This is a genomic window from Cyanobacteria bacterium GSL.Bin1 (genome assembly GCA_009909085.1).
Classification (GTDB): Bacteria; Cyanobacteriota; Cyanobacteriia; order Cyanobacteriales; family Rubidibacteraceae; genus Halothece.
On the sequence record JAAANX010000202.1, the window covers coordinates 1 to 41,802 of the forward strand.

The window sequence follows — 41,802 nt, forward strand, 5'->3', positions numbered from 1 at the left end:
GTTGTTTTATTAGCGGTGATTGGCGTTGTCATTTCCGTGGTTGGCATTGGCTTTAGCCTCAATGCTTTTACGGGTTTATCACTGCCCATTGCTTTACTGGTTGGGGCAAGTTTAGCTGCCACAGATCCGGTATCGGTTATTGCCTTATTCCGAGAATTAGGGGTTGGTGAACGCTTAACCGTTCTCATGGAAGGGGAAAGTTTGTTTAATGATGGGGTGGCAGTCGTTGCCTTTAGTTTACTTGTCGGAATTCCCCTCGGCACTCAAGAATTTTCAGTGACCAATACCTTAGTGCAATTTGTTATGTTTACTGGGGTTGGCATTGGGGTTGGAGGACTCATTGGCTTTAGCATTTCCTATTTAACCCAACGTTTTGATTTACCATTAGTTGAACAATCTTTAACATTGGTTTCTGCTTATGGCACGTATTTAATTACAGAAGAATTAGGCGGTTCTGGGGTCATTGGTGTGGTCACAGTGGGCTTAATTTTAGGGAATTTTGGCTCTCGAATCGGGATGAACCCGCGCACCCGTTTACTCGTTTCCGAATTTTGGGAATTTATCGCCTTTTTTGTCAATTCCATTGTCTTTCTCCTGATCGGTGACCAAATTAATATCCGAGGTCTGGCTGATAACGGGATGTTAATTTTAGTGACAATTGTTGCTTTAGTGCTCATTCGCGCCATCAGTATTTACGGATTGGGAACGATTAGTAATTTCATTACCCAACAAGATATTAGCTGGCGAGAAGAAACGGTTTTATGGTGGGGCGGTTTACGCGGTTCCGTTTCCATTGCTTTGGCCTTAAGTGTTCCCGTCATGTTAGAAGGCAGACAAGATATTATTGAAGCGGTGTTTGGTGTTGTTTTATTTACCTTGTTAGTACAAGGTTTAACAATGCAAACCGTGATTGAGAAACTGGGCTTGATCGGCGATCGCGCTCAGCGTCGCAACTACAGGGAATTAATTGCCCGTCGCAGTGCCTTAGAACGAGTTTTACAACATTTAGATGCAGTTAAACCCTCGCCCAGCATTGACGAAGAATTCAAAAATTACCAAAGAGGGTTAGTTCAGGGGCAACTTGAAAGCGTCAACCAAGAAATTACCCAGTTGCAACAATCCTATCCTCAACTGCAATCCCTCGAACAAGAACAACTCCGCGATCAACTCTTAGAAGTAGAAGCAGAGACTTACGCTGAGTTTATTCGGGCAGGTAAACTGAATAATAACTTGTCTCCATTGTTACAAGAAGTACTCGCCAAAGAAGATTGAGAGGGACAATGTCATGTTTCGTTCTCAAGTGATCAAGTGCTATGAGTTACCTTATTGCACCTTAGAAATTCTTGCTCAAGATCGGTTTCGATTAATCATTGAAAGTTTAGATCAAGCCGATGAACCAACGTTTGAATTCAGCAGCGATCGCGCTCAACTGCTTCCACTGGCTAACACTTTACAGCAATACTGGCAATCAGTAACTCCTACGGCTACCTATCAGCAAGAAAGAGAATCCCTTTACCCCATTCATTTCATTGTTCATGATCAGTCTTATCGCCCTAAGCTGAGTTGGAGTCAGCTTTCAGACCTAGTAAAAATTTTAGAGCGATACCAGACGGATTTAAAGAAAAATCCCACCGCTAAAAGCAACCATCAAAAATATATCGTGAGTTTTACTTTACTCATCTTATTTGGCATGGTCGGGGGAATGATCGCCCGCGTGAAAATGGATCGTCAGTCTCTGCAAATCGCACTTCAGTCCTCTCAATCTTCACCAGGACAAACGACTCCTTCTTCTACTACTGCCTCTCAAACAACATCATCGCTTTCCCCATTAAAAGGTGTTTCTAAAAAACAGCTCAAACTTTCCGAGTCTCTAGTACAACTCGAACAACTCTCTCCCCCCTCTTCTATTACCTCTCCTTCTCTTCAGGATACCGGAGATTTTCCGAATCTTACGCCACCACAACCAACTTCGGAATTAGCCGTTACCCCGACCTTTCCTGCTGCCAATCAACCTAGAAAACCAGTCAATCTCAGCTCAGCGCCACAGTCAGAAACCTTATTCGATCAAACACCACAAGTAGCAGAAGTCCGAAATTATTTTCAATCGCGATGGGAACCACCGGTTAATTTAAAGCAAGACTTGGAATATCAGATCATCCTTGATGCCAATGGGTCTCTGGAAAAAATTACCCCTTTAGGAAGGGTTGCAGAAACCCATTTGTCAACTCTGCCCTTACCGCAAGCCAATCAACATTTTGTCTCGGCTTCTCCAACACAAGCCAACCAAAAGATGAGATTAGTCTTTCGTTCTAACGGTCAAATCAACACCTTTTTGATTAGTGCAAAGTAATAAGCAGTTCAATCTTAGTGCATTGACGAATCAATCAATCTCCTAACCTGAGACATCTGTGATCAAAATCGTTATCATTTAAAGCATAGTATCGCTTTTTAAAAGTTCTGTGAGTCAGTGTCTTAATCCGGATTGTCTCTATCGAATTCCTCTCTTGCCTCTGAAGCCTCCCAAAGAGCAGTTTTGTGAACGTTGTGGCAGTAAACTTTTGCTACGAGAACGCTATCGAGCCATTAAGCCCCTCAGTGCTGGGGGATTTGGTAAAACATTTGTGGCAATTGATGAAGATAAGCCATCGCGGTCTTATTGTGTGATTAAGCAGTTTTTTCCTCAAGCACAAGATTATTTTTCTTTGGAGAAGGGATCGGTACTCTTTGAACGGGAAGCAAAGCAGCTCGATGAATTGGGAAAGCACCCACAAATTCCAGAATTATTAGCCTACTTTACAGAAGGAAATTATAAATACTTAATCCAAGAACATATTAGTGGTATTGAGCTAAAAAGAGAGCAAGAAAAATTTGGTGTTTTTAACGAGACAAAACTACTGCAGTTTCTTTATGAAATTTTATTAATCTTAAAATTTATTCACGCTAGGCAGGTGATTCATCGTGATATTAAACCGGAAAATATTATTCGGCGATCGCGCGATCAGAAGCTGGTCTTAGTCGATTTTGGAGCGGTTAAAGACCTAAAAGGTGGGACAATTGCTCCTAACTGTACGATCATTGGTTCGAGTGGCTACGCGGCACCGGAGCAATGGCAAGGAAAAGCGACTATCGCCAGCGATCTCTATAGTGTTGGTGCAACCTGCATTTATTTGCTAACCGGTGTGCAACCCAGCGAGCTTTTCGATCACACCCAGAATCAGTGGACTTGGCAGGAAAAATTAGGCACCAACCACATTAGTGAAGGGTTAAGTCAAATTCTCGATCAACTACTTGCACTTCCCCTTTCACAACGTTATCGTTCTGTTGACGAAGTGTTGTTAGATTGCCAGACTCTGGACCCCACTTTTCCTGATCCGTTAGACGCTGCTCGCTTAGCGATGGTGCCAGTGGCAGCCCCTGGTTCAGAGGAAGCAATTGTAGATTCTACTGCGGATGAGAACTTGAAACCATTCTCTTTCTTAAATGATGATGAGGGCGCGTTTTCCTCGTTTGATGACACCGAAGGAAGTGAAATTGAAACTAGTTTTTCTGGTGATTTGGCTGAACAAGAGGAACTCTCTCCCAAAATTGGTACGATTCACCCCACTTTGCAAAAACTCTTAAATAGCCGTAAAATTCTTAATCCCACTTTAAAAAGACTGGTTGCTAAGCGCGAGCTTGAGTATATTCAAGTTGAAATTCAAGTCAATAGTGCTTTCAAAATTATTGAGCATTCTGATCAGGCAAAACGCTTCGCCACTGTACCTGAATTAATTCAAGTTGGGTTAGATGCCCGTCAAGGTTTTCCCGAATTAGTGGGTTTGGAAAAAATTGCGATGGAAATTATGCAAGGTCAAAGACGAAGTTTGCAATTAAAAGAGATTTCCAGAGAGCAATCCTCCTGGAAAACGATCTATTTTGACCTCTATTTTACCTGCGATCCCGGCGAGTCTCTAAGCAACAATCGCTTAATCATTTTGATTATTGAAGCAACCGAATGGCTTGAGGAAGCCGAGAAATTAAATGTCTTCCCAGCTCAATTGCCAACGAATCATTTATGATTTCTAGAACCGTTGGTCATGTCTTTTTCAAAATGAGGAACGTCCTTGGGCTAGCAAGGCTGTTCCATAAGCAGCATCCATTTGGGGTGAAGGCTGCACCGGTACTTGCAAGTATCGTTCTCGAATCGTTTGCCACACCTGATTTTTTGCCCCCCCACCTGCCGTATAAACCCGATGTAATGGAGTTGCCCCCAATGCTTGTAATTTTTCATAGCCTTGGCCTTCAATGCGAGCAATACTTTCTAATAATCCTTGCAAAAACTTGACATCACTCTCCGGACGAGGCATCAGTTGCGGAGATAAATTGGGATTATTAATCGGAAAGCGCTCTCCCGGTTTGACAAGCGGATAATAGTCTAAGTGAGTCGGTTGTGTCGGATCGATTTGATCCGAAAGCTGTCTTAACTGCTGATCGCTGAAAAACTGCTTTAACACTGCCCCCCCAGTATTCGATGCCCCACCGGTTAACCATAAATCGCCAAAGCGATGACTATAAACCCCATACTCGGCGGCTTGAACCGGCGTCTCACTCAGTAACTTCAACACTAGTGTTGAACCCAGGGAAGTGACGGCTTCTCCCGGTGTCCTCGCCCCACTGGCAATAAAGGCAGCAATACTATCGGTGGTTCCCGTACCAACTTGACAATCAGCCGGAAACCCGAATTTTTGGGCAATCGCAGCCGTAACGGTTGCGACTGGGGTTCCTGGCGCTAACACTTGCGGTAAACTTTCAAAATTCAGTAAATGAGTGAGCCATTGAGGATAGCAGAGGTTTTCCACATCATAGCCAAGCTTCAGCGCATTGTGATAGTCGCTAATACCGAGTTTGCCATGAAGGAGAAACCCTAACCAGTCTGCTTGGTGGAGAAAAAAGTGTCCTGGGGCAACCTTCCCTTGCTCCTGCCAATACAAAAATTTCGCTAAGCTAGAGGAAGCACTTTGTACCACATGATCCCCTGGCGCAAGAGTTTGCAAAATTTGGAGAATAGAATCCGGAGTGCGGTCATTGTAGAGAAACGGAGTCGTGATTGGAGTGCCTGCGCGATCGCAGAGCAAAACAGTACTAGAGGTACCATTAATACTGATACACCGAATCGAGCGCCTCATCGAAAGGGGAATTTGATTGCAAAGACAAAACAGCGCATTGTGCCACTGTCCGACCCACTCATCGGAATTGGTAAAAGCATACTCCTGCTGCTCTTGAATGATCTTATGTTCATCAATAACAACACATCTGGCTCCCGAGGTGCCAAAATCAATTCCCAAGTCAAACATATTTCCGAAGCTGATAACTAATTACCAGTAACAGGAGAGTGGTAACGATGCGGAACCCGGGACTTGAACCCGGAAGTTCTTGCGAACACTAGAACCTGAATCTAGCGCGTCTACCAATTCCGCCAGTTCCGCTAGCGTGTCCATCGAAACAGTCCGAAAAAACACAATCTCACATTGCTAAGGATTTGTCAAGTGCTAGCCTGACTTTGACGACAAAAATCAGTAAAAAATTTGAACCTAATTGGGCAGACTGTTTAAGATAGAGAAACCAACTATACTGAATCAACGCCAAGATTTATTTTAACTTGGTTAACTAGCCTAACTCCAGATTGAGATCGCAAGGCAGTGTTAAGAGGATACATAAAAAACCGTTAACATCGAAGTTACCCATCATTAAAGGACCAAGCTGGGGAAGCAGTAGACGGAAAAACGCTGAACTGGGCAATGTATTTACCCAGACAGTCAACCCATCGAAAAGAAACATGAATAACGACAGTATGAAGCAAGGGAAATTTAACGTGAGCCATCATAATCAATCCCTGAATAATTTAGCCCCTGACCAAGGGCAACCTTGGCTAGTGGAGGAACGAGACGCTTGTGGCGTTGGTTTTATTGCCTCCAAAGATGGTCATGGTAGCCACAAATTAATCCAACAAGCCGTTACAGCTCTCGGGTGTTTAGAACATCGGGGGGCGTGCAGTGCTGACCGTGATTCTGGGGATGGGGCAGGAATTATGAGTGCCATTCCCTGGCAATTGTTCCAAAAGTGGTTAAAAGAAAATAACCTTTTTGTTCCCTCACGTGAACACCTAGCAGTGGGAATGCTATTTTTGCCTTTAGATGAGGAACAAGCCGCCAGCGTGCGTAGCTGTGTGGAAAAAGTGCTGAAACAGCACTGCTTGTATGTAGTGGGTTGGCGTCCCGTTCCTGTGCAGCCAGAAGTCCTCGGAGAACAAGCGCAAGCGAACCGACCGCGTGTGGAACAAGTCCTCTTGGCATCCCCAACGCAACAAGGGGATGACTTAGAAAAAACCCTCTATATCACCAGCGCTGAAATCAAACAAGAAGTGACCGCCTCAGCCGGGTTAGATCATCCTGATGACTTCTACATTTGCTCGTTCTCCAATCGCACGATTGTCTATAAAGGCATGGTGCGTTCGGTAGTTTTAGGAGAATTCTATCTCGACTTTAAAGATCCAGACTTTATCAGTCCCTTTGCCATTTATCACCGCCGCTTTAGTACCAACACCATGCCGAAATGGCGATTAGCCCAGCCAATGCGGATGCTAGGTCATAATGGGGAAATTAATACGCTCCTGGGCAATATTAATTGGATGTCAGCGCGGTTGAACGATTTAGCTGCTCCGCACTTAACCCAAGAAGAAATGGCGAGTTTGCCGTTGGTGAGTCAGGACAAAAGTGACTCAGCAAACTTAGATAACGTGATGGAGCTTTTGGTTCAAGCCGGGCGCAGTCCCATGGCAGCGTTGATGATGCTAATTCCAGAAGCGTATCAGAATCAACCCGAATTAGCTGATCGCCCTGAAATTATTGATTTCTACGAATATCACAGTGGGATTCAAGAGCCTTGGGATGGACCGGCTTTAATTGTCTTTAGCGATGGCAAAACGGTGGGGGCAAACTTAGACCGTAATGGTTTACGTCCCGCCCGCTACTGTATTACCAAAGATGATTACGTCATTGTCGGTTCCGAAGCGGGTGTGTTGCCCATTCCCGAAGCAGAAATTGTGGAAAAAGGTCGTCTCGGTCCTGGGGAAATGCTTGCTGTTGATTTAGAACATCACGAAATCCTCAAAAATTGGGAGATTAAGCAACAAGTCGCTCGAGAAGCCCCCTATGGACAATGGTTACGGGAAGGACGGAAAACGGTTGAGTTACAACCGTTTCCTGAAACCCCTCAAATGGAGAACACCGAGGTTCTGCAAAAACAGTCGGCATTTGGCTACACCGCAGAAGATGTGGAAATGATTATCCAGCCGATGGCAACGCAGGGGAAAGAACCGACTTTCTGTATGGGGGATGATATTCCTTTGGCGGTGTTATCGGATAAACCGAGGTTACTCTTTGACTACTTTAAACAACGCTTTGCTCAGGTCACGAATCCTCCCATTGACCCCTTACGGGAAAGCTTGGTGATGTCCTTGCAGATGTCGTTGGGAGAACGGGAAAACTTGTTAGTAGCAACCCCAGAACACGCCCATATGCTACAAATTAAAACGCCAGTTTTGAATCAAAGTGAACTGGATGCGGTGAAGAATTCTGGGTTTGCGAGCACCGAACTCTCCACGCTATTTTCTGTTGCTGATGGTCCCCAATCTTTAGAAAATGCTCTCAAACGCCTACAAACCGAAGCAGCCGCAGCAGTGAAAGCCGGTAATAAAATTTTAGTGCTCTCGGATCGCGCTGGCGACGGCATCAATGAAGAATATAGCTATATTCCGCCCCTATTAGCAGTGGGAACCGTTCACCATCACTTGATCCGGGAAGGGCTACGAATGAAAGCTTCTTTAGTGGTGGATACTGCCCAGTGCTGGAGTACCCATCATTTTGCTTGTCTCATTGGTTATGGCGCTTCTGCGGTTTGCCCGTATTTAGCATTAGAAAGTATCCGGCAATGGTGGGCGGATAGTAAGACCCAAAAGCTAATGGAAAAAGGACGCATGGAGAAAATTTCTTGTGTGGAAGCGCAAGAACACTATCGCCATGCCGTAGAAATGGGCTTACTGAAAATTCTGTCGAAGATGGGCATTTCCTTGCTGTCGAGTTATAACGGCGCACAGATTTTTGAAGCGATTGGTCTCGGTGCAGATATCATTGACATGGCATTTGCCGGGACAACTTCTCGCGTTGGCGGTTTGAATCTTTCGGAAGTGGCGCAAGAAGTGATGAACTTCCATCATCGGGCATTCCCTGAGTTACAAGGGAAAAAATTAGAGAACTTTGGCTTCTTTAATTATCGTCCGCGTGGGGAATATCACATGAATAGCCCCGAGATGGCGAAAGCATTGCATCAAGCGGTGGCGGGGCAAGATTATGACCACTACGAGGTTTATACCAAGCACCTCGAAGAACGCCCAGCAACTGCCTTGCGAGATTTATTAGATTTCAGCAGCGATCGCGCTTCCATTCCCTTAGAAGAAGTGGAACCGGTCGAAGAGATTGTCAAACGCTTCTGCACCGGGGCAATGTCTCTGGGGTCACTCTCGCGAGAAGCCCATGAAACCCTTGCGGTTGCCATGAATCGCATCGGTGGTAAATCTAACTCCGGTGAAGGGGGAGAAGATCCCACCCGCTTTATTGTCATGGATGATGTGGATGCAGAAGGTAATTCACCGACCTTCCCCCACCTCAAAGGGTTACAAAATGGCGATACCGCCAGTTCGGCAACCAAGCAGGTCGCTTCCGGACGGTTTGGGGTGACGCCAGAATACTTAATGAGCGGTCAACAAATTGAAATTAAAGTGGCGCAAGGGGCAAAACCCGGTGAAGGGGGACAACTCCCCGGGAAAAAAGTCAGCCCTTATATTGCCATGTTACGGCGCTCGAAACCGGGCGTTCCGCTGATTTCCCCACCGCCTCACCATGATATTTATTCCATTGAAGATCTATCTCAGTTAATCTTTGACTTGCACCAGGTTCATCCCCAAGCGAAAGTGTCGGTGAAACTCGTAGCTGAAATTGGCATTGGTACAGTTGCCGCTGGGGTCGCTAAAGCAAATGCGGATGTCATTCAAGTATCCGGTCACGACGGCGGAACCGGTGCCTCTCCTCTCTCTTCTATTAAACATGCCGGTACCCCTTGGGAGTTGGGTGTGAGTGAAGTCCATCGCATGTTACTGGAAAATCAACTGCGCGATCGCGTTCTACTTCGTGCCGACGGTGGCTTCAAAACCGGCTGGGATGTCCTGATGGGTGCCTTGATGGGCGCAGAAGAATACGGGTTTGGTTCCGTTTCTATGATTGCCGAAGGGTGTATCATGGCGCGAATCTGCCATACCAATAACTGTCCGGTTGGGGTTGCGACACAACAAGAAAAACTCCGCAAACGCTTTACGGGGACACCCGGTCATGTGGTTAACTTCTTCTACTTTGTTGCGCAAGAAGTGCGGATGTTACTTGCCCGTTTAGGGTATCGCCGTCTTGATGAAGTGATTGGCCGGTCTGACCTGCTTAAGCATCGGGACAACATGAAGGTGACTAAAACCCAGTCTCTAAACTTAGATTGTCTGATCAATCTACCCGATGTCCGGGACGATCGCAGTTGGTTACAACATGAGGCGGTTCACAGTAATGGTCCGGTTTTAGATGATGAGTTATTGAATGATACCGAGATTACCCAAGCGATCAATAACCAAACTCAGGTCACGAAGTCCCTTAAAATTGTCAACACTGATCGTGCCGTCGGTGCAAGAATCGCCGGTAAACTGGCGAAGCAGTATGGCGATACTGGCTTTAAAGGGCAAATTAACCTGAATTTCCAAGGGGCGGCCGGACAAAGTTTTGGCGCGTTTAACCTCACTGGAATGAACCTGAAACTGACTGGCGAAGCCAATGACTATGTGGGTAAAGGCATGAACGGTGGCGAAATCGTGATTGTTCCCCCAGCAGAAGCCAACTATGAACCGGCAAATAACGCCATCATTGGCAATACTTGCTTGTATGGGGCAACCGGTGGCCATCTCTATGCCAATGGTCAAGCCGGAGAACGCTTTGCGGTTCGTAACTCCTTTGGACACGCCGTTATCATGGGCGCCGGCGATCACTGTTGTGAATATATGACCGGTGGTGTCGTTGTGGTCTTAGGCAAAACCGGACGCAATGTGGGTGCGGGAATGACCGGCGGTATTGCCTACTTCCTTGATGAAGAAGATAACTTACCCGCTAAGATCAATACTGAAATTGTCAGCTATCAGCGTATTGTGAGCAAAGCCGGGGAAGCCCAACTCAAAGCGTTAATTGAAACTCATGTTCAACGCACGGGTAGCAAAAAAGCTCAGATGATTCTTGATCATTGGGAAACCTATCTGCCTAAATTCTGGCAAATTGTTCCTCCTTCCGAAGCTGAAACGGCAGTTGCCAATGCGGAAGTTTCAGAAGAAGAAAAGACACTCACCAGTGTTTAATTATTCCTATCTGCCATAGGAATTGAAATCAAATAGCGCACCTAATTTTTGTTAGGTGCGTTTTTTGTCTTTTACCTTAGTTTCGTAAAATTAATTATTCATTGCTCTTCGTTGTTGCAATTGAAATACTGTCTTTTGATGAGTTTCGCGGTCAATCGGATAGAGAAAGATTAACAGTAAACTACCGAGTAAGGGAATAGTAGGCAAAAGAATGACAGTAATCGCAATCGTAACTAACGCTGATTCTGGTTGTTCTAGGGGAGGGAGTGCTTCTCGAAAACCAGCAAACGCTAAAATTTGTCCAAATAAAAATAAGCCCAACGCTTGTGCCATTTTGTTGGCAAACAACATAATACTATTAAACACGCCTTCTCGTCGTTGTCCCGTTTGTAATTCCTCCCAATCAATGGCTTCCGGGACCATAGAAGGGGGAATGAGAAAGGCTGCTGCCATGCCAACTCCTTGTAAAGTGGCAATCAAATAAATCCATGCTGCTTGTTCAGGTTGTAAATAAAAGAGTCCGCAGTTGCCAATTACCCAAATGCTAATTCCTAACCAAAACGTTGCTTTTTTTCCCAGTTGAGCGCTAATCGGTTGCCAAATAAAAATAGCCAGGAAGGTAGCGATTTTCATGCTGAGAGTAATGGACGTAATTGCTGATTCCGGGAGGCGTAAATTATTAACAATAAAATAGGGTAAAATCGTCGGGGCAACTAAAAGTGCCATCCAAGACAAGGAATAGATGCCTAAGAGGAACCAAAACGGTCGATTCTGAGTAATCTTTTTTAAGTCTGCTAAGTTCACCCGGCGTTTCGTTGCTTTCTGTTCTTCTTCTTCCGTTTGCCAAGAACACCACCCAATTGAAAATAAGGTCGCGATCGCGCAAACCGTTCCTAAAATCGGTAGTTGCTGTTGCGGTTGATCACTCCAGCCATTTAACCCCTGCATCAGTAATAGCGAGAAGGTACTGGCACTCATCGCAAAGCCAAACCGCCAACTATTGAGACGAATATGTTCTTGGTTGTCTTCGCTGAGATCGGTTAAGAGGGCACTATAGGGGATGAGAAAGCAAGCAAAACTGACTTGAAAGAAAATGGCAACGATCAGATAGTAACCGTAAAGTTGCCAATCCGTGAGGGGTGGAATCCACCAATGTAGCGCAAAGCTAATTGCCATAATTGGCGCACTAGCAAGCATCCAGGTATGACGTCTTCCCCAACGAGTGTGGGTTTGGTCACTCAAGGGACCCACAATTAAAGTGGCAATGGCATTACACCCTTTACTCAATAACAAAATCGTTCCCGCAATATTCGGGGGAACGCCAGCAGCAGTGGTGAGGAAGAAAAAGAAGAAGATAATCAACACATTTAAGGACATCGAAGGACCGAAATCTCCAATTCCGTAAGCAATGCGCGTTGATCGGGCGAGTTTTTCTGTCGATGGCTGTGTTGAGGTCATAGTGATAGGTCATTTGTGTGGAAAGTGAGTCTTCCCTCTCCCTAAAATTAAAACACGCTTAAGAATTCTTATCACTTCTGCCCTGAAAAAGAGATTTATATTAATTTTTATAATCTTTATTGAGGTTGGTCAAAACAGCAATTGTCATCCATCGTGGGTAATACTTCAATTAAAATTGCTGAAAGTATTGTTATAAAGAGATTTAAGTAAAAATAATTTTTTGGACGCCCTGACCAAAAGGAAGATTAATCTGAAAAAGGAAGGCGCGATCGTGACATCTTTCTTAACAATATTCTAAGATAAGGACGGCGATACTTCCCTCGCAAAAGCAAATATCATAATCATCCTCAGCAGAATTAATAGAGAGTATTGGCAAATGACGATCACCAACGATAAACCGAGTCAAAAAACCGCAAGACCTGTCACTCCCTTGGGGATTTTGGTTCAGCAGTTAGAACAAATTGTGGAACAAGGAAAACAAGAAGGAATTTCTTCTGAGTTACAAAGCGCAATTGAAAGTGCATTTGAACTGGGTGCTGGACTCGACCCTTATCTAGAAAGAATCACGACCCAACAATCAGACGCCTTAGCCAATTTGGATCGCAAAACCCGTGAGGAAGATTGGAGTCAATGTTTTTCTGATGGGGAAACCGTCCGTCAATTAGAACAGGAAATGCTATCGGGTCATATTGAAGGACAAACCTTAAAGATGTTTGTTCACATGACTGGTGCGAAACGAATTTTAGAAGTGGGGATGTTTACCGGTTATTCCGCACTCGCGATGGCGGAAGCCCTTCCGGAAAACGGTCGTGTGGTTGCTTTAGAAGTTGACCCTTACACCGCACAACTGGGTCGCAACTGCTTTCATGTCTCGCCTCACGGTCAAAAAATCGAAATTATGGTCGATTCTGCGATTAACAGCCTGAAAAAGTTAGCTGCAGATGGTCAGTCGTTCCAACTGGCGTTTATTGATGCAGATAAGACCGAATATAAGGATTACTATCACCTGTTGCTAGATGAAGGGCTATTGGAAGCGGGTGGTTACATTTTTGTAGACAATACCTTGTTACAAGGACAGGCGTATCTTCCACCTGAAAAACGTAGTGTTAATGGTGACGCGATCGCGCAATTTAATCAAATGGTCGCTGATGATTCCCGTGTGGAACAAGTTTTACTTCCTCTCCGCGACGGCTTAACACTGATTAGAAAGCGATAAATTATTTCTACAAAACACAGGGAAAGGTTGATCGCATCAGCAATTTTTCATTCTGTTGCCTTTTCCCTGTGCTCTTTCAAAAAAGAACGAATCACTCACAACCAAGAACAAATAACAATGCTTCTATTTGTCCAAGGGCGGCTCAATTCCGCACTGAAAACGATGGGGACGTTAACTTTATTGTTAATCACCTTCCCCATCAATTTAATCACCGTCTTATTTTCAGGTTTAACTCAGGAGAAACTTAGGCAAGCCGTAACCACCAACCCTAAGCGTATCCTGATTACCGGTGGCAAAATGACAAAATCGCTACAATTAGCGCGATCGTTTTATCAAGCCGGACATACTGTTTTTCTCGTTGAAACTCACAAATATTGGCTATCTGGTCATCGTTTTTCCCAAGCCGTCAGCGGGTTTTACACCGTTCCCGCACCGGAAAAAGACCCAGAAGGCTATCGTCAAGGACTGCTGGATCTTGTTAAAAAAGAACAGATCAATGTTTTTATTCCCGTTTGCAGTCCTGTTTCCAGTTACTATGATTCCACTGCAAAACCGTTACTCTCACAAGTAGGTTGTGAAGTCATTCATTTCGATACAGACATCACCGCAATGCTGGACAATAAATATGAATTTTGCAAACAAGCGCAAGCCCTAGGACTATCTGCACCGAAAGTTTTTAAGTTTACTTCTCCCCAACAGGTTTTAGATTTTGACTTTGCAACCGATGGTAGTCGCTACATTATTAAAAGTATTAACTATGATTCCGTTCGCCGTTTAGATCTAACCAAACTTCCCTTTCAAGGAATGGAAAGCTATATTAAAATACTTCCCATTTCCGAGGAAAATCCTTGGGTCATGCAAGAGTTTATTCGGGGGAAAGAATTTTGTACTCATAGCACTGTTCGCAATGGCAAAATTCAAGTCCATTGTTGTTCTGAATCTTCTCCCTTTCAAGTCAATTATCAACAAGTAAGTCACCCAAGAATTTTCGCTTGGGTCAAACATTTTGTCGGGGAATTAAAGTTAACTGGTCAAATTTCTTTTGACTTTATCGAAACCCCAGATGGCAATATTTATCCCATTGAATGTAACCCTCGCACCCATTCTGCGATCACGATGTTTCATGACCATCGGGATCTCGCTTCCGCTTATTTAGAAGATCATAATCATTCTGAACCCATCGCCCCTTTACCCAACAGCAAACCGACTTACTGGTTATATCACGAACTGTGGCGACTAACTGAAGTCCGTTCATTGGCAGACTTAAAAAACTGGTGGCAAAAAATTGCTCAAGGAACCGATGCCATTTTCCGCAAAGATGACCCCTTACCCTTTTTATTTGTGCATCATTGGCAAATTCCCTTATTACTTTTAAGTAACTTAAAACGTTTCCCAGATTGGATTCGCATTGATTTCAACATCGGAAAAATTGTCAAATTAGGAGGAGATTAATTCATGTCTTTATTACGCGTTTTACACTTAGCTGGGTCAAGCGTTTCGGAATTTTATTACAACTTGTCCATGTTGTATGCAAAAGAAGTGGTGCAACCCGCCAATGTAAAAAGTTACTATGCAGTGGTGCATCCAGATGGCGTTTGGCAACTGGGATCATCTTTAGATGATTTATCTCAGAAGTTATCGTTGCAAGAAATGATCGCGCGACTCCCCAAGGTTGATGTCGTTGTTCCTCATTTATTTTGCTTTCCGGGGATGACCAGTTTTCGGGGATTTTTTGAAGACTTACTCGGTTTACCCGTGGTTGGTTCTCCCGCCCAGTGTACCGCATTAGCCAGCAATAAAGCCCACACCAGAAGCGTTGTAGAAGCAATGGGCGTTCCTGTTGCAAAAGCGCAACAAGTCCGTTCTGGAGATACAGTGACGATGGAACCCCCGTTTATTGTCAAAGCCAACTCCGAAGATAATTCCTTAGGCTTAACTTTAGTCAAAACCAAAGATCAAATTGCAGCAGCGTTACAGACAGCCTTTGCCTATGATGATACCCTACTCATCGAAGATTATATTCCTGGACGGGAACTGCGCGTGGGTGTGATTGAACGCGGGAATGAATTATATGTTCCCTCGATGATTGAATACTTATTTCCTAAAGATCACACCATTCGGACCACTCAGGATAAGTATGACCTACAAGCCGATGGAACACCTGGAAAACAACCAGACCAACCCGTCGCGAAACCCCAGTGTCCTGCCGAAGTTACGCCAGAATTATTTGAGAAACTCGCAGATGCAGCGAGGAAAGCCCATATTGCCCTAGGCTGTCGCGATTATTCCCTATTTGATTTTCGCGTTCATAAAGAAACCGGTGAACCTTATCTTTTAGAAGCGGGTCTGTTTTGGTCATTCGGGGAAATTAGCATGATTTCTCGGATGCTACTTGCAGATGGGGAAGTATTAGAAGATGTAGTGGCTGAAGTTTGGGGTAAGGCTTCTCAACGGTCTCAAGCGCGACGTTTGCAGGAGTCTATGATTTAGTTAACTGGCAAGCCAGTAAGATAATTTACCAGTTTCCGCTTTTATCTGTTAGCGAAAATTTTCACTACAATAAATTTAATTATTTTGGCTCTCCTAGGGTGGTTATGACAAAATAATAGCAAATAACGCCCAAAAAGCTTGCATGGTAAGCTTTACGGAATTGTAAAAATCAAATTTTTCTAAAATTTGATTTTTGTTTCGTTGCACCCCCTGAATTGACTAGGGATTGAGCTGCTATCAATGTATAAATTAGTATATCTAGTGCAGCGCGGTAGAAGTAACTGACCACTAAAGTTGAGCCAAAATCAATGCTTTCGAGCATTCGCTAACCGGTCAACTATTTTTGCCAGGCTGCACTAGATAAGCACTCAGAAAATTGAATTGATTATTCTCCTCGGAGTCTGACAGAAGTAGAGATAGCAAGTTGGGTTAATGATTAGAAATGATGTTAACGCTTACAACTGATTTTGGGTTAGAAGATGTTTATGTTGGGGTAATGAAAGGTGTAATTGCTAATCTTAATCCTGACTTGAAAGTCATTGATCTCACCCATCAAGTTCCACCGCAAAACATTGCAGCAGGACGCTTTTGTTTAATGAATGCGGTGCCGTATTTCCCAGAGAATACAGTTCATGTCGCAGTGGTTGATCCGGGAGTAGGCAGTGAACGGAAAGGGTGCGCGATCGCGTTTTCAGAAGGTTATTTAGTTGGTCCGGATAACGGTTTATTCAGTGGGGTGATCCGGCAATTTCCTGCGCAAAAGGCGGTTGCTTTAACCAATCCCCAATATTGGCGGGTTGAAACAGTCAGTCACACCTTTCATGGACGAGATATTTTTGCCCCTGTTGGGGCACACTTAGCTCGTGGCGTTCCCTTAGAAGAATTGGGAGAACCGATCCCTCTGGATCAACTCACCGATTATTCTTTTCCCGAACCAGAAATAAAGGCCGATCAAATCCTTGGGTCAATTCAATATATCGACTATTTTGGCAACTTAATTACGAATATTCCAGCGACAGCTGTACAAGGGAAACAATGGTGGGTTACACTTAACCAACAACAAATTCGCAGTGCCAAAACCTACAGTAGCTTTCCACCGCAACAGTTACTTGCTCTCATTGGTAGTCATGGTTGGGTAGAAATTGCCATAAATCAAGGGAATGCTGCTGCTGCCTTATCTTTAAGTTACGGGAGTATGATTGCTTTGAGATTTGCCCTCAGCTCAACTGACTTCGAAAAGAGGAGAAGCCAAAATTAGGGAATTAATGGGCGGGAATGCTTTGACGAGTTGCCTTAGATTTCAGCCATTGGAAGGAGACCAAATTTAACAATAACCCAATTAAAAGTAAGAGGATCATCAACACAATTTGATACCAAGGGGCACCCACCGTCACATCTGCAATTAAATGACCTAAATTCAAAAAAGAATAGACAATCGTCAAGCCAAAGTGAAAACTTCGATAAGATTTTGCCTGAGTAAAAGTGGAGGCAATAATCGCTAACATCGGTAAAGTAAAAAAGATTAACATGAAGCCAAAGACATTATGCAAATTGCCACCAATATGAGAATGCTGTATTTCGAGATCATGAAAAAGCGGCATTAATGCTAGATCGGTATGAAAAAGCATCCCCAACAGAAATGATGTCCAAAGTGCATTAATTTTAGCGGGATAACTATTGGACATAATATTTCTCCCTATATTTTATTTTTAAATATATTTTTGATTATTATAGCAAAAAAATAAACTTAAATTCCCTTCATGAAGTTCCGTTTCAAGTAGCAATAAAATGAGCTGAAATTCTTTCATTTTCCAGCATCTTTTTAACTCGATGATTGGGCTAGAATTGCTGATCTTGCGCCTCTCTCCCAGTGAAGACGACAGTTAATATAACTTAATATAATATAGAAATGCCGTTATGCAATCATTTCAGAGTAAAGGAACTGAAAAACGATGCTCTTTTCATTAGCAACGCAAAACTTAGGACAACAAACCCTCAACCGAATCGCTGAATTTGCCCTCTCCACCCAGTTGGATGAATCAGAAAGCCTCAGTGTTGATATTCAAACCGATCCCAGTTTACTAGCGCAAGGGAAACTGTCCTCACTGACGATTGATGGTCAAGGCTTGGTGATGCAAAAGGACTTGCGGATGCAACAAATGCTGATTCAGCTGGAAAACATTGCAGTGAGTCCCATGAAAGCTTTAACCGGAAATATTGAGTTAACAGAAACCAGTCAGGGTCAAGCCCATATCCTTCTTAAGGATAGTGACATCAACCGGGCTTTTAATTCTCAAACCTTGCGCGATCAAATGCAAAACTTACAGATGCAAGTTGATCAGCAGTGGGTGACACTCGATGTTTTAGCGGTGGAGTGTCATCTTTTCCCGCAAGGTGCCATTGGCATTGATGCTAAAATTAGAATCCAAGAAACTGGGGAAATTCAACAGACTTATTTCACGAGCATCCCCCAGGTGAGAGATGGCGGTAGAGGTGTTGCTCTGGATCAGGTGAGTTACGCAGAAGGAAAAGAGTTATCGCCCCAGCTGACCGAAGCGTTATTAACAGAAGCGAGAAATATCCTGAATTTGAAGAATTTTGAAATGGATGGTATTGCTTTAGAAATTAAGCAGTTAAATGTGAAAAAAGGAGAATTAAAACTAAGCGCGATCGCGCAAATTACGAAATTTCCAAAACCGTAATTTTTGTCATTCGTCATTGGTCATCGGTCATTCGTGATGAGGCTTTAAAATTAATGAATGCTGAAAAGTGATCACTTAATTCATCGCCAAAATGGGGAAAGTATTATCCCCAAGCAACTGCTAATCGAAGAAAATAATAGTGCCGTTCATCTGGCAGAAGAACTAATTGCTTGCTTTGAAAAAGCAGTGGGAAGCCCGCAAAAAGAGCTCGATCGCGCCCTTGCTGATTTAGAAGGAGATCGCACCGATTATCGCATTCAGCGGGGGTTAGCCCACCTCCTCAAAAATCATTTCTCTACTTTTGAGATTGTAAGTCCTCTTGAACCACAAGCCCTACGAGAACTTGTTTTCACGCAAGCTGCCCACACAACGCCCACTCCCCATAATCGTCAAATCACCCTGGAATTAATCGCTGATCAACTCAGCGAGGAACTGAACCGCACGGTAATGGTTTCTGAAATTACGCAAGGACTCTACGCCGACTTACAAGAAAATCGCATCCTCACCCAGTTTGAAACACCTGCACCAGAAACTCTCCTGCACCGCTACAATCTTGCCCAAGTGCAGGGAATTCTCTATCGCGCAACTTATATCGAAATTAACGCCCATCGCAATGTTCCCGGACAATATAAACTCCTCTTCCGCTACTTGAAACTGTTTCAATTAATGGCCTATATCGAAGGGGATGCCGATCATGGCTTTACCATTACTATTGATGGACCCGCGAGTGTCTTTAAGTCGAGTACCCGTTATGGTTTAGCCTTAGCAAAACTTCTTCCCGCCTTGTTGCACGTCAGTCGGTGGGAATTGAAAGTGATTTTAGAAATGCGCGATCCTTATAGCAAAACCATTCAGAAAGGACGCTTTAGTCTTGATAGCCACTGCGGACTAGTCAGTCACTATGCGCCGGGAAAGCCTTACGATAGCCTACTAGAAGAGTCATTCGCAAAACGATGGGAGAAAGAAAAAACGGAGTGGAAATTAGAACGGGAAGTAGATCTCATCCCCATTCCCGGAAGTGTGATGATTCCCGACTTTCGTTTAGTTCATCCTCATGGGGAGGAGTTTCTCCTCGAAATCGTTGGCTATTGGCGACCCGACTATCTCCGGAAAAAATTTTCCCAGGTCCGAAAAGCGCAAGTGGACAACTTGGTTCTAGCCATCTCGGAAAGACTGAACTTAGACAAAGCTGGTGTAAATTTTCAGAATGTTCCGGCAAAACTGGTGTGGTTCAAGGATAAATTATCTCCTAAGGCAGTCTTAGCGGTTTTAGCCGAGGATTAATATAATAAGGAATTGTTACAATCCTTAACGAGAACGAGAGAGAGGACAATTATGGATTTACCAGAATCAGTGAAAGTGTGGTCGCAATTTTTCCACCCTGCTTTTATGTGGGTTTTGTTAGGGGTTGCGGTTTACGCCCTAGTTTCCGGAATTCAAAGTAAAAAAGCACGGACTGCAGAAGACAAAGAAAAGAAAAAAGAATTTGCCCCGAAAAGAGACAAGCATCATCTTGTCGGTTCCATTTTGCTATCTCTGTTAGTCATCGGCAATCTCGGCGGAATGGCAATTACTTATATCAACAATGGTAAATTATTTGTCGGTCCTCACTTATTAGTGGGTTTAGGAATGCTTGCGATTATCGCGACTTCTGCTGCTTTAGTTCCTTTGATGAAAAAAGAAAACAATATTGCCCGTAATCTTCACATTAGTTTGAATCTAGTTTTACTGGGATTATTTAGTTGGCAAGCCTTAACAGGAATGCAAATTTTGTTCAAAATTGTTGGCAGTCTCGGGGGTAGTGACGCTGCTTAATTCTTGGCTATAAATAGCATCGAGGTTAGGTTTAGTTAACTAAGCCTAACCAACAGATCATGAGTTCTTCCTAAAAAAATATTCTGAATCTTATTCAAGGGTTAGAATTTATATTTTCGCAATCGGGTAGTTATTTAAATTCACTAAACATCATCTGGAATTATAAGATTAATCATCTGCTTTTTATTTTTTCGATAAATCCTAAAGTCACTGTCTAAAGTGAAGACGACACTATTAGAATAAATTTCACTCATTCTGACTAAGCAAGCATCAGCTAAAGACATAGGGACAGAACAATACTTTTCCATAAGTTGTCTCACAGACTCCAATTCTTGATCTAAGCGAAAAGAAATCTTGATTTTTTCTTGACTCAGTAGCTTAAAAACTATCTCTTCCCCTTTATTAATTGTACTTAATAAAAAGCAAGTTTCAGTAATCACTGGTTCGCAAGTGATTAGAGGTGAGGGAATATTGTTCAATTGTTTTTTTACCCATGAGTGATATTGTTCAGTAGAATTGAGAAAAGCAACTAAAAAACCTGTATCAACAATCCCTACTTGTCTCATTGTTTCCCCAACTCTTTTAAATATTGTTTATTAGTGGCAAGATCTCCGGGTCCTCCTTCCAAACATCCAGCAAATTCAGCAGCATCTTCTAAAAATGAGGTTCTTTCTTCTGGATTAACTGATACGTCTCGGTAACGTCTTTTTAGAATTTGGATAAAATCAATCAGTAACTCTTGGGCTTCTTCAGGGAGTTCTTGGATTTCTTGGTTCAATTGTTCTATCTTAGTCATGAAAGTTAGCTTTTTATCAAATTACAATAGAATCCTAACTTCATTATAAAAACTCTCTTCAATTAGGATCCTAATAGCTATTTTTTAAGAAACCGATCGCGCCCCTGAAGTCAACCCCCAAAACTCGCTGCAATCACTACCACTCAAGGGATAGGGACTTAAGCTATAATAGGAAAGTAAATTGCACAAATAAACAGCATTGATCAGAAAAAATTGGGGAATTTCCCCTTTTTTGTCTTGAATTCTGATTAAAACGGAGTTTTTTTAAGTTATGGCCCCTTCCCAAGAGCGGATTATCCCGACCGAACTGCGAAACGAAATGTCTCAATGTTATCTGGAATACGCGATGAGCGTCATTGTCGGTCGGGCATTACCTGATGCGCGGGATGGTTTGAAACCTGTCCATCGACGCATTTTGTATGCAATGTATGAGTTGGGACTCACTGCGGATCGTCCCTTTCGTAAATGCGCCCGTGTGGTCGGGGAAGTTTTAGGGAAATATCACCCGCATGGAGATACAGCCGTTTATGATGCGTTAGTGCGCATGGCGCAACTCTTTTCCATGCGCGACCCGCTGATTAATGGACACGGGAACTTTGGCTCGATCGATAATGATCCCCCAGCAGCGATGCGTTACACCGAATGTCGCCTGCAAGCCCTCTCCACCGATGCGCTACTGCAAGATATTGAGTCCGATACCGTTGATTTTATTGATAACTTCGATGGGTCACAACAGGAACCGATGGTTCTTCCCTCGCGGATTCCACAGTTATTGCTGAATGGATCGTCGGGGATTGCGGTGGGGATGGCAACGAATATTCCTCCCCATAATTTAGGAGAATTAGTGGATGGCGCGATCGCGCTGATTCAAAATCCTGAACTGACCACAACGGAGTTAATGCAGTATATTCCGGGTCCTGATTTTCCCACCGGTGGACAAATTCTGGGACGCAGCGGCATTAAATCGGCTTATTCAGAGGGACGGGGTTCCATTACGATGCGGGGAGTAGCTGACATTGAAACCCTCTCGCAACCGGGACGACAAGAGAAAGAAGCAATTATCGTTACGGAACTGCCTTATCAAAGTAATAAAGCAGCCATTATCGAAAAAATTGCGGAACTGGTTAACGATAAAAAAATTGAAGGCATTTCCGATATTCGCGATGAAAGTGACCGCACGGGAATGCGGATTGTTATTGAACTGCGTCGCGATGCTTATCCACGAGTGGTTCTCAATAACCTGTACAAACAAACGCCCTTACAAATGAATTTTGGGGCGAATATGTTGGCGCTAGTAGAAGGAGAACCGCAACTTCTCAATTTGAAGAAGTTTCTGGAAGTCTTTGTTGAGTTTCGGGTCGAAACCATTACCCGTCGCACCACCTACCTGTTACAGAAAGCGCAAGAACGGGATCACCTCCTACAGGGTTTACTCATTGCCCTGCAAGATATTGAAGCTGTAATTCGCATCATTCGTGGCGCCGCCGATACCCCAACCGCAAAAGCAAGCTTAATTGAACACTTTGGACTTTCGGAAGTGCAAACCGATGCGATTCTGCAAATGCAGCTAAGACGGTTGACCGCCCTAGAAGCCGAAAAAATTGAAGCGGAACACCAAGATTTACTGGCAAAAATTAGTGACTACCAAGATATCCTGGCACGGCGGGAACGCATTGAACAAATTATCCAAACTGAACTCAGCCAAATTAAAGAAAAATATGCTACGCCTCGGCGCACTGTGATTGAAAGCGCAGAAGGGGAAATCGTTGATCTCGATTTAATTGCCAATGAACAGGCGATTATTCTGGTTACCGAACAGGGCTATATCAAACGGATGCCGGTTAATACCTTTGGCTCACAAAATCGGGCAACGCGAGGCAAGTCGGCGACCAAGATGAAAGATGATGATGAGATCGAGCACTTTATTAGTTGTTGCGATCATGATCATCTCTTGTTTTTCAGCGATCGCGGCGTGGTTTACGCCCTCAACGCCTATCAAGTACCGATTGGTTCTCGCACTGCCCGAGGCACTCCTCTACTGCAGATGTTACCCATCTCTCAAGAAGAAAAGATCACCACTGTCTTAGCCGTGCGGGAATTTACTGAAGAAGACTATTTGATTATGCTCACCCGCCAGGGGAATATTAAGAAAACGTCTCTTTCCGCATTTAGTAATATTCGCACCAATGGCTTAATCGCGATTTCCCTTGCGGATGAAGACCAACTGCGCTGGGTGCGCTTAGCGAAAGAAAGCGACAGCATTATTATCGGTTCTCGTAAAGGCATGGCGATTCATTTCCGTGCTAGCCACGAACAACTGCGACCTCTCGGACGGGCAACTCGTGGTGTGAAAGCGATGAAACTCAAGCCGGATGATGAGTTAATCAGCATGGACATTCTGCCGGCGCAAGTGATTGCGGAAATGAAAGAAGAAACCAGTGAGGAAGAGGAGACCCCCCAAGAGTTTACACAGCCCGAAACCCTGTGGATCTTAGCGATCACCAAAGGCGGCTATGGCAAACGGGTGCCCATTACGCAATTCCGCTTACAAAATCGCGCGGGTAAAGGCTTAAGTGCCATGAAGTTCCGCAAACAAGACTGTTTAGCAGCCCTCAAAGTCGTCCATGAAGGAGAAGAATTAATGCTAGTGACCAATCGCGGCATTATTATCCGTCAAGGAAGCGATGCCATTCCTCGGCAGTCTCGCCAAGCAACCGGGGTGCGGGTGCAACGGTTAGATGAAGACGACGCGATCGCTGCTGTCGCACTTGTTCCCCCTGCTGAAGAAGAGGAAGAGGAAGGAGAAGCGAATTGAGGTGTAAGGCAAGGTTAGTTTGACCCTCAAGGGTATGGGCTTTCATGCCCTTAAAATTTAAAAAAGCCAGAACCGTTAAAACATCCTTATTTAATCTTGCCGACCGCTGATAAGCATGACCCCTAATCATTATTCACTACTTCATCAAAAATGTTCTTTAATTAACGTTTGTCTCCCGAAAAGAAAGGATGATCAGTATTATCAAATTGAAATCGAAGAGGGACGAATTAAAAGGCTACAAACTCAAGATCGGATTTCCCTTGAAAATCAAGAATCTCCTGTCATTGACCTAAAAGGGGATTGGCTCTCTCTCGGTGGCGTCGATTTGCAAATTAATGGTGCGTTAGGGTTGCCTTTTCCCGATTTAGAAAGTACGCACTTAGATAAACTCTTGACCCTTACTCAGTTTTTATGGGAACAAGGCATTGATGGTTTCCTCCCAACAATTGTCACGACTTCCCCTGAAAAAATTGCGCGATCGCTGTCTGTTATCGCTGAGTATATTCAACAGTATCAAACTCAAGAGTTCCCGTATGCAAAAATTCTTGGCGTCCATTTAGAGGGTCCCTTTCTTAATCCGAAAAAACGTGGTGCGCACCCGGAAAAATATTTATTAGAGTTCACGCTTGACAACTTTCATCGGTTGATCGGAAAATATAGTGAACAGGTTAGGGTTGTAACTTGTGCGCCAGAAATAAGTTCTGACGAAAGAATAATTGCGAAGCTGCGATCGCGCTATCCTCATCTTCTGATCAGTCTTGGGCATTCCCTCGCTACAGCAACCGCAGCCCAAACTGCCTTTGAACAGGGGGCATCGCTAGTGACACATGCCTTCAATGCCATGCCTCCCCTCCATCATCGTGAACCCGGTTTACTGGGCGCAGCACTGGTGCATTCCGGTGTGAAGTGTGGCTTCATTGCTGATGGACAACATATTTCTCCCACCCTGCTCAAACTTTTACTGCGGATGGGAGAAAGAGACAAACGACTCTTTTTAGTCAGCGATGCCCTTGCGCCCTTGGGACTGGGAGATGGGATTTATCCGTGGGATAGTCGAGCAATTACAGTTACGAATGGGACTGCTCGGCTAGAGGATGGAACCCTTGCCGGAACAACGCTTCCGCTCTTATCAGGGGTGACGAATCTGGTCGAGTGGGGACTGTGTGACATTGAGAGCGCGATCGCGCTAGCCACGGAAAGCCCAAGAGAAGCCTTAGGAGAAACGGGTTTAAGTGTTGGCAAACCAGCAAACTTGTTACGTTGGCATTGGGATGAGACGACACAGCAATTGACCTGGCAACGACTCCCGAACCGTGGACAATTAACAGTTAATCATTAACAATTAATGAGGCAGGATTAACCAAGAACTAAGAACAGATACAATGCAAGACGATAAAACAATTGTCAAAGACTATTTTAATGCCGTTGGTTTTGAACGCTGGCGCAATATTTACGGCGATGGCGAAGTAAACACGGTTCAAAAAGATATCCGCATTGGACATCAACAAACCATTGATACAGTTGTGGGTTGGCTCAAAGCAGACGGCAATTTATCTCAACTGAGTATCTGCGATGCGGGATGTGGAACGGGAAGCCTCAGTATTCCTCTAGCCCAAGCAGGGGCAACCGTTTATGCCAGTGACATTTCCGAAAAGATGGTGGGAGAAGCAGAAAGTCAAGCGAAAGCTGCTTTAGGAGAAGATCATAATCTTCATTTCTCAGTTAGCGATTTAGAGGCCATTAGCGGAAGTTACCACACCGTTATTTGTTTGGATGTTCTCATTCACTATCCCGACCCAGACATTCCAACCATGGTGAAACATCTCGCCGACTGTGCCCAATCTCGTTTTATTATTAGTTTTGCCCCCAAAACCTTTTTCCTGAGTTTGTTAAAGAAAATTGGCGAATTTTTCCCAGGACCCAGTAAAACCACTCGCGCTTACCAACATTCAGAAGCGGAAATTGTTCAAATTCTGGAGAACAACGGGTTTGAAATTAAACGCACGGGCATGACAAGCACTCGCTTTTATTATTCCCGCATCTTAGAAGCGGTACGGGCTTAGAGTGTTACAAACTTTAACAAAATGTGCATTTGGATATAGATTTTTGTTGCAATCGTTAACAAGTCAGCGCGATCGCGCCCTGACTCGTTGATAAACTAAAAAGCAAAACTGCACTCATTATTTAATCCCAAGCTTTACAAAGAAAGAAGCCCAAGCAATAACCTATGGTTAACACTGCCAATAAAGACCAACAAGAATTACGTCCGGGCACTAAACAACCGGCGAAAGAAACCCTTTTAACGCCTCGTTTTTATACCACAGACTTTGACGAAATGGCGCAGATGGATATTTCGGTCAACGAAGACGAACTCCGCGCGATTTTAGAAGAATTCCGTGCTGACTATAACCAAAAGCACTTTATTCGGGATGAAGAGTTTAACCAATCTTGGGAACACCTTGATCCAGAAACCCGCCGCCTCTTTGTAGAGTTTCTGGAACGGTCTTGTACCGCTGAATTTTCTGGGTTTCTCCTCTATAAAGAACTGGGCAGACGCCTCAAAGATTCCAATCCTCTCTTGGCGGAGTGCTTCACTTTGATGTCCCGGGATGAAGCCCGTCACGCTGGCTTTTTAAACAAAGCCATGTCTGACTTTAACCTGTCTCTAGATTTAGGATTTCTCACCAAGAGTCGGAAATACACCTTCTTCAAGCCCAAATATATTTTCTACGCCACCTATCTTTCAGAAAAAATTGGTTATTGGCGTTATATCACCATCTATCGTCATTTAGAACAACATCCGGAACACCGCATCTATCCGTTGTTCCGCTTCTTTGAAAACTGGTGTCAAGATGAAAACCGTCATGGCGACTTCTTTGATGCCATTATGCAAGCCCAACCCTATGTTATTACCGGGTTTATTTCTCGTCTCTGGTGTCGCTTCTTCTTACTCGCGGTATTTGCCACGATGTATCTCAATGATGTGCAACGGTCTGGGTTCTATGAAGCCTTAGGCTTAGATGCGCGGGAATATGACCAATATGTTATCCAGAAAACGAATGAAACGGCAGGACGAGTTTTCCCGACCATTCTCGATGTCGATAATCCTAACTTCTTCAATCGTTTAGAAGTTTGCGTGAAAAATAACGAAAAGCTAAGTGCGATTGCCAATTCTGACGCACCCCGAGTTGCGAAATTCTTCCGTAAGTTACCTCACTATGTCTCGAATGGTTGGCAATTCCTCAATCTGTACTTACAAAAAGCGATTGATGCCCAGGCGCAACGCGGTACTGTTCAGTAAGGATCATCTCTAAAAGGCAGCACTGATTTCCCCTTTTCCTAGCTGGAAGAGGGGATTATTAGGTGAGGATTGTCTTTGCCATTGCTTCTGAGAAATACTACTCGGTTAAACCATGTTGCAGCGCAAAGCGCACCAATTCCGTGCGGCTGTTGGTTCCCGTTTTACTAAACAAACGACTAACGTATTTTTCTACATTACGGACACTGGTTTCGAGGCGACGGGCAATTTCTTTATTCATTAACCCCTCAGCAACCAAATTGAGGATACTCTGTTCGCGCGGCGTGAGGTCAATTTTGATCGGACTCGGCGTGGTTTTGACACTGCCTTGTTGTCCGAGAAGGCTTTTAATTTCAGCAATTTGCTGCGCGATCGCGCCTAAATCAGTATTCCCCTCGCCACTGCTACTCATGCTTTCTCGGCGCGATAATAAATTTTTGACAATAGCTACCAACTCATCAGGATCAAAGGGTTTAGACAGATAGGCATCGCATCCCGCTTGATGTCCTTTAATCCGATCTGCCGTCATGCCTTTCGCTGTTAAGAAAATAACAGGTAATCCTTTGTAGCGCGGATCTTCTCGTAGTTTTTCCAAAAACTGATAGCCATCCACCTGGGGCATCATAATATCAGTAATCACAAGATCGGGCGTTTCCTGTTCCAGTAGCTGCCACCCTTCATTGGCATTACTCGCCACGTTGACCAGAAAACCTTCATCCTCTAGGTAGGCCTCCACTGCTTCTTGTAAGCTGGGTTCATCATCGACTAATAATAATTTAGTTCCTTCTGTCTCGCTCATGCTTCCCAGTTTTTTCCTTAATGAGTGACTCTCTTCTAATTTTAAAAGATTCCCATATTTTTTCTTGTTTTTCTTCATGCTAAAGTAAGAAATTGTTACTCTCCTTTGGCGTAAAAGAACTGAACGGTGTCTCATTCTCAACAACAAGAAACCATTAAAATCCCCTCGCTTCCTCTTGCCGTTTATCGAGAAATTGCGGCTCATTTACGACAAATTGATGGCGTTGAAGTGGAAATTCTTCCCCAATCTTCCTCGGAATTTAGTTACTTTAAAAGTCAAGTTGAAGCTTTGCGACTCAGCTATTCTTCCAAAATTTCTTCTGAAGAAAAACAATACTGTCAAGATATTCTTGGCTATTATGAACAGCGGTATGGCACTTGGGAAAAAGATCAGTAATCCTTAACGTTTCAGTACAGTTTCACGCAAATAAGGTTGTAAAACCTCTGGTATTTTCACTGTACCATCTGCTTGTTGATAGTTCTCTAAAATGGCAGCCATCGTCCGTCCAATGGCAAGTCCTGAACCATTCAAAGTATGAACAAACTCAGTTCCTTTTTTATTGGCTTCTTTGAAGCGAATATTGGCGCGTCGAGCTTGAAAATCAACAAAGTTAGAACAACTTGAAATTTCTCGATAAGTCTGAGAAGAGGGGAGCCAAACTTCTAAATCATAACATTTTGCTGCGCCAAAACCGAGATCGCCGGTACACAACTCTATAACCCGATAAGGCAGTTTTAAGGCTTGTAAAATCGCTTCTGCATTTTGCACTAATGTTTCATGTTCAGCGGCAGAATTTTCCGGTCTAACGAGTTTCACTAGCTCCACTTTATTAAATTGATGGAGACGAATTAACCCTCTGGTATCTTTACCATAACTACCGGCTTCTCGTCGAAAACAAGGGGTATAAGCACAATGATAAATGGGGAGTTGAGTCGCTTCTAAAACTTCATCTCGATACAAATTGGTCACTGGCACTTCAGCGGTGGGGGCTAACCACAAATCATCCCCTTGACATTGAAAACTTTCTTCAGCAAATTTCGGCAGTTGTCCGGTTCCCGTGAGGGATTGGCTATTAATTAAAACCGGTGGCATCACTTCTAGATAGCCGGCTTGAATTTGTTGATTGAGCATGAAACTAATCAAGGCTCTTTCTAAGGCAGCCCCCTTGCCAATCAAGTTCACAAATCGACTTTGCGCCACTTTGACCGCACGGGTAAATTCTAAAATTCCCAGTTTTTCTCCCATTTCCCAATGGGGTAAAATCGCATCAGAATTCGCTGGTAAATATTCATCACCCCAACGCCGCACCTCAACATTTTCCGTTTCATCTTTGCCAACAGGAACGGTTTCACTGGGGAGATTGGGCAGAGATAAAAGGAGAGCTTTAATTTGGGCTTTGAGGTCTTTTTCTTGTGGTTCGAGTGCGCTGAGTTCTTGTTTAATTTTGTTACTTTCTGCTTTAATATTCTGAATTTCTTCGCTATCGGGAGCGAGTCCGGATTTAATTTTTTGACCAATTTCCTTACTAATTTCGTTACTGCGAGCTTGCAAGCGCGATCGCGCCCCTTCTAGACGACGCTGCTGTTCACTTAAATCCAAAATTTCTTGAATTTGATATTCAGAACTCCGCCGATGTAATAATTCTTGGACAACTTCTGGTTCTTGACGAATCCGTTTTAGCTCTAGCACATAACCTCCTTCAGTCATTAGTCATTGGTTATTAGTCATTCGTTACTCGTTTCTCAAATAAACAACAAATAACACACAACAAATTAATTATTTATTCAGTCTTTCTGTGAGCCACAGAGAAGAAAGAATGCCAGCGAAATGAGCGGCAATAATATTAACATTTGCCTGAATAATTAGCAAATCAATAGAATTCACGAATTCTTGAGGTTTTGCACCAATCACTAATTGCGGTTGCGTTAACGACTTCACCAAAACAATGCCAACAATCGCTTGCGCCCCCAAAATTGTCAGTAGCAACCCCACTAAATTGACAATTAAACCAATACGGAGTTGACGTAAAATGACTGCTCGACTGGGGCGCGATCCGCTATCAGCGGTGGCTAAGCGGCGGGAGATTCGAGTGTAACGAAAACAGAAATAGATACTAACCCCAAGGGCAACAATTCCGCCAAGGGCGAAAAATACCCCCACGGCAGTGGCTTGAGTCGTATTTTGGCCCCCTAAATTCGGAGAAGCGACCAACAGCGTTACTCCAGAGACGACACCCAGAATCAGTTGTACCCATAACCCAAAATTTCCGCCAACTTTGAGAGAAGAAGAGGCGCGTTTCACGGCAAGGGGTAGAGAAGAGCTTACTTCTGGCTTATTATCCATCAATTTTTTACTGCTTCAGATACGACGCTATGCCCTCATTTTAGATGAGTCCTGTTTATTGTCGAGGGAAGAACTGCTTAGAGTTGGCTTGCGAGATCATTTTCCCTCTTTAAGAAAAGTTTTTTTTATAAATAAAGAAAAATAATTTAATGGACAATTATCACGAATTACCTTACTTTGTTAGTAGTTTAATTAATAATTTCCCTCTACTTCCTTATTGACCTCAATTTACTTCCATAATCACGAGCTTATGCGGTCAATCCCATGTCAAGCCCATGAAATTTGAAGACATCTATCAATTTTTCAATAATCCCCCTCCGACTTACCTTAATCGAGAACTAGCAGTTTGTTATATTCTTGATATTTTGTTACAAAGAGAATCCTATGGGACGGAATTAATTGAACACCTGATGGAGAATCATCCCCAGTACCGACTGTCGGATACGGTGCTTTATAGTGCCTTGAAATTTTTGGAGGAATCCGGAACCATCAAAGGGTATTGGCGGAAGTTGAAAGGGCGTGGTCGTCCTCGTAAAATGTATAAGATTTTACCAGAAAATCAGCAGCAAGCGGAGGAACTCGCTCAACTCTGGCAGACTTACACCAATTACAAGTGTGCTCAAAATTGATATATTAGCGTCGAGTCCCTAATTTTACTCTAAACGTGATTAATACTCCTGTTCTATCTTCAACCTTATTTTTAACGATCTTACTTTTAATTGGTCTATTTTTCTTTATTCGGGCTTCGGTTAAGGATCGCACCACAGAAGTGCAATTTTCTGCCGATCTTCCAGAAACGGACTTACTGCCAAAAGTAAAAGCATATTTCTTCCAACGGGCATACAAGGTGACATCCTTTGATCCCGATCAAGAACAAGTGACCCTTGAAGGATTTGTCCAACCCAGTTGGTTTCTAGCGATCTTTTTATCGGTTTTAGCAGGATCGGGTTTGCTTTGTATTAGTTTGGTACTGTTCCTTTACTTTAGTGAGTTTAGCTATCGTAGTGCATTCTTTTTATTGACTCTACTCACACCTTTAGCGGGTATTTTCTATTGGCAAAAAGCAGGGCGTGTGGAACAAGTGTCGCTGAAACTGGAAACGCCGGAAGGGATGGAAACGACTCAAAGCTTCATTACAGTAAAAGCCCATCGAGATGAGTTAATTCAGCTACAGCAAGCGCTTCCCCTGCAGCGTCAAGATTAAGCAGATTTGGACAATCAGCACATAACCATTGCATCGTTGCGTCCTAAAACCTGTAAATCTTCTTCATCTAAACCAACGGGCGTCCCACTACGGATCAATTCTGCAAAGTCCTCATTAGGAACCATAAAACAAAGGGCATAGAGTCGTCCTGAACCTGTATTTCGGATTTCATGCCTGCCTGTTGGTGGGACTAAAATACTATCCCCGGTTTGGATAGATACCATTTTGCCATCACAAACAGCAGTTCCTTCCCCCTTCAAGATGAAAAACATTTCAACCCCAATTTGATGATGGTGCAGTGGTGTTTTTCCGCCGGGTTCAAAAATTTCCACGCAAAAAGTTAGAGAGGTATCAGCATTGGTCGGATCAAAAATAATCGCTAAGCGATTATTATCGTCAGGGCTAATACGATAAGCTTGGTAATTTTTTACAGTTTTATAAACCGGAATCATGCACTGAGTATTCATTATTTTGTCTCAGTTTCATTAACTGTTCGCAAGTGGCAATTGATCATTATGCAACAGGGCAAGGATATAATTACTTCCTGTACTTGCTAAGAACAAGAGAAAATCTCTGCTTGCAGTCGCTAATAGAGATAAGAAAGCACTTATTTTAAACCATAATTTTTTTTTAGGACCAATTGCCAAAATCTTAATATAAATTAACTTTTTTACAATCTAAAAAATGGGTTAAATCTTAATTTTATTTAAATCATTTTCTCATCTCCTCTACTTCGTCATTGCTTGTTTGAGCACTTTAAATACCAATAGAGTACTTACTTTTTCGATCTAAATCTCTAATGGATCATAAAAAATATTACTGATTTATTTCTAATTTGAATAGCTGTGCCATTATAGAAGTACAGGGATCAATAAAAAATATTTTCCTGCCCTATTCATGTACAGTTAAGAGGAGTTTGAATCATGACTGCTCAAACCAACAAACTAAAAGAAAATTATGATAAAATTCTAGTCGCAGTTGAGCCTCGAGCAGAAACACATGCAGAACCCAAGCGTTCAGAAGTGCTGGCTCAAGCAATTGCCATAGCGAAAAAAGATAATAGCCATCTGTTCATTTTTCATAGCATTAACCACTTTCCTACACGAGAAGATGCGCTAGTGGGAATAAATGTTGCGGGTTTGTATGCAGGAGAAACACTCACTTTATCGGATCGAATCGTTGAAGAAACCACCGCAGAGTTAAATACTTGGTTACGTTCCTTGCAAGAGTACGCTAGTCGTGAAGGGGTTCAAGCAGACTATGAATATGGCGTCGGCGAACCGGGAAAATTGATTTGTGAACTGGCTGAACGGTATGCTGTTGACTTAATTGTTATTGGTCGGCGGGGACGAAGAGGAATGAGTGAAATCCTCTTAGGGAGTGTTAGCAATTATGTTGTCCACCATGCGCCCTGTCATGTTTTAGTTGTTCAACATTAAAACTATCATCACGACTATGGCAGTAAGATTCCATCTCTAACAAAAATGGAGTCACTTTTTTGCTGAGTGTTTGCTTTGCAATCAGACAAAGCTCAGACTTGCAGGGGATTACTCGCGCAGTCACTTGGAGGGGGGATGTTTGACCAATTACCTAATAACTTCTTAGGGACATACCACAATCAGAGAGTTACTCATTGCCTCTTTAATTGTCTCTACAAGAGGAGAGGCAAACCAAAATTTAGATCATCATTATTAATATTACTGGGATAAAAAATAACGTTCTTGTTAATTATTAAAATAATGTCATCAATGAAGGGACAGGAAAGTATTTTCGATCAATATAAATTGGCGTAACTAATCTCAATATTTTGTTAAAAAGAACTGAATCAAAAATAATTTATTTCTCAAAAAATATCTCTTTTTATCAAAAAATAAAAGTGATTTAGATCATTATTGGTTTCACTAACTTTCTAGCTTAGTTATTACAATTTAAGGCAAATTCTTAATATTGATTCCGAAAATAATCATCAGCGATTAAACTATATATAAACTAAATCGAGTAGAAGACACAATTAAAGTGTCCTGAAAAATTAATTAATCAATCAGCATAGTTCAATTGAAATAGACGGTTTCATGGAGGAAATACCTGGATCGGCAGTCAAGCCAGGTGAGACTTCCTCAGACTTTGGGAAGCTCTTTTTGACGACATTAGGAGTGTCAATCATTATCTTGATGGGCTGACTAAAAAAACAACAATCGAAACGCTTTTGAGTTACTGAAAATGAAGATATTTCACCTTTAATCCTCCTCCAACTGACGTGTTCGGGGAGAAAGGAGATAATTAGCAAATCCCATCTCCCTACTAATTTAACTATTCTCATCGGTTAAACAGTCAATCCTCCTTATTGAAAAAATCATTAAAGATAGGTCAAGCCAATGACAATAGAACTCAAGTCCGTCAAGATGGAAATTCCAGAAGGAGCAAATATTATTATTGGTCAAGCTCACTTTATTAAAACTGTCGAGGATTTATACGAAATTATGGTAGGGGGTTCCTCGCAAGTGAAGTTTGGTTTAGCCTTTTGTGAGGCTTCAGGAGACCGCTTACTGCGTTTAGCCGGAAATGATGAGACCCTGAGCGCGATCGCGGCGAAAAATGGTGAGGCAATTTCAGCAGGACACAGCTTCGTCATTGTCCTTCAAGAGGCATATCCCCTCAACTTTTTAAATGCGCTTAAGCAATGTCCAGAAGTTTGTCATATTTACTGTGCCACGGCTAATCCTGTGGAAGTACTGATTGCTGAAACAGAACAAGGACGAGGCATTGTTGGAGTGGTCGATGGCTTTTCCCTCAAAGGTAGAGAAACCCCTGAGGATGTCAAAGCGCGCCAGAGTCTGTTACGCCACATTGGCTACAAGCTTTAGTAAAGTAAAAGTTTTTTCGTTATTCTATGGAGTTTCTAACAAATTAAGAAGGAGACAAGCCCATGAATTGGAAGCCAATTAAATTAATGATCCTCGCCTTGCTTTCCACCCTTTTGATTCTCGGTTTCGGAGTAGCTACTGCTAATAATAATGAAACGAAAGATGTCGTGAGAATTGGGACGGATGTTGCAGTTGCTGAAAATCAAGTGTTTACAGATGCGGTCGCCATTGGCGGTTCCGTGACCATTTTAGAAGGGGGACGAGTCACCAGAGATGCAGTCGCCATCGGGGGAGATATTATTCTCAAATCTAATGCTCAAGTTGACGGGAATGCTGTCGCGATCGCGGGAGAAATTGTAAAATCTGAAGGAGCAACCATCAGTGGCGATGAAGTTGAAATTGCCAGTGCAGCAAGTGGACTAGTCAACCGATTGGGACTCTTTGGTACGGTTTATCTCAGTAGCGTCATCTTCAATGTCATCTCTATTCTTGTCATTGTTGCTTTTGGTATTTTCTTACTGCTGTTACTCCCCGGACATCTGCGCACGATTTCCGCAACGATGAGCCAACATCCGTTTAAGAGTGCCATGTGGGGATTGGGCGCGATCATTGCTGTTACTCTCTTAACAGGGCTCATTGCAGGGAGTGTCTTGGGCTTTTTACTCATTCCCATCATTAATTTAGCCATTGCTGTAACAGGGTTACTCGGTTGTGTCACCACCGGTTTATGGGTGGGACAACAAACTCCCCTTGGTCGCCAAGACGCGAAATTTAAACCCTTCCTCCTCGGTATGCTCATTTTAGGGATCATTAGCTTCATTCCCATTGCCGGCGGATTAATTGTCTTAATGGTTACCCTCTTTGGCTTTGGTGCAGTTATTTTGTCGCGAGTCGGAACTGTATTCCCAGAATCCATTGGTAAACGGTTTGATCAGTTAGAAGGAACAGCTTCTTCCTCAGAAATTTAGAGACTTGACCTGATTGATTCGTTTTGATCCCTACTCGTTAAAAAGGGAAAGAGAGTTTCATTACTCTTGATCCCTTAACCTTGCACGATTGGGATCGCTACAACTTGTATCAAGCTGGTAATCAATTGTCTTCAGCTCTACTCAGCAGTATCTTCATCAACATTCTTTCGTGAAATTTTAAAATAGAAATAGAACAATTAATAACAATAATTTTTTAGCAAAGTCAAAAGATTATTTCCAAGACATGATTAGAGGTGAGCAGTTATGACAAAAAAGTTGGCCAGTTGTGGCTTGCTCGTTTCATCCCCTCATTAGTGGGAATCATTATGGGCATTACTGTCATGGCAATGATGATGCCGACAGCAGTGCTGGCAGAAACATCGACTCGGCTTGCCCAAAAACTCGAAAGTCTCAAAAAATCGGAACAACGTTGGCTGGAAATCGATCTCTCTGAACAACAGTTAACAGCTTGGCAGGGAGCAACAAGTCACTACCAAACCATTGTTTCTACTGGGAAAACAGCCACTCCTACTCACAGTGGAATCTTTAGTATCCAACGCAAACTGCGTCAAGACAGAATGCGGGGCGCTGATTACGATGTTCCCAATGTTCCTCATGTGATGTACTATCATCGAGGATATGCAATTCATGGCGCATATTGGCATAATCAATTTGGAACTCGGGTGAGTCACGGTTGTATTAATCTTCCCCTTGAGGCTGCAGAAGAGATTTATGAATGGACTCCGATGGGAATTCCTGTCGTTATTCATCAATAAGGTCAAAGCAGTAGAGAGTGCGATGAAGCCTCCCTACACAAATCAATATAGACCCTTGTTGCTTAGTCTGATGCTCTTGTGTATTGGTGAAGCGCTACCAGATACGATGCAAGTCCAAAGTAAAATTGGGAAGGATATCCTCACCAGATAATTGATCGGGTTGCTCCAAAACTTCAACCTCTCTGCCACTCCGGTAAATTTCCACTCGCTGATTTTGAGGATCGATGAGCCAGCCGAGTCGTGCGCCATTGGCTAGATATTCGCGCATCTTTTCCTGTAACGTCGCGAGACGATCGCGCTTCGAGCGCAATTCAATCACGAAATCGGGACACAGGGGGGCAAATCCTTCCTTCTCTTCTTGCGAAAGAGCCTCCCAGCGATCGCGCCTTACCCAAGACGCATCAGGTGCACGAATTGCCCCATTGGGTAACTCAAAGCCTGCGGAAGAATCAAAGGCAACTCCCAATATTTCGTTGGCTTCCGCCCAAATCCAGAGTTGGGCACCGATACTAAGATTACGTTTGCCAGATTCACTTCCAGTGAGAGGATTCACAATTAAAGTTCCGTCTGCTGTTCGTTCCAGTTGGAGGTCGCGGTTAACGGCTGCGATTGCCGCAAAATCAGCACGAGAAACGTGGAGGGTAGTGTTTTGAGGAAGCGCAAAGGTTAGGGTTTCCATAACGGCAGTTCTCCTCAGAGCGCGATCTTTATTGTAACTGAGCTTTTGTAGCGCGATGGGAACATGGCGCGAAAACTGACTTCAAGGATTACCCGCATTAAAGAATAGCCTATTTTGCAATCAGGTTTTGAAACAAGGAGAGATGAGAAGCGAGATCACTGGGTCAGCGAGTCATGACGAGATGAGTTATCCTAATACTCATTGCCTAACCCAGCAACGCTTATGTCTGATTCTTCTTCTCGTATTCGCATTCGTGGCGCAAGACAACACAATCTGAACAATATCGACTTAGAATTACCGCGCGATCGCCTCATTGTGTTTACAGGAGTTTCGGGTTCGGGTAAGTCGTCTCTTGCCTTCGATACCATTTTTGCAGAAGGACAACGACGCTATGTCGAGTCATTAAGTGCTTATGCCCGACAATTTCTCGGACAAGTGGATAAGCCGGATGTAGATGCTATTGAAGGCTTAAGTCCTGCCATTTCCATTGACCAAAAATCCACGTCTCACAACCCTCGTTCCACAGTAGGAACGGTTACCGAAATCTATGACTATCTGCGGTTGCTGTTTGGGCGCGCTGGCGAACCCCATTGTCCTCGCTGCGATCGCGCGATTTCTCCCCAAACCATTGACCAAATGTGCGATCAAATTATGGAATTGCCCGATCGCACTCGCTTCCAGATTTTAGCGCCCGTGGTGCGCGGGCAAAAGGGAACGCACCAACAACTCCTATCAAGTCTCGTTAGTGAAGGGTTTGTCCGAGTTCGCATTGATGGCACCATTCAAGAGTTATCAGATCCAATCAAACTCAGTAAAAATAAACACCACACCATCGAAGTAGTTGTGGATCGCCTGATTAAAAAAGAGGGAATTGAAGAACGGTTAGCCGACTCCCTCGCCACCTGTTTACACCGTTCTAGTGGCATTGCCCTGATTGATATCTTAAAGCAAGAGGACTCAGCCGAAAAAGAAGATCATCTACCCAAAGAAATTGTCTTTTCGGAAAACTTTGCTTGTCCCGAACACGGCGCGGTGATTGAAGAACTCTCTCCCCGTTTGTTTTCTTTCAATTCCCCTTATGGGGCGTGTTCCCACTGTCATGGTATTGGACGACTGCGGATGTTTTCGCACGAATTAGTGGTTCCTGACCCCAAACAGCCCGTTTACAGCGCGATCGCGCCGTGGTCAGATAAAGACAACAGTTATTATCTCTCCCTCCTCTACAGCCTCGGCGAAGCCTATGGTTTTGAACTGCAAACCCCTTGGGAAAAACTGACTCCCGAACAGCAGGAGATTATTTTATATGGCACAGGCGAACCCATCTTTATCTATGAAGACGCGCGAGGCGATCAGCCCAGAGGATATCATAAACCCTATTATGGAGTTATTTCTGGTTTAGAACGGGCTCTAGAAACCGCTTCTGAGACGTATAAGCAAAAACTGGAACAGTATCGAGTCGATCAAACCTGTGAAGTTTGTGGAGGAAAACGACTCAAACCCGCTTCTCTCTCCGTCCGGTTAGGGCAATACAATATTATTCAACTGACTAGCGTTGCCATCACCGAATGTTTAAGCCGTATCCAGCAACTGCAACTCTCGTCAAAACAAGCCAAAATTGGTGAACTCGCCCTGAAAGAAATTCAAGCGAGACTGCAATTTCTGCTTGATGTGGGTTTAGATTATCTCACGCTTGATCGTCCTGCCATGACCTTATCGGGAGGAGAAGCCCAACGCATTCGTCTCGCGACGCAAATTGGATCAGGGCTAACCGGAGTCCTATATGTTTTAGATGAACCGAGTATTGGGTTGCATCAACGAGACAACGGACGCCTGCTAGAAACCCTGAAAAAACTCCGCGATTTAGGGAACACCCTCATTGTTGTCGAACATGACGAAGAAACGATTCGTAGTGCGGATCAACTCGTCGATATTGGACCAGGCGCAGGTATTCATGGCGGGAATATTGTTGCCCAGGGTAACTTAAAAGCAATTACGGATTCTAAAGACTCGATTACCGGTGATTACTTAGCCCAAAGACGGATTATCCCCACTCCAGAAAAAAGGCGCAAAGGCAATGGCAAATCCTTATCGTTAATTGATGCCCACGCGAATAACCTACAACACATTGACGTGGATATTCCCCTAGGAAAACTGGTTTGCGTCACCGGGGTTTCGGGTTCGGGTAAATCGACGCTGATCAATGAACTCCTCTATCCGGCTTTAAAGCATCGCCTCGGTTATAAAATCCCGTTTCCGAAAGGGTTGGGAAAACTGAAAGGACTGGATGCAGTGGATAAAGTGATCGTGATTGATCAATCTCCCATTGGTCGCACCCCACGGTCTAACCCTGCCACTTATACAGGGGCTTTTGATCCCATTCGTTCTGTCTTTACCGAAACCGTTGAAGCAAAAGCCAGAGGTTATAAAGCGGGACGATTTTCTTTTAATGTCAAAGGCGGACGCTGCGAAGCCTGTAATGGACAGGGGGTGAATGTCATCGAAATGAACTTTCTGCCCAATGTTTATGTAGAATGCGAAGTGTGCAAAGGGGCACGCTATAACCGCGAAACCTTACAAGTGAAATATAAAGGGTATTCCATTGCCGATGTTCTTAACATGACGGTAGAAGAATCCCTAGCCGTTTTTGAAAATATTCCCCGTGCCGCCACTCGGTTACAAACCCTGGTTGATGTCGGTTTAGGCTATATTCCCCTAGGACAACCTGCCCCTACTTTATCCGGTGGAGAAGCACAACGGATCAAACTCGCCACCGAATTATCCCGACGCGCCACGGGCAAAACCCTCTATTTAATCGATGAACCCACCACCGGTTTATCCTTTTATGATGTTCACCAACTCTTAAACGTTTTACAACGCTTGGTGGATAAGGGAAATTCAATCTTGGTGATTGAACATAACTTAGATATTATTCGTTGTGCGGACTGGTTAATTGATTTAGGTCCTGAAGGCGGAGATAAAGGAGGAGAAGTAATTGCAACCGGAACCCCAGAAACAGTAGCGAGTGCAAATCACTCTTACACGGGACAATATTTAAAGACAATCTTGGATTCGTAAGCCATATCTAAGATAATTAATAATTAACAATGAACAATTAATAACGACTAATGACTAATGACTAACGACCAATGACGCTTAGCAAAAAAACGATTTTAGTGACGCGGGCGGCTAACCAAGCCCAAGCCTTTCGCACGCTGCTGGAAAAACAGGGGGCAACTGTCATAGAAATGGCGGCGTTAGAAATTCGTCCCCCCTCAAGTTGGGAACCCCTTGATCAGGCAATTGAGGCGCTATCCACTTTTGACTGGCTGATTTTAACCTCAGCCAATGGGGTCAAGTTTTTCTGGGAACGTCTAGAAAACTTACAGGTTGATCCGACCCTTCTCCATTCTCTCAAAATTGCAGTTGTCGGTAAAAAAACGGCAAGTGTCCTTGAACAATATGGGATTCGACCCACTTTTATTCCTCCCAACTTTGTTGCCGATTCCTTAGTAGAATCCTTTCCTGACCTTTTAGCCCAACAAAAAATCCTCTTCCCACGCGTGGAAACTGGAGGGAGGGAAGTTTTGATTGAAGAATTTCAAACACAACAAGCAGAAGTGATTGCTGTACCGGCTTATCAATCCAGTTGTCCCGCCAGTGCTGATCCGGTTGCGGTGAAAGCCCTAAAAGAACGAGAAGTTGATGTGATCACATTTGCCAGTTCTAAAACGGTTCGACACTTTTACGATCTCTTAATTCCTCCATTTGGCTCTGAAATAAACTTAAAATCAGTATTGGCAACCGTTACTATTGCTTCTATCGGTCCACAAACTTCACAAGCGTGCAGAAAATTTTTGGGAAGATGTGATGTCGAAGCAAAACACTATACCCTGGAAGGGTTAACCGAAGCAATTGTGGCGGTCAATGCTGAAGCTGGATCGGCTAAAAATTAGTGACCCCTAGTCTTGACATTTTTAGGAGGAGAAAGTTGCTGTTTTTAACTACCCTGAAACCGTTTTCCATTGAGTATCACTTAGGTCATCAGCATGAGACAGCGCCGCATTATTGGTTTAACCGGTGGGATTGCGACCGGAAAAAGTACGGTTTCGGATTATGTGCATCAGGCTTATCAAGTTCCTGTTTTAGATGCCGATCAGTATGCACGAGATGCAGTGAGTCAAGATTCACCCATCCTAACACTCATTCAAAAACGGTATGGGGATAAGATTTTGCAAGCAGATGGCAGTTTGGATCGATCGCGCCTCGGTCAAATCATCTTTGATCAGCCCTCAGAAAAACAGTGGTTAGAACAACAAATTCATCCTTATGTGCGCCAACGGATCGAAACTGAGTTATCTCAACTGAGTGCCAAGCTAGTATTGGTGGTCGTTCCCCTCCTGTTTGAAGCCAAAATGACCGATTTAGTGACAGAAATTTGGGTGGTAACGTGTTCCCCAGAACAACAACTGGCGCGAGTGATACAGCGGGATGGGTTGTCAGAAACAGAGGCGCGATCGCGCATTGCCTCCCAAATGCCTCTCTTCCAAAAAGTTGCCCAAGCGGATGTGGTGATTGATAATCAAACTAATATTGATGAGTTACAACAACAGGTCGATCAACAGTTTTGACATCCTCATTATTTTAAGTCTTCGAGAACAGTCACCTGATACTGTTTAACCATTGCCTGATGAGGAGGCGATCCTGATTCACCAGCGGTGGTTAGTTCGCCAGTGCTTTCGACTGTTGCTTCGCAAATGCCTTTGTCTGTTTCATCAGGAGAGGAATAATGAATGCGAACTTTTGCCCATTCTTTATTGGTTTCATCCGCTTCTAGCACTTCTCCTGTTTTCAAATAATGAAACCAGTCCCAACCGTGATTTAGCCAAATTTCTTGTTCGGCAATCTGTGTCCATTGGTCTAATCCGGTCCAACCGCGATAATACAATCTCAGGTCACTGAGATTTCCTTCTTGTTTCGTAATTAGGGCTTACTGAAAAAGTGCGCGATCGAGGCTAACCATCAGTAAGTAAACCATCGATCAATACACAGTCAAATCTGACTCCGTAAAAAATCCCCTTGTTAAATTGATTAAAGTCTATGAT

Annotated in this window: 36 protein-coding genes and 1 tRNA gene; 25 read left to right on the top strand and 12 right to left on the bottom strand. The window is 43.6% G+C overall.

What is annotated here, in order from left to right; genetic code table 11:
* The 3 genes from GVY04_23095 to GVY04_23105 form a co-directional block, all read left to right on the top strand.
* Positions 1-1,272 (top strand): sodium:proton antiporter (locus tag GVY04_23095; GenBank protein NBD18914.1); only part of this gene is annotated, 1,272 nt, incomplete at its 5' end.
* Positions 1,273-1,285: 13 nt separating this feature from the next.
* A complete protein-coding gene (locus tag GVY04_23100; protein NBD18915.1) occupies positions 1,286-2,350 on the top strand; it encodes a hypothetical protein in 1,065 nt (354 codons plus the stop codon).
* A gap of 109 nt (positions 2,351-2,459) precedes the next feature.
* The gene (locus GVY04_23105) at positions 2,460-4,058 is read left to right on the top strand and encodes a protein kinase (protein ID NBD18916.1); all 1,599 of its coding nucleotides are present in this window, start codon (positions 2,460-2,462) and stop codon (positions 4,056-4,058) included.
* A gap of 27 nt (positions 4,059-4,085) precedes the next feature.
* On the opposite strand, the gene GVY04_23110 is transcribed toward GVY04_23105, so the two are convergent.
* Both GVY04_23110 and GVY04_23115 read right to left on the bottom strand, forming a co-directional pair.
* The gene (locus tag GVY04_23110) at positions 4,086-5,333 is read right to left on the bottom strand and encodes a carbohydrate kinase (protein ID NBD18917.1); all 1,248 of its coding nucleotides are present in this window, start codon (positions 5,331-5,333) and stop codon (positions 4,086-4,088) included.
* Between the two features lie 48 nt (positions 5,334-5,381).
* Positions 5,382-5,465, bottom strand: a tRNA-Leu gene (locus tag GVY04_23115).
* 350 nt (positions 5,466-5,815) lie between these two features.
* Between GVY04_23115 and gltB the strand changes: the two genes are divergently transcribed.
* Positions 5,816-10,477 carry a glutamate synthase large subunit gene (gltB, locus tag GVY04_23120; GenBank protein NBD18918.1) on the top strand — a complete coding sequence of 1,554 codons (4,662 nt, stop codon included), beginning with the start codon at positions 5,816-5,818 and terminating at the stop codon, positions 10,475-10,477.
* 90 nt (positions 10,478-10,567) lie between these two features.
* Here gltB and GVY04_23125 read toward each other — a convergent pair whose 3' ends face one another.
* Positions 10,568-11,935 (bottom strand): MFS transporter, encoded by a 1,368-nt coding sequence (locus tag GVY04_23125; GenBank protein ID NBD18919.1) that lies wholly within the window; start codon positions 11,933-11,935, stop codon positions 10,568-10,570.
* Between the two features lie 376 nt (positions 11,936-12,311).
* Here GVY04_23125 and GVY04_23130 point away from each other — a divergent pair, with 376 nt between their 5' ends.
* The 4 genes from GVY04_23130 (at position 12,312) to GVY04_23145 (ending at position 16,899) form a co-directional block, all read left to right on the top strand.
* Positions 12,312-13,151 carry an SAM-dependent methyltransferase gene (locus GVY04_23130; GenBank protein ID NBD18920.1) on the top strand — a complete coding sequence of 280 codons (840 nt, stop codon included), beginning with the start codon at positions 12,312-12,314 and terminating at the stop codon, positions 13,149-13,151.
* Between the two features lie 117 nt (positions 13,152-13,268).
* Positions 13,269-14,603, top strand: a complete 1,335-nt coding sequence (locus GVY04_23135; GenBank protein NBD18921.1) for an ATP-grasp enzyme — start codon at positions 13,269-13,271, stop codon at positions 14,601-14,603.
* Between the two features lie 3 nt (positions 14,604-14,606).
* Positions 14,607-15,641 carry a D-alanine--D-alanine ligase gene (locus GVY04_23140; GenBank protein NBD18922.1) on the top strand — a complete coding sequence of 345 codons (1,035 nt, stop codon included), beginning with the start codon at positions 14,607-14,609 and terminating at the stop codon, positions 15,639-15,641.
* Positions 15,642-16,083: 442 nt separating this feature from the next.
* On the top strand, positions 16,084-16,899 hold the full coding sequence (locus tag GVY04_23145) for a hypothetical protein (protein NBD18923.1): 816 nt from the start codon (positions 16,084-16,086) through the stop codon (positions 16,897-16,899).
* A gap of 4 nt (positions 16,900-16,903) precedes the next feature.
* On the opposite strand, the gene GVY04_23150 is transcribed toward GVY04_23145, so the two are convergent.
* Positions 16,904-17,329, bottom strand: a complete 426-nt coding sequence (locus tag GVY04_23150) for a hypothetical protein (protein NBD18924.1) — start codon at positions 17,327-17,329, stop codon at positions 16,904-16,906.
* A gap of 264 nt (positions 17,330-17,593) precedes the next feature.
* Here GVY04_23150 and GVY04_23155 point away from each other — a divergent pair, with 264 nt between their 5' ends.
* From GVY04_23155 to GVY04_23165, 3 genes are read left to right on the top strand one after another with little or no spacing between them, the layout of a single operon-like run.
* Positions 17,594-18,343 (top strand): LmeA family phospholipid-binding protein, encoded by a 750-nt coding sequence (locus GVY04_23155; GenBank protein NBD18925.1) that lies wholly within the window; start codon positions 17,594-17,596, stop codon positions 18,341-18,343.
* A gap of 57 nt (positions 18,344-18,400) precedes the next feature.
* Positions 18,401-19,627 (top strand): DUF790 family protein, encoded by a 1,227-nt coding sequence (locus GVY04_23160; protein ID NBD18926.1) that lies wholly within the window; start codon positions 18,401-18,403, stop codon positions 19,625-19,627.
* 51 nt (positions 19,628-19,678) lie between these two features.
* Positions 19,679-20,158 carry a DUF4079 family protein gene (locus GVY04_23165; GenBank protein NBD18927.1) on the top strand — a complete coding sequence of 160 codons (480 nt, stop codon included), beginning with the start codon at positions 19,679-19,681 and terminating at the stop codon, positions 20,156-20,158.
* 143 nt (positions 20,159-20,301) lie between these two features.
* Here the strand turns inward: GVY04_23165 and GVY04_23170 are convergent, their stop codons facing one another.
* Together GVY04_23170 and GVY04_23175 are read right to left on the bottom strand one after the other, a co-directional pair.
* Positions 20,302-20,724: a PIN domain-containing protein gene (locus tag GVY04_23170; GenBank protein NBD18928.1), complete on the bottom strand. Its 423-nt coding sequence runs from the start codon at positions 20,722-20,724 to the stop codon at positions 20,302-20,304.
* Positions 20,721-20,954: a DUF2281 domain-containing protein gene (locus tag GVY04_23175; GenBank protein NBD18929.1), complete on the bottom strand. Its 234-nt coding sequence runs from the start codon at positions 20,952-20,954 to the stop codon at positions 20,721-20,723. The genes GVY04_23170 and GVY04_23175 overlap by 4 nt, the downstream gene beginning before the upstream one ends.
* A 271-nt stretch (positions 20,955-21,225) precedes the next feature.
* Here GVY04_23175 and gyrA point away from each other — a divergent pair, with 271 nt between their 5' ends.
* From gyrA to acsF, 4 genes are all read left to right on the top strand, one after another.
* Positions 21,226-23,769: a DNA gyrase subunit A gene (gene gyrA / locus GVY04_23180; GenBank protein NBD18930.1), complete on the top strand. Its 2,544-nt coding sequence runs from the start codon at positions 21,226-21,228 to the stop codon at positions 23,767-23,769.
* A gap of 115 nt (positions 23,770-23,884) precedes the next feature.
* Entirely contained in the window at positions 23,885-25,108 is a 1,224-nt protein-coding gene (nagA, locus tag GVY04_23185; protein NBD18931.1) for an N-acetylglucosamine-6-phosphate deacetylase, read from the top strand.
* Positions 25,109-25,151: 43 nt separating this feature from the next.
* Positions 25,152-25,832 carry a magnesium protoporphyrin IX methyltransferase gene (locus GVY04_23190; protein ID NBD18932.1) on the top strand — a complete coding sequence of 227 codons (681 nt, stop codon included), beginning with the start codon at positions 25,152-25,154 and terminating at the stop codon, positions 25,830-25,832.
* A gap of 164 nt (positions 25,833-25,996) precedes the next feature.
* Positions 25,997-27,070, top strand: a complete 1,074-nt coding sequence (acsF, locus tag GVY04_23195) for a magnesium-protoporphyrin IX monomethyl ester (oxidative) cyclase (protein NBD18933.1) — start codon at positions 25,997-25,999, stop codon at positions 27,068-27,070.
* Between the two features lie 97 nt (positions 27,071-27,167).
* On the opposite strand, the gene GVY04_23200 is transcribed toward acsF, so the two are convergent.
* A complete protein-coding gene (locus GVY04_23200; GenBank protein NBD18934.1) occupies positions 27,168-27,866 on the bottom strand; it encodes a response regulator in 699 nt (232 codons plus the stop codon).
* 126 nt (positions 27,867-27,992) lie between these two features.
* Here GVY04_23200 and GVY04_23205 point away from each other — a divergent pair, with 126 nt between their 5' ends.
* Positions 27,993-28,262, top strand: a complete 270-nt coding sequence (locus tag GVY04_23205) for a hypothetical protein (protein NBD18935.1) — start codon at positions 27,993-27,995, stop codon at positions 28,260-28,262.
* A gap of 3 nt (positions 28,263-28,265) precedes the next feature.
* Here the strand turns inward: GVY04_23205 and serS are convergent, their stop codons facing one another.
* Together serS and GVY04_23215 are read right to left on the bottom strand one after the other, a co-directional pair.
* Positions 28,266-29,555, bottom strand: a complete 1,290-nt coding sequence (serS, locus tag GVY04_23210; GenBank protein NBD18936.1) for a serine--tRNA ligase — start codon at positions 29,553-29,555, stop codon at positions 28,266-28,268.
* Between the two features lie 87 nt (positions 29,556-29,642).
* The gene (locus tag GVY04_23215) at positions 29,643-30,209 is read right to left on the bottom strand and encodes a DUF3611 family protein (protein ID NBD18937.1); all 567 of its coding nucleotides are present in this window, start codon (positions 30,207-30,209) and stop codon (positions 29,643-29,645) included.
* A gap of 275 nt (positions 30,210-30,484) precedes the next feature.
* Between GVY04_23215 and GVY04_23220 the strand changes: the two genes are divergently transcribed.
* Together GVY04_23220 and GVY04_23225 are read left to right on the top strand one after the other, a co-directional pair.
* On the top strand, positions 30,485-30,838 hold the full coding sequence (locus GVY04_23220; protein ID NBD18938.1) for a PadR family transcriptional regulator: 354 nt from the start codon (positions 30,485-30,487) through the stop codon (positions 30,836-30,838).
* A gap of 38 nt (positions 30,839-30,876) precedes the next feature.
* The gene (locus tag GVY04_23225) at positions 30,877-31,413 is read left to right on the top strand and encodes a cofactor assembly of complex C subunit B (GenBank protein ID NBD18939.1); all 537 of its coding nucleotides are present in this window, start codon (positions 30,877-30,879) and stop codon (positions 31,411-31,413) included.
* A gap of 14 nt (positions 31,414-31,427) precedes the next feature.
* Here GVY04_23225 and GVY04_23230 read toward each other — a convergent pair whose 3' ends face one another.
* Entirely contained in the window at positions 31,428-31,880 is a 453-nt protein-coding gene (locus GVY04_23230; GenBank protein NBD18940.1) for a cupin domain-containing protein, read from the bottom strand.
* A 456-nt stretch (positions 31,881-32,336) separates the two neighbouring features.
* Here GVY04_23230 and GVY04_23235 point away from each other — a divergent pair, with 456 nt between their 5' ends.
* From GVY04_23235 to GVY04_23250, 4 genes are all read left to right on the top strand, one after another.
* Entirely contained in the window at positions 32,337-32,852 is a 516-nt protein-coding gene (locus GVY04_23235) for a universal stress protein (protein NBD18941.1), read from the top strand.
* Between the two features lie 942 nt (positions 32,853-33,794).
* Positions 33,795-34,277 carry a hypothetical protein gene (locus GVY04_23240; protein NBD18942.1) on the top strand — a complete coding sequence of 161 codons (483 nt, stop codon included), beginning with the start codon at positions 33,795-33,797 and terminating at the stop codon, positions 34,275-34,277.
* Between the two features lie 62 nt (positions 34,278-34,339).
* Positions 34,340-35,245 (top strand): hypothetical protein, encoded by a 906-nt coding sequence (locus tag GVY04_23245; protein NBD18943.1) that lies wholly within the window; start codon positions 34,340-34,342, stop codon positions 35,243-35,245.
* Between the two features lie 350 nt (positions 35,246-35,595).
* The gene (locus tag GVY04_23250) at positions 35,596-36,021 is read left to right on the top strand and encodes a L,D-transpeptidase family protein (protein ID NBD18944.1); all 426 of its coding nucleotides are present in this window, start codon (positions 35,596-35,598) and stop codon (positions 36,019-36,021) included.
* Positions 36,022-36,115: 94 nt separating this feature from the next.
* Here GVY04_23250 and GVY04_23255 read toward each other — a convergent pair whose 3' ends face one another.
* A complete protein-coding gene (locus tag GVY04_23255) occupies positions 36,116-36,700 on the bottom strand; it encodes a Uma2 family endonuclease (protein ID NBD18945.1) in 585 nt (194 codons plus the stop codon).
* A gap of 222 nt (positions 36,701-36,922) precedes the next feature.
* Between GVY04_23255 and uvrA the strand changes: the two genes are divergently transcribed.
* The 3 genes from uvrA (at position 36,923) to GVY04_23270 (ending at position 41,328) form a co-directional block, all read left to right on the top strand.
* Complete coding sequence (gene uvrA / locus GVY04_23260) at positions 36,923-39,775, top strand: excinuclease ABC subunit UvrA (GenBank protein ID NBD18946.1); 2,853 nt, start codon at positions 36,923-36,925, stop codon at positions 39,773-39,775.
* Between the two features lie 71 nt (positions 39,776-39,846).
* Complete coding sequence (locus GVY04_23265) at positions 39,847-40,653, top strand: uroporphyrinogen-III synthase (protein NBD18947.1); 807 nt, start codon at positions 39,847-39,849, stop codon at positions 40,651-40,653.
* 87 nt (positions 40,654-40,740) lie between these two features.
* Complete coding sequence (locus GVY04_23270; protein ID NBD18948.1) at positions 40,741-41,328, top strand: dephospho-CoA kinase; 588 nt, start codon at positions 40,741-40,743, stop codon at positions 41,326-41,328.
* Between the two features lie 8 nt (positions 41,329-41,336).
* Here GVY04_23270 and GVY04_23275 read toward each other — a convergent pair whose 3' ends face one another.
* Positions 41,337-41,645: a hypothetical protein gene (locus GVY04_23275; GenBank protein ID NBD18949.1), complete on the bottom strand. Its 309-nt coding sequence runs from the start codon at positions 41,643-41,645 to the stop codon at positions 41,337-41,339.
* Positions 41,646-41,802 lie beyond the last annotated feature (157 nt).

What these genes read in the sequence shown, in the direction of transcription:
- GVY04_23230 (NBD18940.1), bottom strand. Translation starts at nt 31,880, where the DNA reads ATGAATACTCAGTGCATGATTCCGGTTTATAAAACTGTAAAAAATTAC.
- GVY04_23255 (NBD18945.1), bottom strand. Translation starts at nt 36,700, where the DNA reads ATGGAAACCCTAACCTTTGCGCTTCCTCAAAACACTACCCTCCACGTT.
- GVY04_23100 (NBD18915.1), top strand. Translation starts at nt 1,286, where the DNA reads ATGTTTCGTTCTCAAGTGATCAAGTGCTATGAGTTACCTTATTGCACC.
- gltB (NBD18918.1), top strand. Translation starts at nt 5,816, where the DNA reads ATGAATAACGACAGTATGAAGCAAGGGAAATTTAACGTGAGCCATCAT.
- GVY04_23155 (NBD18925.1), top strand. Translation starts at nt 17,594, where the DNA reads ATGCTCTTTTCATTAGCAACGCAAAACTTAGGACAACAAACCCTCAAC.
- GVY04_23190 (NBD18932.1), top strand. Translation starts at nt 25,152, where the DNA reads ATGCAAGACGATAAAACAATTGTCAAAGACTATTTTAATGCCGTTGGT.
- GVY04_23265 (NBD18947.1), top strand. Translation starts at nt 39,847, where the DNA reads ATGACGCTTAGCAAAAAAACGATTTTAGTGACGCGGGCGGCTAACCAA.
- GVY04_23220 (NBD18938.1), top strand. Translation starts at nt 30,485, where the DNA reads ATGAAATTTGAAGACATCTATCAATTTTTCAATAATCCCCCTCCGACT.
- GVY04_23235 (NBD18941.1), top strand. Translation starts at nt 32,337, where the DNA reads ATGACTGCTCAAACCAACAAACTAAAAGAAAATTATGATAAAATTCTA.
- gyrA (NBD18930.1), top strand. Translation starts at nt 21,226, where the DNA reads ATGGCCCCTTCCCAAGAGCGGATTATCCCGACCGAACTGCGAAACGAA.
- GVY04_23160 (NBD18926.1), top strand. Translation starts at nt 18,401, where the DNA reads ATGCTGAAAAGTGATCACTTAATTCATCGCCAAAATGGGGAAAGTATT.
- GVY04_23135 (NBD18921.1), top strand. Translation starts at nt 13,269, where the DNA reads ATGCTTCTATTTGTCCAAGGGCGGCTCAATTCCGCACTGAAAACGATG.
- GVY04_23215 (NBD18937.1), bottom strand. Translation starts at nt 30,209, where the DNA reads ATGGATAATAAGCCAGAAGTAAGCTCTTCTCTACCCCTTGCCGTGAAA.
- GVY04_23200 (NBD18934.1), bottom strand. Translation starts at nt 27,866, where the DNA reads ATGAGCGAGACAGAAGGAACTAAATTATTATTAGTCGATGATGAACCC.
- GVY04_23245 (NBD18943.1), top strand. Translation starts at nt 34,340, where the DNA reads ATGAATTGGAAGCCAATTAAATTAATGATCCTCGCCTTGCTTTCCACC.
- GVY04_23110 (NBD18917.1), bottom strand. Translation starts at nt 5,333, where the DNA reads ATGTTTGACTTGGGAATTGATTTTGGCACCTCGGGAGCCAGATGTGTT.
- nagA (NBD18931.1), top strand. Translation starts at nt 23,885, where the DNA reads ATGACCCCTAATCATTATTCACTACTTCATCAAAAATGTTCTTTAATT.
- acsF (NBD18933.1), top strand. Translation starts at nt 25,997, where the DNA reads ATGGTTAACACTGCCAATAAAGACCAACAAGAATTACGTCCGGGCACT.
- GVY04_23130 (NBD18920.1), top strand. Translation starts at nt 12,312, where the DNA reads ATGACGATCACCAACGATAAACCGAGTCAAAAAACCGCAAGACCTGTC.
- uvrA (NBD18946.1), top strand. Translation starts at nt 36,923, where the DNA reads ATGTCTGATTCTTCTTCTCGTATTCGCATTCGTGGCGCAAGACAACAC.
- GVY04_23145 (NBD18923.1), top strand. Translation starts at nt 16,084, where the DNA reads ATGATGTTAACGCTTACAACTGATTTTGGGTTAGAAGATGTTTATGTT.
- GVY04_23175 (NBD18929.1), bottom strand. Translation starts at nt 20,954, where the DNA reads ATGACTAAGATAGAACAATTGAACCAAGAAATCCAAGAACTCCCTGAA.
- GVY04_23170 (NBD18928.1), bottom strand. Translation starts at nt 20,724, where the DNA reads ATGAGACAAGTAGGGATTGTTGATACAGGTTTTTTAGTTGCTTTTCTC.
- GVY04_23140 (NBD18922.1), top strand. Translation starts at nt 14,607, where the DNA reads ATGTCTTTATTACGCGTTTTACACTTAGCTGGGTCAAGCGTTTCGGAA.
- GVY04_23250 (NBD18944.1), top strand. Translation starts at nt 35,596, where the DNA reads ATGATGCCGACAGCAGTGCTGGCAGAAACATCGACTCGGCTTGCCCAA.
- GVY04_23125 (NBD18919.1), bottom strand. Translation starts at nt 11,935, where the DNA reads ATGACCTCAACACAGCCATCGACAGAAAAACTCGCCCGATCAACGCGC.
- GVY04_23165 (NBD18927.1), top strand. Translation starts at nt 19,679, where the DNA reads ATGGATTTACCAGAATCAGTGAAAGTGTGGTCGCAATTTTTCCACCCT.